The sequence below is a fragment of the Azospirillum brasilense genome, from assembly GCF_003349955.1.
Classification (GTDB): Bacteria; Pseudomonadota; Alphaproteobacteria; order Azospirillales; family Azospirillaceae; genus Azospirillum; species Azospirillum brasilense_B.
This window is the reverse complement of record NZ_QLKQ01000016.1, coordinates 1-55,010: the sequence shown is the minus strand read 5'-3', so window position 1 is coordinate 55,010 and position 55,010 is coordinate 1. Positions and strand designations below refer to the sequence as shown.

Genomic DNA, 55,010 nt, shown 5'->3' with positions numbered 1-55,010 from the left:
TGGCTGACCTGGGCCACCGGGGTCACGCCGGCCACCTGGCTGCCCGCCGCCATGGAGGCGGCGCCGCCGGTGAAGGAACCGGCGACCGGCTGGGTCGAGCTTCCCGGCGCCTCGATGCCCAGGCGCCACGCGTTGGAGGCGTCCTGGCGCCAGTTGAACTGGATGGTCCGGGCGTTGCCCTGGGTGTCGTAGACCTGGATGCTGGAGGACGGGATCGGCACGCCCGGCGTCGGGGTGGCCGGCAAGTTGGCGCCCAGCGTGATGCTGTTGGTCGACTGCGGCTTGTCGGTCAGGGTGTTGACCTGGAGCGGCTGCACCACGTCCTTCTTCAACTGGCCGGTCACGTCGTCGACGATCCAGCCGTTCAGCGCGAAGCCGGCACTGTTCACCAGATAGCGGTTCTTGTCCAGCTCGAAGTCGCCGACGCGGGTGTAGTAGACGTTGTCGGCGTTCAGCGTGCCGGTCTGGGTCTGCACCGTTTCGCCTTGCTGGCCGGGGCCGGTCAGGCCGCGGCTGAGCTTGGACACGCTGAAGAAGCCCTGGCCCTGGATGGCGGCGTTGGTCGGGCTCTGCACCTGGGTCAGGTTGCCCTGGATGTTGTTCATGAAGACCGGCGCCGCCGTCACGCCGCCCGGCGCGTGCAACCGCTCGTTGGACTGCAGCACCAGCGTCTCGAAGGCGGTGTTGACCCGCTTGTAGCCGACCGTCGAGGCGTTGGCGATGTTGTCAGAGATGTGACCGAGGGCCTTCGACTGCGCGCTCAGGCCGAGGACGGCGGTGGTCATCGAACCGAAGATGCTCATGGCCAGGGATCTCCACGCGGAAAGGGCAGAATTCGTTGCCATTCGGGTAAGCAAGGACGGTGCCAACTGCGTATCCCTTGTTATGCCTTTGTTTTCTAATGGAAACCCTGACAAAAGGCCGCGCCGGCCCCGTTTTTGCCGCGCGCTGGGAAAAATTGGCCTAGCAGCCCTTGCGGTGCAGGGAAGAAAGCTCCCGTCGCTCCGCCTATCCTCCGGTATGACCAAAGGACAGGGCGTGGCCGGACGGGGGCTGCGCTAGAACGGGGGAAGGGAAACGGGATGCGCGCCGGCGGAGGAGCCGCCGGGGGGAGGCCGCCTTGGACCGCGTGGAGCAATGTCTGATACCGCTGCTGGGGGCGGCCCTTCTGGGGCACGCGCTGAGCAGCGCGCCGCTCCGCTTCGATCCGCCGGACCCGCGGCCCTTCGACGTGGCCGCCTTCAACGCGTCCCTGCCGGCGATGGAGTTGCCGGCGCTGCCGGCCGCGGCGCCGCGCTCCGGCTGTTGCGGAAACGACCCTTACGACTGCTTCTGCGGCGCCAACTGAGCGGCGGCGAAGCGCTCCAGCTCCGTGGCGACGGCGCGCAGGACGCTGTCCCAGTCGCCGGGGCGGGGTTGGCGGAACAGGCGCAGCGACGGGTACCAGGGGCTGTCCGCGCGGTCGAGCAGCCAGCGCCAGTCCGGCGCGTAGGGCAGCAGCAGCCACGCCGGCACGCCGAGCGCGCCCGCCAGATGGATGGTCGCCGTGTCGACCGCGATGACGAGGTCGAGATTCGCCAGGATGGCCGCGCTGTCGGCGAAGTCGCGGATGCCCGCGGTCAGGTCGGGCAGGGCGGCGGGCCGGACCGCTTTCGCGTCGCCGGTCTGAAGGCTGAACAGCCGCAGCCCCGGCGTGTCGAGCAGCGGGGCCAGCCGCTCGGCGGGGATCGAGCGGTTGCGGTCGTTGCGGTGGTTCGGGTTGCCCGCCCAGACGAGCCCGACGCGCGGTCCCGAACCCTTCCCCGTTTCAATGTCAGCGAGCCGGCGGCCCCAGCGCGCCACCTCGTCCGCCTCGGCGAAAAGGTAGGCGGGAGGGGCGGGGATGCTCGCCAGATCGGTGCCGAAGGCGCGCGGCAGGCTTATCAGCGGGCAGTGGAGGTCGTGCGGCGCCGGCGCGGGGCCGCGCACCAGCACCTGGATCTCCGGCCCCAGCGAGCGCAGCAGACGGAACTGCAACGGATGCACGTCCAGGATCACCCTCCCCCCGGCGCGGGCGACCAGCGGGGCGTAGCGGGCGAACTGGATGGTGTCGCCGAAGCCCTGCTCGGCGTGCAGGAGGATGCGCCGGCCGTCCAAGGGTTCTCCGGCCCAGGGCGGGGCGGGCAGGCGGCGCGGGCGCCATTCGAATTCGTCCCATCCGGCGCGCAGGTCGCCCCGCACCAGCCGGCCGACGGCGCGCGCGAGATGCGCGTCGGCGTGGTTGGGCTGTGCCGCCAGAAGGGCGTCGAGGCGGGCGTCGGACTCCGCGAAGCGGCGTGCGTCGCGCAGCACGACGCCCCGGTTGAGCGCGGTGTCCGGATGGCCGGGCCGCAGCCGCTCCGCGCGCTCCAGCCACGCCAGCGCGGCGGGATAGTCGGCCAGCGTGTGGCGCACCGAACCGAAATTCGTCAAGGCGTCGGGCAAGGCCGGGTCGAGGGCCAGGGCGCGGGTCAACGCGGCGTCGGCCCGCTCGGCGTCGCCCAGAACGCGCAGGGCGCCGCCGAGATTCGCCCAGGGCGCCGCCGCGTCGGGGCGGAGCCGCAGCGAGCGGGCGATCAGCGCCGCCGCCGCCCCATGGGCGCCGCCCTGGGCCTCCGCCACGCCGAGCAGATGCAGGGCGTCGGGCTGCGCCGGCTCCACCGCCAGCACGACGCGGTAATCCTGCGCCGCCTCGGCGAGGCGCCCGGCCATGTGGTGGTTGACGGCGGCGTCGAGAACGTCCAGGAGTGTCGCCATGCCCGTTGTCTACACCGGGGCCATGCCGAAGGCGAGCCCCCGGACCTTCCCGGAACGAGGATTTCCATGGACGACCGTCTGCCGACGCATCTCTGGGTGATGGCGCACATCCGCGCCGCCGATGCCGAGGGCGTCACGATGATGGTTCTGCGCAAGGGCGACCCCAGCCGCGGCACGGTCATCCTGAAACTGAACCGGCTGGACCGGACCTTCAGCGTGCTGGTCCAGGTGCGCGACGAGGAGCGGCTGCGCTGGTCGCGCGGCACCGGGGCCGAGCCGGTGGACGAGGCGACGGCCGACGCCTACATCGCCCGCCAGACCCGCTACGACCCCGACGTCTGGGTGATCGAGGTCGAGGACCGCAAGGGCCGTCACTGGTTCGAGGGCGAGGTGCGCTGACCGGGCTTTCCGGAAGGCCACGGGATCACACCAGTTCCGCCTTGCCCACGCTTGTTCCCACCGTCGGCGTGACGCGGGGGAAGCGCAGGGTGAAGCGGGTGCCCTCGCCGGGGATGCTCTGCACCGTGATGGTGCCGCGCAGCGTGCCGGTGACGAGGTTGTAGACGATGTGCAGCCCCAGCCCGCTCCCCCCGCTGCCGCGGCGGGTGGTGAAGAAGGGGTCGAAGATCTTCGGCAGGATGTCCGACGGGATGCCCAACCCGTCGTCGGCCACCGTCAGCTCCACCTGATCCTGCGGCAGCAGGCGAGCGGCGATGGTCAGCCGGCCCGGATGGTGCGGCGTGAAGGCGTGGGTCAGCGCGTTGAGGACGAGGTTGGTGAGGATCTGCGACAGCGCGCCGGGATAGCCGTCCAACTCCAGCTCGTCCGGGCTGTCCACCCCGATGTCCAGGCCGGCCACGTCCTTGTAGGTCGGGCGCAGGCTGCGCAGCAGTTCGCCGATGTAGGTCCTCAGCTCGAACCGGCGGCGTTCGTCGCTCGACTGGTCCACCGCGACCATCTTGAAGCTCTGCACCAGATCGGCGGCGCGCATGCTGTTGGACAGGATCAGCCGGGCCATCTCGCCGCCATCGGCGAGGAAGCGTTGGAATTCCGACTTCTTGATGGCCCCGGCGGCGATCTGGCGGGCTAGCTCCTCGAACTGCACGGCAAGCTGCGAGGCGCCGGTGATGGTGATGCCGATGGGCGTGTTGACCTCGTGCGCCACCCCGGCGACGAGCTGGCCGAGCGAGGCCATCTTCTCCGCCTGGATCAGGCTGGCCTGGGTCTCCTTCAACTCGCGCAGCGCCTGTTCCGCCGCGTCGCGGGACCGGCGCAGCGCCGCCTCCGCCTCGACCTCGCGGGTCACGTCGACGACGATCGACTGGACGGCGGTCTCCCCCTTCCAGTCGATGCGGCGGCTGGTCAGCTCGATCCAGCGCTCCGAGCCGTCGAGCCGGCGGGCGCGCAGCCGTCGCCGCTCGCTGGGCAGGCCGGTGGCGACGATGTGCCGGTAGTTGTCCTCGACCAGGGGCCGGCTGTCCTCGGCGATGAAGTCGAGCACCGAGCGCACCCGCAGCGCCCGGTCCAGGCTGCTGCCCAGGATCTGCAGGAAGGCGTCGTTGGCGTAGAGCGGGCGGAAGTCGCGGTGGATGATGATGCCCTGGATCGAGCCCTCGACGAGGTCGCGGAAGCGCCGCTCCTTCTCGGCCAGATCCATCTGGCGCCGGTCGATCTCGTCGATGAAGTAGCGGATGGAGGCGGCGATGTCGGTGATCTCGTCGTTGCCCTCCACCGGCACCGTCGCGTCGCTGCCGGACAGGCGGGCCAGCACCGCGCCGTTCAGCGCCACCAGCCGCGAGGTCAGGAAGCGCCGGAAGAAGAGATGGACCAGGATGGCCAGCAGGATGGAGGCGCCGCCCAGCACCATCACCAGGCGCGAGCGCTCCTGGATCATCGCCGCCAGATCGCCGGTGCGGTCGGTGGACTGGTCGTGGATGGCGTCGAACAGGGCCAGCGTGAAGCGGTCCACCGTCTCCACCAGGACCCGCGACTGGCCGGACAGCGCCTGGGCGCGGTTGCGCGCCTGCAGCCGCTCGGCGGAGCTGTCGAACAGCGCCCCCGGCGCCACCAGGATCGTGGCGAGATCGGCCCGGATCCGCTCCATCGCGGAGCCCTCCGGCTCGGGCGTGGCGGCCGCCAGCCGGCCCAGCTCGGCCAACGTGTTCTCCGCGTTGCGCCGCTCCCCCCGCAGCCGGTTCAAATGGTCGGTCTGCATCGCCCCCGCGGCCCGCGCCATCAGCGCGCCCGCCCGCACCGCCCACGCGCCCAGCATCCCGCCCTCGCCGGGCGCCGCCGCGGCCGGGCCGGTGCCGGGTTCCGCCCCCGGCAACCGCTCCAGCGCGTCGGCGAGCTGGGCCAGCGCGCGGATCGCCTCCGCCTGCCGGGCGCCGGCATCGATCTGCCGCCCGACCTCGGCGTTCAGGTCGGCCACCGTCGCCGCCAGGATCAGCAGCGTGGACTGGGCCTGCTCCAGAAGCCGCAGCTCGTCGCTTTCGCCATCGCCACCCGGTTCCCCTTGCTGGTGGAGGTCGCGCATGCGCTCCACCAGCTTTCTCAGGAACTCCAGTTCGCTGATGAGCTCGTCGTAGATGGCCCGGCGCTGCGGGGTGGTGGCCGCGCCGGCCAGGACGGGCAGGCGGGCGACCAGCTTCTGGAGCGAGCCGCGCAGCTCCGCGCTGGTGATGACCTTCGGCAGGGTGGTGGTGGACAGCACCGACACCTCCCCCCGGAACAGCTGGAAGGAGGACAGCGACACGACGCCGACCAGCAGGACCAGCATCGTCATGATGGTCAGGCCGATGGAAATGCGCAGCACGATGCCGGCGCGCGCGCGTCGGCGCCGCGGCAGGGGGGGCGCGGTCTCGGCGCGGTCGGTGGAAGGCGGCGTGGCGTCCATTCCGCGGCTACCGCTGGACCGTCAGGCGGCCGTCGAGCCGCGGCGCGAAGCTGCCCGTGCGGGCGATCCGGCTGGCCAGGATGGTCGAAACGAAATCGGCGTCCCGGTCGTCCACCAGACGCGGGGCGGTGGACAGCATCGCATAGCCGTCCCCGCCGTTGGCGAGGTAGCTGCCGGTGGCCAGCCGGAAGCGGGCCAACGGCTCGACCGGCTTGCCGCCCACCGTCAGCGCCACCACCCGCTGGCCGGGCGGGCGCGACGCGTCGACGGTGACGTGGGCGTTGGACAGGTGCGGGAAGCGGCCCTGCAACTGCTCGATTCCGGAGAAGCCGAACTCCAGCGCGTCGCGCAGCTGCTGCCCGGTGACCTCGATCAGCACGGCGGTGTCGTGGAAGGGGAATTCGGTCTGGATCTCCCGGCGCGTCCACACCGTGCCCGCCGCGTAGGCGCGGTCGCCGCGGAAGGAGCCGCCGTTGATCAGCGCCACGTCGGCCTCCATCGCCTCCCGCAGCGAATCGGCGACGGTGTTGGCGAAGGCGTTTTCACTGGCGCGCACCGCCTCGCGCCGCGTGTCGATGGGGGCATCCAGCCGGCCAACCTGCATGCCCAGCATGCTGTCCAGCCGCGCGCGGTAGGCTTTGGCCTGGGCGTCGAGGGTGGGGTCGGGAGGAACGCTGGCGGTGTCGATGGCGCGCACGCCGCTGCTCCACACGGTGCGTGTGGCGCCCTCCTTGGTCACCGTCTCGGCGGTGACGTCCAGGGCCAACACCCAGGCGGCCTGGGGCTCGACCGTCGCGTTCAGGGTCTTGCCGTCGTAATCCACGGCGACCACCCGCCCGCGGTCCTGGTAGAGCACGATGTCGGCGGCGCCGGAGGCGATCACCTCGCGGTGGGTGCCGCCGGAATCGCCGGTCAGCGCCACCACTAGATCGGCCCCGGCGTTGCGCAGCTCCTTCGCCTTGCGCGCCAGGACCGGCCCCGGCGGCAGGAAGTCGGTGCGCGGCGAGCGGGTGATTTCCCCCGTCCGCGCCGGCGTCGCGGCCAGCACCCCGACGCGCACCGGCCCGGCGTTGAGCATCGCGCGGTCCTCCAGCCCGTCCAGAGGCTTGCCGGTCTGGCGGTCCACCGCGTTGGAGACGACCATGGGGAAGTTCGCCTCGAAGGCGCGGGTCATCAGCACGTCGTCGCCGTGGTGGAATTCCCGGTTCAGCGCCGCCATGGCGTCGATGCCGACCCCGTTCAGCAGGTCGATGACGTGCGCACCCTGGTCGTAGAAGGACAGGACGGAGGGGGCGAGCGCCTGCCCGCCGTGCAGAACCAGCACGGTGCCGCCCGCCGCCCGTTCCTGCCGGACCAGCGTGGCGAGCCGGGCGATGCCGCCGCGTCCTTGCACGTCCTCCAGCTCGGTCGTGCTGTGGGCGTAGAGGATGGTGAAGCGGGTGGGGTCCGCCCACGCGGGTCCGCCGGCCGAAATCCCGCTGGTCAAAATCCCGAGAACCAGCGCGACCACCGGGCGCAGCCAGACGCCCCTGCCGAATCCCATGCCGTCGTTCCCCATCCAGCGTCCGCACGGCCATCGCCGCTGCGGGCCGCACCCCCAGTTCCGCGTCGGATTATGCGCGTTCGCGCGCCGGTGGTGAAGCTGTACCGAGGATGACAAATCGCCCCGTTCCACGACGGGACGGCACCCGGACACCATAGGACGGAGGAAATGCCGAAAGGCCATTGACGTCGGCGAGTCTAAAGGCCATTGACGTCGGCGAGTCTAAAGCTTGTCCGAGCAGGCTTTGCGCCTGCTCTCAAATGGCGGACGCGGCTTGTGGGAGCGGATGCTCCTGCACGGCCGCGGGGCGGATTAGTCGGTGCGGTCCGCGAAGCCGGTGAGCATCTTGTAGGTAATCTCGGTGCTCGTTGCTGAGAGTATTTCAAATCGGGCTCCCTTGAAGCCGATGACTCGACTCTCTGAGAGATCGAATTTCAGATCCTGCGAAAAGGCCGGGCGGTCGAGCTCGCTGGTATGCTCCTTGTATCCGAGATGAATTACCGGCCCAGACTTGCCGGTGTAGACGAGGTAGCGCCGGAAACCAACGCTGTCGAACGCGGCCGCGCGGCTATACCGGATCAAGTTCGGATTGATGTTGATGGCTTCGAGTCCAAATTTTCCCAGAACATCAATTTGGGACGATGATTTTCCCTTAACAAAGCAGACGGGCTGCCCTTCCTGGCAATCGTTATTGAATCCGCCGCAAATAAATCCCTGTCCGCAGTAAGCTTTTTGGCCATTGATGATCTGATCTGCCACATATGGGGTATCTTTTCGGAAGCCGACATACAATGCAGTCATGGCATATTTGAGGTCGTGGCTGAAATAGGCTGCAGGAAAGACTTTAATATTTTCCTGATCAATGATTGTTTCGCCAATTTCGCGAGTGACAGTCTTGCCAATTTGTGGGAAATCCTTGACGGAAACCTCTGGGGCGGCTGGTGTCATAGCAACACAGCCGCTCAATATTAAGAAAAAGGCCACAAAAATCGCGAGTTTCTGACCCATAACTATCTCCACACATGCAGGCGAGGGTGAGCCCCTTGAATATACCACGTTAGGTTTTAGGGTTTTTAAACTTTCCACGAACGGAAGAAGTGGTCAGCTCAGCTGCGACGCCGTTGCTCACAGGGCAACCCTGGCCTATGCGGGTGCTGCACTGCACCTATTCCTGATTGGTAATACCAGTTCGAAAGGGGTGCCCCTATTCTCCGCCAGCCCATTCTCGGGGCGTTTCCTCCCTAGACTCAAGGCCGGAGCGATTGCTCCGGCCTTTTTTTCGTCCGCGATGCGCCGGACGCCGAGGGGCGTACGGCGGGAAATCGGGAAGGCTTGCGGTGGATTGCGGACGGTCAGGGTTGCGCTATCCTGCGGCCCATGCCTCCCCTGCCGCCGCCGGAAACTCTGGACATCGCCCTCAGCCGGACCGCGAAGGTTCCGCTGTCCGCACAAATCCACGCCGCCCTGCGCGATGCCATCCGCGACGGCCGGTTGCCGGGAGGGGCGCGGTTGCCGTCCTGGCGGGATCTGGCCGCTCAACTCGGGGTGTCCCGCGGCACGGTGCGCGAGGCCTATGAGCGGCTGATCGACGAACAGCTTGCGGTCGGCCTGGGCGCCGCGGGGACGCGGGTGGCCGAGGGGGCCATGGCGGGGCCGTCTCGCGACGGGCCGGTCAAGGCTCCGTCGGTCCTGGACCTGTTCTCCAATGTCGAGCGGGCGCCGCTGCCCTTCCAGATGGGTGTGCCGGCGCAGGACGCCTTTCCCTTCACGTTGTGGTCCCGGATCGTCGGGCGGGCGGCGCGGGTTGCGGCGGCGGCCCCGGTCGGCTATCCCGACCCTCGCGGCCATCCGGATCTGCGGCGCGAGATCGCCGCCGTGCTGGCCATCGCCCGCGGCATCCGCTGCACGCCGGAGCAGATTGTCATCACGGCGGGCTATTCCGGCGCGCTGGGCTTGGTCATTCGGGCCTTGCGGCTGGACGGCGCCACCGCCTGGATGGAGGAGCCCGGCTTTCCCCTCACCCGCCGCGCCCTCCAATTCGCCGGCATGACCGTGGTCCCCGTGCCGGCGGACGCCGCCGGGATCGACGTCGCTGCGGGGATCGCGCGGGCGCCGGCGGCGGGTTTGGCCGTGGTGACGCCCGGCCAGCAGGCGCCGCTCGGCGTGACCATGACCTTGCAGCGCCGCCTCGCCCTGCTGGACTGGGCGTCGCGGACCGGGGCGTGGATCGTCGAGGACGACTATCTCAGCGAACTGCAACTGAAGGGCCGGGCCGCTCCGGCGCTGGCCTCCCTCGACCGGGATGGGCGGGTGCTGCACGCCGGCACCTTCAGCAAGACGATCACCCCGGCGCTGCGGCTCGGCTTCCTGATGGTGCCGCCGGGGTTGGCCGGTCTCTTCGGCGAGGCCGCCGCCTGCTTGTCCCCGGCCCCGGCGGCGGCGATGCAGCGGGCGGTCGCCGATTTCATGGCGGGCGGGCATTATTTCCGGCATCTGCGCCGGATGAAGCGGCTCTACGCCGCCCGCCAGCAGGCGCTTCTGGCGGCGCTGCGCGACGCCGTGGGAGTGGGGGAGGCGATGGCGGTGGAGGCTGCGGGAAGTCTGGCGGTCCGCCTGCTGCTGCCGCCCGAAAGCCGTGACATCGCCATCGCCGCGGCGGCGCGGGCGGACGGCCTCGCTCCGGTGCCGCTGTCGCCCTGGTACGCCGACGGTCCGGAGGCTGCCCGCCCTCGGGGGCTGCTGCTGGGAATCACCAACATCCAGGAACGGCGCCTGTCCGACGACTGCCGCCGGTTGGCCGAGCTGGTGCAGCGGCACGGGTGACGCCGCAGGACCGCGCTCAGCGGGCCGCGGTGGGAACCGTGCGGAAGCTGATGGCGAGGCGGTTGTAAAGGTTCATCAGGCCGATGGCGATCGTCAGGTCGGCGACCTCCTTCTCGGAGAACTGGGCGGACACCGCCTGGAACTCCGCGTCCGGGACGGCGGTTTCGGCCACCCGCGTCACCGTCTCCGCCCAGCGCAGCGCGGCGCGCTCGCGGTCGGTGAACAGCGCTTCGGCCTCGTGCCAGACCGGAACCAGAACCAGCTTGTCGATGGTGACGCCGTTCTTCAGAAGATCGCGGCTGTGCAGGTCGATGCAATAGGCGCAGCCGTTGATCTGCGAGACTCGCAGATACACGAGGTCGATCAGCGTGACCGGAAGCCCACACTGGCTGATGTAGCCATGCGGGCCGGCGAGGGCCTTCATGCCGGCGGGGGTGGTGGCGTGGTAGTCGAGACGCGGGGACATGGCGGTTGGTCCTCATGGGGGATGCGGGAGGTTCCCGGCTGCCGCTGATCCTGCCCCGCCCGCCGGTCAGCCGTAAGGGCCAAGACGTGACGGAAATCCTGTACCATCCTCCGCAGGGGGGACCGGTCAGGCGCCCGCCAGCTCCCGGCGGAAGGTGCGGTCCATCATGGCGGCCACCCGCTCCAGCCGTTCCCGGTCCGCGCCGTCGCGGGCGGCGGCCGACATCCCCATCATCGCCACCACCACCAGATCGGCCAGCGCGTCGGCGCGGTCCGGCGCTTCGGTGGCGATGACGTCGCGGACCGCCGCGCAACCCTCGCGTTTGGCCGCGTCGGCCAAAGCCTGCGCTTCCGGGTCGGCGCTGTTGCGCGCCCCGTCGAGCACGAGGCATCCCGCCGTCCCATTCTGGCCGGGATAGAGCGCCGCGGCGAGCGCCAGCGTCCGTCCGATCACCGTCGCCACGTCGCCGCCCTCGGCCAGGGCCCGCGCGAAGATGTTCGCCTCGCCGGCCGCGTAGCGCCGCAGCGCCCGCTCGAACAGCCCGGCCTTGCTGCCGAAGGCGGCGTAGAAGCTCGGCGGCTTGATGCCCAACTCGGCGCCCAGCTCGGCCACGCCGACCGCGTCGTAGCCGCGGGCGTGGAACAGCCGCATCGCCGTCTCCACCGCCTCGTCCACGTCGAAGGAGCGCCGCCGTCCGCGCGGCTCCGATTTTTTTGTAGCGGTCACTATAAAAAATCTTTGCGCGATGCCCTGGGGTGATTTTATATAGCGATCACTACATTAATTCAAGGAACCGATCATGAGCGACTTCGCGGGCAAGAACATCCTGGTGCTGGGCGGCAGCCGGGGCATTGGCAAGGCCATCGTCCAGCGCTTCGCGGCGGGCGGCGGGCAGGTCGCCTTCACCTACGCCGGTTCTGCCGATGCCGCCGCGGCGCTGGCAACAGAGACCGGGGCCGAGGCGATCCGCACCGACAGCGCCGACCGCGACGCGGTGATCGCCACGGTGGCCGGGCGGGGCGCGCTGGACGTGCTGGTGGTCAACGCCGGGGTCGCCATGATCGGCGATCCGCTGACCTTCGACCCCGACGAGGTTGACCGCATGATCGACATCAACGTGCGCGGGCCTTACCACGCCGCGGTCGAGGCGGCGCGTCACATGACCGGTCCGGGGCGCATCATCGTCATCGGGTCGGTCAACGGCGACCGCATGCCCTTCGCGGGCGGCGCCGCCTACGCGCTCACCAAGGCGGCGGTCCAGGGCATGGTGCGCGGACTGGCGCGCGACTTCGGCGATCGCGGGATCACAGTGAACGCCATCCAGCCGGGGCCGACCGACAGCGACATGAACCCGGCCGACGGTCCGATGGCCGCGGCCATGCACGGTTTCATGGCGATCAAGCGCCACGCCCACGCCAGCGAGGTGGCCGAGCTGACCGCCTTCGTGGCCGGCCCGCACGGCGCGATGATCACCGGCTCGTTCCAGACCATCGACGGCGGTTTCGGGGCCTGACGGCCGCGGTTCTACTCTTCCCCGCCCCAGCGGTCGCGGAAGACGAGGTCCTCCAGGGGAAGCCGGCTGCGCCAGCCGGCTTTCTCCAGTTCCGGCGTCTCGTGGAAGTGGGAGACGTAGCCGAGGCAGAGATAGGCGACCGGGACGATCCGCTCCGGGATGCCCAGCGCCGCGCGCAGCCTGTCCTCGTGCAGGATGCTGACCCAGCCGACGCCCAGCCCCTCCGCCCGCGCGGCCAGCCAGAGATTCTGCACCGCGCAGACGCAGGAGTAGAGGTCCATGGTCGGGATGTGCGTCCGCCCCAGCACCACCGGGCCGGAGCGTTCCCGGTCGCAGGTGATGCACAGGTTGACCGGCGCCTCGCGGATGCCTTCCAGCTTCAGGCGGCTGTAGAGCGCCTTGCGCTCCCCGGTGAAGAGGGCGGCGGCCTCCTCGTTGGCCTGGGAGAAGTCGGCGTGCACGCGCGCCTTCACCGCCGGGTCCTGGACGACGATGAAGTTCCAGGGCTGCATGAAGCCGACCGAGGGCGCGTGGTGCGCGGCGGTCAGCACGCGGGTCAGCACCGCGTCGGGCACCGGGTCGGGAGCGAACTGCCCGCGCACGTCGCGGCGCGAGAAGATCGCCTTGTAGAGCGCGTCCCGCTCCTCCGGTGCGAAGGCGTGATCGCTCATGGTGTTTCCCGATCCGGGTCTGCCGCGATGACGTGGAAGAACGAGGCGAAGACGCTGCCGCGCCGCCCGCCGAGCGGCCCGAGGTCCGATCCATCCGCCGCCGTGGCGGTGACCAGCGGCTCGTCCACCCCGCGGTCGAGGATCGAGGCGTAGTGGAACTCGTGCCCACGCAGCGCCGTGCCCGCCCGGCCCAGCGGCGTGTCGCCGAGCAGGACGGCGCGGCGGTAACCGAGATGCAGCTTGCGCTTGGCGAAGGACGTCCGCACCCCGAGCAGCCCGAGCATCGGGTGGGTGGTGCCCGCCGCGTCCTCCAGAGACTCGCCCAGCGTCATGTAGCCGCCGCACTCGCCGTAGACCGGGCGCCCGAGGGCGGCGACGCGGTGCATGCCGTCGCGGAAGCGCCCGGCGGCGGCGAGGCGCCCGGCGTGCAGTTCCGGATAGCCGCCGGGCAGATAGACGGCGTCGGCGTCGTCGGGCGGCGCCTCGTCGGCCAGCGGAGAGAAATGGGTCACCTCGGCGCCCGCGGCACGCCAGCCCTCCAGCAGATGCGGGTAGACGAAGGTGAAGGCGGCGTCGCGCGCGATGGCAATGCGCTGGCCCAGCGGCGGCAGGGCGGGCGCGAAGCTCCCCTCCGGCGCGCGGGAGGGGGCGGCGAGCGCCGCCACCCGGTCGAGATCGACGTGCTGCGCGATGAAGTGGCCGAGCGCCGCCAGACGCTCCTGAAGGTCCGCCGTCTCCTCCGCCTGGATCAGGCCGAGATGGCGTTCGGGCAGGATCACGTCGGGGGTGCGGGGAAGCGAACCGAGGACGGGGATGCCCAGCGCCTCGATGGCGCCGCCGGCCAAGGCGAGGTGGCGCGGGCTGGCGATGTTGTTCAGGATCACCCCGCCGATCCGCACATCGTCGCGGTAGGTGGCGAAGCCCTTGACCAGGGCGGCGGCGGACTGCGACTGGCCCTTGGCGTTGACCACCAGGATCACCGGCCAGCCGGTGCGCGCGGCCAGCTCCGAGGTGGCCCCGGTGCCGGTCGCCCCGACGCCCGCCACCCCGTCGAACAGGCCCATCAGGGCCTCGCAGACCAGCAGGTCGGTGCCCTCCCCGGCGCGGCGGGCCAGCGAGTCCAGCAGGTCCGGCCCCATCGCCCAGTTGTCGAGGTTGACGCTGGGCCGCCCGGTCGCCGCCTGATGGAAGGCCGGGTCGATGTAGTCCGGACCCGCCTTCACCGCCCCGACGCGCAGGCCGCGCGCCTTCAAGGCCACCAGCAGCCCCAGCGTGACGGTGGTCTTGCCGGTGCCCGACGCCGGAGCCCCGACGATCAGCCCGCGCGGCGCGGCCTCGGCCATGGGGGGCTCAGCCATGGGGAAGCTCCTTGGGCAGCCAGTCGAGCACGGGGCGCAGCCGCACCACCTCGCCGATCACGATGATGGCCGGGGGCTCCATCCCGCTGGCCTCCAGATCGGCGACGCAGGCGCCGAGCGAGGTCACCAGCACGCGCTGCCGCTCGGTCGTCGCGTCGGTCACCACGCCGACCGGCGTGTCGGCGGCCCGCCCGCCCTCCATCAGCGCGGCGGCGATGCCGGGCAGGCCCTTCCAGGCCATGTAGAGGATCAGCGGCGCGCCCGTGGCGGCCAGCGCCTTCCAGTCCGGCCCGCCCGCGCAGCTGTGGCCGGTCGCCAGGATCACCGCCTGGTTGGCCGTGCGGTGGGTCGCCGGGATGCCGGCGTAGGCCGGGCCGGCGAGGCCCGCCGTGATGCCGGGGATGATGCGGAAGGGGATGCCCCGCTCGGCCAGCGCCTGCGCCTCTTCCCCGCCGCGCCCGAAGACGAAGGGGTCGCCGCCCTTCAGCCGCAGCACGCGGTGCCCCTCGCGCGCCAGCTCGATCAGGCGGTTGGTGATGTCGTCCTGGTGGGCGGAGGGCTTGCCGCCGCGTTTGCCCGCGAACTCCAGCCTTGCCGAGGGCGTCGCCAGCGCCATGATCCGTTCACCGACCAGCGCGTCGTGGACGATCACGTCGGCTTGCCTTAGACCTTGCAGGGCCAGCAGGGTCAGCAGGCCGGGATCGCCGGGACCGGCCCCCGCCAGCCACACGCTGCCGGGCCGGAAGTCGGCCAGTTCCAGAGGAAGAGAAAGGGAGTCGGGCGACGGCTCTGCGGTCATGGACGAGCACTCAGCGACGGAAAACGGTGTGGACGGCGGAGAGGGGAACGGCGACGGAAGCGGCGACGGCAAGGCGCTGCGGCGGGGCTGGACGACGGGCGCCTGCGCCACCGCCGCCGCGCGGGCGGCCTGCGGGGCGCTGTTCTCCGGCGACTTCCCCGATCCGGTGACGGTAACCCTGCCCGGCGGCCAGACGCCAGCTTTCGCGCTCGCCTGGACGGAGCGCGGCGACGGCTGGGCGTCCGCGGGGGTGGTCAAGGACGCCGGCGACGATCCGGACGTCACCCACGGCGCGCTGATCCGCGCCCGCGTCAGCCGCGCCGAACCGGGCCAGGGCGTGGTCTTCCGCGCGGGGGAGGGGGTGGGCACGGTGACCCGCCCCGGCCTGCCGGTCCCGGTCGGCGAACCGGCCATCAACCCGGTGCCCCGCGCGATGATCCGCCAAGCGGTCGCGGAGGCCGCGGCGCTGGCCGGCGAGGCTCCGGACGTCGTCGTCGAGGTCTCGGTCGAAAACGGGGAGGCTCTGGCCCGCCGCACCATGAACCCACGGCTGGGCATCCTCGGCGGGCTGTCGATCCTGGGGACGACGGGGATCGTCGTGCCCTATTCCTGCGCGGCCTGGATCGCCTCCATCCAGCGCGGCGTCGACGTGGCGCGGGCGGCCGGGCTGGGCCACGTCGCGGCCTGCACCGGCGACACCTCGGAAAAGGCGGTCGTCGCGCGCTACGGCCTGCCGGAGCACGCGCTGCTCGACATGGGCGACTTCGCGGGCGGCACGCTGAAGTACCTGCGCCGCCACCCGATCCCGCGCCTGACCCTGTGCGGCGGCTTCGCCAAGTTCGGCAAGCTGGCGCGCGGCCTGCTCGACCTCCATTCCAAGCGCGGCAGCGTCGATCTCGACTGGCTGGCCGACCGCATGGCCGAACTGGGGGCCGCCCCCGACACCGTGGCCGAGGCCCGCGCCGCCAACACCGCCGCGCAGGTCCTGAGCATTGCCAGCGAGGCCGGCCTGCCGCTGGCCGACCGCGTGGCGGCGCTGGCCCAGCGCACGGCGCTGGACACGCTGGACGGCGCCCCCGTGACGGTCGAGGTGCTGGTCACAGACCGCCAGGGCACCATCGTCGGAACGTCCGGCTGGAGCGCCCCTTAATTCCCTCTCCCCTCTGGGGAGAGGGTTAGGGTGAGGGGGATGTCGGGGGACCGGAACGTTCGGCAATTGCCGGACCCCCTCACCCCGACCATCTCCCCGCTTTCGGCGGACCGAAGGTCCGCCTGTCGCGTCAGCGCAAACGAAGTTTGCGCGTGAGCGGAGGGGAGAGGGAGTGAAAACCTCCCTCACTCCCCCAGCCCCCGGTAGCGGCGCACATGCGACCCGTCGTAGAGCGCGCTGCACCGGAAATCCTCCACCCCCAGCGCCGGGCCGACCAGGATCAGGGCGGTGCGCTCCATCGGCGAGTCCGCCACTTGGGCGGCGATGTCGGCCAGCGTGCCGCGCAGCACCCGCTCCTCCGGCCAACTCGCCCGGTAGACCACCGCGGCCGGGCAGTCCGCGCCGTAGAGCGGGGTCAGCCGCTCCACCACCCGGTCGATGACGTGGATCGACAGGTGGATGGCCAGCGTGGCGCCCGACCGCCCCAGCACCTCCAGAGTCTCGTTCGCCGGCATGGCCGAGGCCCGGCCCTCCGTCCGTGTCAAAATCAGCGTCTGGCTGACCTCGGGCAGGGTCAGCTCCCGCCCCAGCGCGGCCGACGCCGCGGCGAAGGCCGGCACGCCGGGCGTGATGTCGTAGGGGATTCCCAGCTCGCGCAGCGCCCGCGTCTGCTCGCCGAGCGCGCTGTAGACCGACAGGTCGCCGGAATGCAGCCGCGCCACGTCCTGCCCGGCGGCGTGGGCCGCCGTGAACTCGGCGACGATCTGGTCGAGCGTCAGCGGGGCGGTATCGACGATCCGGGCGCCCGGCGGTGCGTGGGCGATGATCTCCCTGGGCACCAGCGACCCCGCATAGAGGCATACCGGGCAGGACGCGATCAGGTCGCGCCCGCGCAGGGTCAGCAGGTCGGGCGCGCCCGGTCCGGCGCCGATGAAATGCACGGTCATGCGGAAACTTCCCTGGAAATCGCCAGCGCGCAGGTGGCGCGCGGGGTGGAGCGGCGCGGCAGCAGAAGGGTGGAGCCCGGCCCGGCGGCGGCCAGCGCCGCGGCCTCGGCGACCGAGGCGACGCCCACCGCGGACTCGACGCGGGCGGAGCGGGTTTGCACCCGGTCCTGAACCGCCATCAACGCTGAATCGTCAACGAACCGCAGCGGCAGGGCGAGCAACCGCGCCGCCTCCGCCACACCGGCCTCGTTCCGTTTGCGCATCGGTGCCGCCAGTTGCACGGCGCGGCGTGCCGCCTCGTCCAGCGCAGCCTCTTCGAAGGCGGCGTGGACCAGCCCGACGATCTCGTCGCCGGGGCAGTCGGCCCGACAGCCGATCCCCGCCGCGATAATCCGACCCGCCGTCACAGCGGCTTCTCCGCCAGCCACAGCGTGACCGGCATCAACGGGCGCCAGCCGGTGAAGCCACCGATGGGGGCGGCGCGGCTGACGGCGATCTGCGACAATTGCCCTCCCAGCCGCTTGTGGGTGGCGATCAGCATCGCCTCGCTTTCCAGCGTCACGGCGTTGGCGACGATCCGCCCGCCGGGCTTCAGCGCGTCCCAACAGGCGTCCAGCACCCCATCATTGGTTAGCCCGCCGCCGATGAACACGGCGTCCGGCGCTGGCAGCCCCTCGAGCGCCTCCGGTGCCTTGCCGCGCACCAGTTCCAGGCCGGGTACGCCGAAGGCGGCGGCATTGGCGGGGATGCGTGCGGCGCGGTCGGGCTTGTGCTCCACGGCGATGGCGCGGTTCGCCGGGTCGCTCAGCATCCATTCGACGCCGATGGAGCCGGAGCCGGCGCCGACGTCCCACAGCAGTTCGCCGCGGCGCGGGGCCAGCCAGGACAGGGTGACGGCGCGGATTTCGCGCTTGGTGATCTGGCCGTCCTGCTCGAACCAGTCGTCGGGCAGGCCCGGCGCGCGGGGCAGGGCGCGGGCGCCGGGCACGGCGCGGCATTCCACCGCCAGCGTGTTCAGGTCAGCCACGCGCTCCACCGACCATTCTTCCGCCGTCGCAACGATGCAGCGCTCACGCGGCCCGCCCATCGATTCCAGGGCGGTCAGGCGCGACGGTCCGAAGCCGCGCGCCGTCAGCAGCGCCGCCAGCTTGGCCGAGGTCGTTCCGTCCCAGGAAAGGATGAGCAGCCGCGCGCCCGGTTGCAGATGCGGAATGACCAGCTCCAACGGGCGGCCATGCACCGTCAGGGTGCCGCAGTCCTGCAACGGCCAGCCCAGGCGGGCGGCGGCGAGGCTGAAGGATGACGGAGCCGGAACGATCGACAGTTCCTCAACCGGAACGAGTTTCGACAGGGTGGCGCCGATGCCGTACCAGGACGGATCGCCGCTTGCCAGCACGCAGACCCGTTGGCCGCGCCGCGCCAGCAGGGCGGGATAGGCGTCCGACAGCGGGGAGGGCCAGGGCAGCCGCTCCTGTCCGCCCGTTTCCGGCACCAGTGCCAGATGGCGGGCGCCGCCGGCCAGAAGCTCGGCGCCTTCGACCAGCGCGCGGGCGGCGGGCGACAGACCGTCCCACCCGTCCTCGCCGATTCCGACGATGCTCAGCCAGCGCCCCGGTCCTGTGCTATTGGCTTCGGTGGTCACGGCGCACCCCAAGGAGGACAAGCATGAAGGCGCTGATTCTGGGCGGCACCACCGAGGCCACGGCGCTGGCCCGCCTGCTGAGCGGGCACCCGCGCATCGACGCGGCGGTGTCGCTGGCCGGGCGCACCAAACAGCCGGTCCTGCCGCCCCTGCCGACCCGCATCGGCGGCTTCGGCGGCGTGGACGGGCTGGCCGCGCATCTCGTGGAGACCGGCATCGGAGCGGTCGTGGATGCCACGCATCCCTTCGCCGACCAGATCTCCGCCAACGCCGCGGCGGCCTGCGCGCGGGTGGGGGTGCCGCTGCTGGTGCTGACCCGCAAGCCGTGGCAGCCGGGCGAGGGCGACCGCTGGATCGGCGTGCCGGACATGGCCGCGGCCGCCGAGGCGCTGCGCCCGCTCGGCGAGAGCGTTTTCCTGACCATCGGCCGGCAGGAGGTCGCGGCCTTCGAGGCGGTGCCGGACAAGCGCTACCTGATCCGCGCTGTCGATCCGCCGGAACCGCCGCCGAACCTGCCGGATTGCCGGCTGATCCTCGACCGCGGCCCCTTCACGCTGGAGGGGGAGGCCGCGTTGCTGGAAAAGCATCGGGTGGATGTCATCGTCAGCAAGAACAGTGGCGGGAGCGCCACGGAAGCGAAGCTGGAGGCGGCGCGCCGCCGGGGGATTCCCGTGGTGATGGTGGAGCGACCGCCCGGCAACGGCGTGGCCGAGGTGCAAGACGCGGCGGCGGCACTCAGGTGGTTGGAGGGGTTGTAGAGTCGGGCCCCCCTCCCGACCTCCCCCCGCTGCGCAGGGGGAGGAGATTCCCTCCCCTGCGCAGCGGGGGGAGGTCGGGAGGGGGGCAACGGTCGGCGACACCCTCACCCCCGCACCCCATAGCTGCGCGGCGTGTAGACCCACGGCTGCGCACCCTCACGGGGCACCAGCCGGGTGTGGGACGCACCGATGATGACGCAGGTCCGCATATCGGCCTGCGCCGCGTCCACCGCACCCAGCGTCGTGATCGTCAGCGCCTCGTCGGGGCGGCCGACCGCCCGGGCGAGGATCACCGGCGTCTCGGCCGAGCGGAGGTCGCGCAGCGCATCGAAAGCGGCGCCGAGTTGCCAGGGACGGGCGCGGCTGATCGGGTTGTAGAGCGCGATGACGAAATCCGCCTCCGCCGCCAGACGCAGGCGCTTCAGAACCACCTCCCACGGCTTCAGGTTGTCGGACAGCGAGATGGCGCAGAAATCATGGCCGAGCGGCGCCCCGGCCCGCGCCGCCGCCGCCTGCATCGCGGAGATGCCGGGATCGACGGACAGCGGCACGCGGTGCCACGCCGCGGGGGCCGCGGGGTCGTCCAGCGCCTCGAACACCGCGGCGGCCATGGCGAAGATTCCGGGGTCGCCGCCCGACACCACCGCAACCCGGCGACCCTCCGCCGCCAGTTGCAGGGCGTGACGAGCGCGGTCCAGCTCGACCCGGTTGTCGGAGGCGTGACGCACCTGCGGCCCCGGCGGCACGCGGTCCACATAGGGGAAGTAGCCGATGAGGTCGGTCGCCTCCGCCAGATCGCGCCGGGCCTCCGGGGTCAGCCAGTCCTCGGTGCCGGGGCCGAGCCCGACGACCTTCAGCCATCCGGCCAGTGGGTCGGCGGTCATCGCCGCAGCCCCTCGCCGGGGATGACGATCTGCGAGAAGTAGGGGGCCGTCTCCGGCGCCTCGCGGAAGGGCATGACGCGCTGGTCCGCCATGCTCGCCCGCTCGATGTACCAGGCGCGGTCGGCCAGCCCGGCGGCCTCCACGGCGCGGCGGACCTTCGGCAGGTTCTGGCCCAGCTTCATGATGACCGCGGCATCGGCGTTGCGCAGCGCGCGCAGCAGCGCCTCCTCCCCCAGCGTGCCGGGGATGACCGACAGCACGTCATCGCGCAGGGTCAGCGGGCGCGGCAGCAGCGAGGCGCTGCACATCATCGACGTCACGCCCGGCACCACCTCCGTCGGGAAGCGCGAGGCCAGCCGCAGGAACAGATGCATGAAACTGCCGTAGAAGAAGGCGTCGCCCTCGTTCAGCGCGGCGATGGAGCGCCCGGCGGCGAGATGCTCGGCCAGCCGCTCTGCGGACTCGTCGAAGAAGGCTTCGATCTGGCGGCCGTAGTCGGGGTGGTTGGGTGGCAGTTCCACCGTCACCGGATAGACCATCGGCAGTTCGATGTGCTCCGCCGTGATGCAGCCGTCGGCGATGCGCCGCGCCTGTCCGGAGGTGCCGCGCTTGCAGAAATAGGCGACCACCGGGCAGGCGCCGATGGTCCGCATGGCGCGCACGGTCATCAGGTCCGGATCGCCGGGGCCGACGCTGACGCCGTAGAGTGTGCCGGTAGGGGAGGTGTTGCTGCTCATTCCACGTCGCTCGCCAGGGCGTTGACCGCCGCCGCCGCCATGGCGCTGCCGCCGCGCCGGCCCTTGATCGCCAGGAAGGGCAGGCCGAAGGGCGCCTCGGCCAGCGCGTCCTTGCTTTCCGCCGCCCCCACGAAGCCCACCGGGAAGCCCAGCACCGCCGCCGGCTTCGGCGCACCGTCGCGGATCATCTCCAGCAGCTTGAACAGGGCGGTCGGCGCGTTGCCGATGGCGACGACCGAGCCGGCCAGCCGGGGCACCCACAGCTCCAGCGCGGCGGCGGAGCGGGTGTTTTCGACCTGTTTGGCCAGCTCCGGCACCGCCGGGTCGCGCAGCGTGCAGACGACGGGATTGTCCGCCGGCAGCCGCGCCCGCGTGATGCCGTGGGCGACCATCTCGCTGTCGCAGAGGATCGCCGCGCCATTGCGCAGAGCCGTTCGCGCCGCCGTCCCAATGTCGGGGGAGAACATCAGGTCCTGGGCCGCGTCCACCATGCCGCAGGCGTGGATGACGCGCACCGCCACCGCCTTCAGGTCGTCGGGGATGGCCGACAGGTCGGCCTCCGCCCGGATGGTGGCGAAGGACTGGCGGTAGATGGCCGCTCCATCGCGGATGTAGTCGTAAAGCGGCTCAGCGGACACGGGACAACTCCTCAACAGACAAATCGGCCACAGCTTTTATGGCCTCGGACGGCGTCAGGCCGGACCGCCAGGGCGTGCCGCCGGGGGCGGCGTTCAGCGCGACGTCGTAGACGCCTTCCCGTGCGGTGAGCGTGACATCCGCCGCACCGGGATGGGCGCAGCCCTTCGCGCAGCCGGAGACATGCACCATCCGCACCGCCTCCAGCAAGCCCGCCGCGCGCTCCGCGATGGCGAGGCCGTCCGCGTGGGTGTCGGTGGTGCCGACGTCGCAGCCGGTGACGCCGCTGCAGGCGGTGAGCTTCAGGCGGATGTCGCCGTGGTCGAGGATGCCGCCGAGGGCTGCGGCTGTCTCCGCGGCGCCGTCCTGCGGGGCGGCCAGCAGCAGGGCGCGCCAGGGGGTGATGCGGATCTCGTGGGTGAGGGCGGCCAGCGCTTCCAGCTTGTCGCAATCGAGGCGGCCGAAGGGGAAGGCGACGCCCAGCCATGAAACAGGGGGCCAGGAGGGTTGGCGGCCGAGGAAGAGTCGTGTCGGCGGCGTTTGCCCCCACCCTGACCCTCCCCCGCTTCGCAGGGGAGGGGATTGAACCTCCCTCTCCTGCGAAGCGGGGGAGGGAAGGGGCCCATGCGCAGCATGGGAAGGGTGGGGGCAAGTGAGCAACCACGCTGCCACCCGCTCCCGCAGCGCCTCGACCCCCAGCGCCTTGACCAGCCCGGCCATGCGCCGCGGCGGCTCGGCCAGGGTCTGGCGAAGCTCCAGGAAGGCCTGCGCCACAGCCGCCGCAAGCTCCATCAGATCGTCGGGGCGGCAGTGGCCCAGCACCACCGCTCCCTCAAAAGTCCCCCCCAGCCCGACGCGGAACAGCGGCCCGTCCGCCCCTCCTGCCACCGCGTCGAAGCGCACGTCGGTGCTGCTGTCGAACAGGGTGGCCCGCCCGCCGCCATCGACCAGCCAGCCGAACTTCGGCGGCAGCCGGTGGAGGTCCCGGTCGGCCGCCAGCCGGGCGTCGAGCGCCAGGGCGTAGGGGCGCACGTCCAGCACCGCCGTCCCGTCCAGCCCGGCGGTCGGGGAGGTCAGCACGTTGCGCACCGCCTCGCTCTCTGCGTTCTCCGAGACGTAGCCGAGCGCGCGAAGCTCCGCGATCAGCGCCGCCATGTCCGCCGCGGCGACACCGCGCAGTTGCAGGTTGCCGCGGTGGCTGAGGTCGACCAGACCGTTGCCGTAACGACGCCCCAACTCCGCGATCCGTTTCGCCGAGGCGGCGGGAAGCACCCCGGCGGGGACGCGCACGCGGACCAGCAGCCCGTCGCCGACCTCCATGGGAGCCAGCACGCCGGGGCACATGCCGCGCCGGCGGGGAGGGTTGCGGTGTTGGGTGATCGCGCTCATGCGGACATCTCCTTGCGGCGGCGCAGATCGTCGCCCGTCGAATTGCGGCGTGGGTGCCAGAGACCGCGCTCCAGGGCTTCGGTCAACCGGTCCAGGATATGCCGGGCGGCGGCCGGATTGGACTGCGCCAGGAAGTCCCACACCCGCTGGTCGTCCACATAGGCGTCGTACAACTGGTCGAAATGATGGGGCCGCACCGCCGTGGTGGTCGCGGCGAAGGCGAACAGCGTGTCCACGCTCGCCGCCAGTTCCCCGGCGCCGCGGTAGCCGTGGCGCATCATGCCGTCGATCCAGCGCGGGTTGGCCGCCCGGCCGCGCAGCACGCGGGCGATCTCCTCGCCCAGCGTGCGGACGGTCAGGCTCTCCGGCTCGGAACTGTCGAGATGGTAGAGCGCCGGGTCGTTGGCCGGGTCGTCGTTGGCCAAGGCGGCGGCGGCGGAGAAGCCTCCCTCATACTGCATGAAGCCGTCGGTGGAGAGGACGTCGTGCTCCCGCTGGTCCTGGTGGTGGACCAGCGCGTCGGCCCCGCCGATGCGGCGGCGGAACAGGCTGGGCAGCGGCACGCCCTCCAACTCCTTGCCGTAGGCGTGGCAGCTTCCCTCCAGATAGGCGGCGCCGAAATCGGCCCGCGCGGCCCAATCGCCGCGCGCGATCATGCCGGGCAGCGCCGTGCCGTAGGCGCCGGGAGCGGCGCCGAAGACCCGTGCGCTGGCCCAGCGCTCGGCCTCCGCCGCCGGGGTGCCGCCGGCTTCCAGCTCGGCGCGGTCGGTGCGCAACGCGACGGCGACGGGGTTCACGTCCTCCGGTTCGTCTTCCGCCATCACGGCGCGGACGGCCTGGTCGAACAGGGCGATCTGCTGCGGGAAGACGTCGCGGAACAGGCCGGAGATGCGCAGCGTCACGTCCACCCGTGGCCGGCCGAGAACGGTGGCCGGCATCACCTCGAAACCGGTGACCCGGCCGGACCCGTTCTCCCACAGCGGCCGCACGCCGAGCAGCGCCATGGCCTGGGCCAGCTCGTCGCCGCCGGTCCGCATGGCCGGGGTGCCCCAGCAATCCACCACCAGCCGCTTCGGCCAGTCGCCGTGATCCTGAAGATAGCGGGTGATCAGCGCGTCCGCCGCCTGCCAGCCCAGCGTCCAGGCGGTCGGTGTCGGCACGCCGCGCGGGTCGAGCGCGTAGAGGTTCCGCCCGGTGGGCAGCGTGTCGGCCCGCCCGCGTGCCGGGGAGCCGCCGGGGCCGGGCCTCACGAAGCGCCCGTCCAGCCCGTCCAGCAAGGCGGCCATCTCCGCCTCGCCGCAGGAGTCCAGCGCCGGGGCGACGTCTTCGGCCTTGCCGAAACGGGCGACGGCGGCGAGCAGGCGGGCGCGGCGCTCCGGCTCCGGTGTCGTGCCGAAGACGTGCAGCCCGTCGCGGATCTGCATCTCCTTGATGTCGCAGAGATGGGCGTCGAGGCGGCTGAGGATGGCGTCGGGGTCGTCGTCGGGCCGCAGGTTGCAGTCGGCGGCGACGCCGGATTTCCAGGCGAGGTCCAGGATGGTCTGGCGCAGCGTGCCCAGCCGCCGCGGGTCCAGCCCGGTCGCCATCGAATATTCGTCGATGGCCGTTTCAAGCGCGGCGAGGTCGCCGTGCAGCCCGGCCTCGACCGGCGGCGGGGTCAGGTGGCCGATCAGGACGGCGCCCAGCCGGCGGCGCGCTTGCACGCCCTCGCCGGGGTTGTTGACGATGAAGGGGTAGAGGCAGGGCAGGGGACCGGCGACGATCTCCGGCCAGCAGTCGGCGGACAGGGCGACAGCCTTGCCCGGCAGCCATTCCAGCGTCCCGTGCGCCCCCACCTGCACCAGCGCGTGGATGCCCAGCACGTGGCGGAGCCAGAGGTGGAAGGCGTAATAGGCGTGGCTGGGCGGAGTCTCCGGGTCGTGATGCTGGGTGGTGGTCAGCGGGCCGTGGCCGCGGCTCGGCTGCACGGCGACGGTGGCGTTGCCGCAGGTCAGCACTGTGAAACGGAAGGCCGCGCCGTCGGAACGCGGGTCGGCCTCCTCGTCGCCCCAGCATTCTGTGATGCGGGCGCGGGCCTCGGCGGGGGCGAGGCGGCGATAGTCCTCCAGGCTCAGCAGGGCGATGGCGCCGCCGGTCAGCGCCGCCATCAGGGCGGCGGGGCCGGCGGGAAGCCCGTCCAGCGCGTAGCCCTCGGCGCGCAGCCGCTCCAGGATGCCGACGACGCTCGCCGGGGTGTCGAGGCCCACCGCGTGGCCGATGCCGCCGCCCGGCCCCGGGTAGTCGGACAGCACCAGCGCCAGCTTGCGCTCGGCCCGCGGCGTGGCGCCCAGCCGCACCCAGGCGGCGGCCAGATCGGCGGCGAAACCCACCCGGTCGGGCACCGGGCGGATCAGCGTCGGGGCGAACTCCAGATCGGGGTCCGGCGCCCCTTCGGCCTTGAAGGCGATGGCGCGGGTCAGGATACGCCCGTCCATCTCGGGCAGCACGACGTTCATGGCGAGGTCGGACGGCCCCATGCCACGGGCGGAGCCGCGCCAGCCCTCCTTCGGCGTGGTGGACAGCACGGCCTGGAGCACCGGCGTGCCGTTGGCCTCCAGCGGCGACCCGTCCTCGCGCGCCGCCGAGAAGCCGGTCAGGTTCATCACGACGGCGGCGTCGCGAGCGGTCAGGGTGGCGCGCATCCAGGCGGCGCAGTCCGGCTCCTTCAGGCTCGCCACGAACAGCGGCAGCGGGGCGAGGCCGCGCGCGGCCAGCGCGTCGCACAGCGCGTGCACCGGCTCCAGATCGCCGGCCAGCAGGTGGGAGCGGTAGAAGACGACCGGCGCGCATGGCCCAGAAACTTGGCCGGACCAGCCTTCATAGACGCCGAAGCGCGGCACCGGCGCCGGCTCGCGCCAGGGGCGCTCCTGCCCGCTCAGCGTGGCGGCGTAGGCCAGCAGGTTGGCCATGTTGTCCGGCCCGCCTTCGGTGAAGCCGCGCCACAGCCGTTGCGCCGCCTCGGCCGGAACGGTGCCGTAGCCCTCCAGGGCGGGGTTCGGCTGGGCGCAGCCGGGCAGCACGGCCAGCGCCACCCCGGACTCCCGGCAGGCGGCGGCGACATGGTCCAGCCCGTAGCGCCAATAGCCCGCTCCGCCGAGCAGCCGCAGGATGACCAGCTTCGCCTTGCGGATCACGGAGTCGACGTAGAGGTCCACCGACAGCGGATGCCCCAGCCGCGCGAGATTCGCCAGCCGCAGGGATGGCAACGCATCGCGGTGGCGCTTCCAGCAGGCGGCGAGCGCCGTCAGGTCGCTGTCGGAGAAGGACAGGACGACGAGGTCCGCCGGGCTCTGTTCCAGGTCCACGGCCTGGGGGCCGGCGTCGAGGTCTTCCTGGCGGGCGGCGAGTAGGTGCATGGGCCACAGCTCTGCAAACACTCCCTCTCCCGTCCCGGGAGAGGGTGCCCGCGAAGCGGGCGGGTGAGGGTGAGGGCAAGGATCGGCGCGGTCTTCGCGTGCGACCCTCACCCTCCCGCGCTTCGCGCGGGTCCCTCCCTCTCCCGGGGCGGGAGAGGGCTTTTACGACAGCGCCGCGGTCACGGCGTCGCGGTCCAGGCCCGTCTCGCCGATCACCACCAGACGGCTGCGGCGCGGCTCGTCGGGCTTCCAGAAGCGGTCGAAATGGGTCTGGATGCGCGTTCCCACGCCCTGCACCAGCAGCCGCATCGGCTTGCCCGGCACGTCGATGAAGCCCTTCAGCCGCAGCACGCCATGGGCGGCGGCGACCCGCTCCAGCGTCTTCGCCAGCGCCGCCGGGTCGGGCTGCGGGCCGAGTTCCACGACGAAGCTGGTGAAGTCGTCGTGGTCGTGGCCCTCCTCCTCGTCATGGTGGCTGGGGCGGTTGGCGAGGTCGTCCTCGGCCCCGGCGCCGACGCCGAGAAGCACCACCGGATCGACCTTGCCGTTGCTGGCGCGCAGGATCTTGGCTTCGCGCCCGGTCCCGCCCTCCGCCATGGCGGCGCGGATCAGATCCTCGACCTTCGCCAGATCGGCGGCGTCCACCAGATCGGTCTTGTTCACCACGATCAGGTCGGCGCAGAGGAGCTGGTCCTCGAACACCTCCTCCACCGGGGTCTCGTGGTCGAGCTGCCCGGCCTCGGCGGCCTGGGCGGCCAGCGCCGCCGGATCGGGGGCGAAGCGGCCCTCCGCGGCGGCGGCGGCATCGACCACCGCGACCACCCCGTCCACCGTCACCCGCGTCTTGATCGCCGGCCAGTGGAAAGCCTGGACCAGCGGCTTCGGCAGGGCGAGGCCGCTGGTCTCGATGATGATGTGCTCCGGCGGCTGCGGGCGGGACAGCAGCTTCTCGATGGCCGGGACGAAGTCGTCGGCGACGGTGCAGCACAGGCAGCCGTTGGCCAGCTCGATCACGTCGTCCTCGCTGCAGGTCGGATCGCCGCAGGCGCGCAGGATCTCGCCATCGATGCCGACATCGCCGAACTCGTTGATGATCAGCGCCAGACGGCGCCCGCCGGCCTGCTCCAGCAGGCTGCGGATCAGCGTCGTCTTGCCGGCGCCGAGAAAGCCGGTGATGACGGTGGCCGGGGTCTTTCCGGCGGTCAGCGGGCCGGTGGTCATGATTTGGCTTCCTTGTCTCCGCCACACCCGGCGGATTGGATGAGTGTCGGTCCGGCGGCAGGTTTCCTGGCTCGCGGGTCGTCGCCGCGCCTCCCGCCTTCCCGGCCTGTCGGCCCGTGGCATGTCCGGAGGCCGACTCGCCGCACACAGTTGCGGGGGCAGCCGCGGCCTTGGACCCCATCCGGGTCCGCACCGCATTCCCTATTATCCCCGCGCCTTCACGGCGGACGGGGCACCGTCGGAGGCGCAGAATTGCAGGCGGACCCCCGATTTGCAAGCGGCCATTTGGCGCCCGGAAGCCGTGCCGCCGAACCCCGAACGCTCCGCCCATGCCGCCGCTGGTGTGTCGGAGGATCGGTACAGTCTGTCCGGAAAGCTGACACTCCGGACGGTGTGGGGCGCCCACGGTCTCATAGGGGGAAATAAATGATTTCAAGAACTTGTTCGAGTCTTCCGCAGTTGGCATGTTCCATGCTTATATCAGCCTAACCAAAAACGCGGACCGGCAGACGACGCGGACGAACAGGGAGGGAAAAGCGGCACCCATGGCCGATGACATCATTCTGGAAGCGCGTGGACTCTCGAAGGAGTTCAAGGGCTTCATCGCGGTGAAGGAGGTGAACCTCCAGGTCCGCCGCGGCACCATCCACGCGCTGATCGGCCCGAACGGCGCCGGCAAGAGCACGGTCTTCAACCTGCTGACCAAGTTCCTGACGCCGACGCGCGGCCAGATCCTCTACAAGGGGCGGGACATCACCGCCATGAAGCCCGCCGACGTGGCGCTGCTCGGCATGGTGCGCTCCTTCCAGATTTCCGCGGTCTTCCCGCATCTCAGCGTGCTGGAGAACGTCCGCGTCGCGCTTCAGCGGCCGCGCGGCACCAGCTTCCATTTCTGGAAGCCCGAGGCAAGCCTGCACGACCTGCACGACCGCGCCGAGGAGCTGATCGAGGCGGTCAACCTGACCCCGTGGGCCGGGCACACCGCCGCCGAACTGCCCTACGGCCGCAAGCGCGCGCTGGAGATCGCCACCACGCTGGCCCTCGACCCGGAGGTGATGCTGCTCGACGAGCCGCTGGCTGGCATGGGACACGAGGACATCGAGGGCACCGCCGCGCTGATCAAGCGCGTATCCGCCGACCGCACCATCCTGATGGTGGAGCACAACCTGTCGGTCGTCGCCCACCTGTCGGACACCATCACCGTGCTCCGCCGCGGCGAGATCCTGGCGGAGGGCCCATACGACGTCGTATCGCGCAACCCGCAGGTCATGGAAGCCTACATGGGAACGGGTGAGGTGGGCCATGCCTGACGGCGCGACCGTGAAGACCACCATGCTGGAAATCCGCGACCTCCAGGCCTTTTATGGCGAAAGCCACGTGCTGCACGGCGTCAACATCGACGTGCGCCAGGGCGAGGTGGTGACCCTGCTGGGCCGCAACGGCGCCGGCAAGACGACAACCATGCGTTCGATCATGGGCATCGTCGGCAAGCGCAACGGCTCGATCCGCTTCCAGGGCAAGGAACTGATCGGCATGGCGCAGCACAAGATTCCCCGCCTCGGCATCGGCTACGTGCCGGAGGAGCGCGGCATCTTCTCCTCGCTCAGCGTGGACGAGAACCTGATGCTGCCGCCGGTGGTGAAGTCGGGCGGCATGACCGTGCCGCAGATCTACGAGCTGTTCCCCAACCTCCAGGGCCGCGGCACCACCCAGGGCACGCGCCTGTCGGGCGGCGAGCAGCAGATGCTGGCCATCGCGCGCATCCTGCGCACCGGCGCCGACCTGATCCTGCTCGACGAGCCGACCGAGGGGCTGGCCCCCGTCATCATCGAGCAGATCGGGGTGGCGGTGCGCAAGCTGAAGCAGCGCGGCTTCACCATCGTTCTGGTGGAGCAGAATTTCCGCTTCGCCGCGACCATCGCCGACCGCCATTACGTGATGGAGGAAGGCCATGTCGTCGACATGATCCCCAACGACCAGCTCGCCCAGAACATGGACAAGCTGCACACCTATCTGGGTGTCTGACCCGATCGCACCCTCTGCCGAAAACACGCAAAACAAAGCCAATCGAAGGGAGTTCGAAATGCTCAAGACGTTGCTGTGCGGGACCGCATTGCTGGCGCTGACCGCCGGGGCCGCGCACGCCCAGGTTTCCAACAACGTGATCAAGATCGGCGTGATGAACGACCGGTCCGGCATCTACGCCGACCTCGCCGGCGAGGGTTCGGCCATCGCCGCCCGTCTGGCGGCCGAGGAGTTCGGCGGCAAGGTCGCGGGCGCGCCGATCGAGATCGTCGTCGCCGACCACCAGAACAAGGCCGACATCGCCGCCAACACGGCGCGCGAGTGGATCGACGCCGGCAACGTGGACGTCATCGCCGACGTGCCGAACTCCGCCGCCGCGCTGGCCGTCCAGGGCATCACCAAGGACAAGAAGCGCATCTTCCTGATGTCCGGCCCGGGCTCGACCGATCTCAGCGGCAAGTCCTGCAGCCCCTACGGCTTCCAGTGGACCTACGACAACTACGCCATGGCCGCCGGCACCGCCCGCGCGCTGGTCGAGCAGGGCAAGAAGAACTGGTACTTCATCACCGCGGACTACGCCTTCGGCCACTCGCTGGAGGATGAGACCTCGAAGATGGTCAAGCAGCTCGACGGCAAGGTCGCGGGCAACGTCCGCCATCCGCTGGGCAACGCCGACTTCTCGTCCTACCTGCTGCAGGCCCAGGCCTCCAAGGCCGACGTGATCGGCCTCGCCAACGCGGGCGGCGACGCCACCAACGCCGTCAAGCAGGCGTCGGAGTTCGGCATCACCCAGTCGGGCCAGAGCCTCGCCGGCCTGCTGCTGTTCATCAGCGACGTGAACGCGCTGGGCCTCCAGGCCGCCCAGGGCCTGCTGCTGACCACCGGCTTCTATTGGGACACGGACGAGCAGACCCGCGAGTGGACCAAGAAGTTCGAGGCCAAGGCCGGCCGCAAGCCGACCATGGTCCAGGCCGGCGTCTACTCCGCCGTCCGCCACTACCTGAAGGCGGTCGAGGCCGTCGGCTCCGACGATCCGGACAAGGTCGCCGCCAAGATGCGCGAGACCAAGGTCGAGGACATGTTCACCAAGAACGGCAAGATCGCCGCCAACGGCCGCATGTTCCACGACATGTATCTGGCCCAGGTCAAGACCCCGGCGGAGTCCAAGGCCCCCTGGGACTACTACAAGATCGTGAAGACGATCCCGGCCGAGCAGGCGTTCCTCGACCCGGCCAAGAGCGGTTGCCCGCTGGTGAAGTAAGGTTGTCGCGTCGGGCCCCCTCCCAACCCTCCCCCACCTTCGGTGAGGGAGGGCTAAGTTCCCTCCCCTGCGCAGCGGGGGAGGGTTAGGGAGGGGGCCCACCCCAAGCACCCAATCAAAAAATCAAAAGTCCGATACACAGGGAGGGACGGTCATGTTCGACTTGCTGGGGGTGCCGCCCCAGGTCCTGTTCGGCCAGCTTCTGCTCGGCCTCATCAACGGGTCCTTCTACGCGCTGCTCAGCCTTGGGCTGGCGGTCATCTTCGGCATGCTGAACGTCATCAACTTCGCCCACGGCGCGCTCTACATGATCGGCGCCTTCGTGGCGTGGCTGCTGCTGACGAAGCTCGGCCTCGGCTACTGGTGGGCCTTGGGCCTGTCGCCGCTGATCGTCGGGCTGCTGGGCGTGGTGCTGGAAAAAACCATGCTGTCGCGGCTCTACAAGCTCGACCATCTCTACGGCCTGCTGCTGACCTTCGGCCTCGCCCTGATCATGGAAGGCGCCTTCCGCCACTTCTACGGCGTGTCGGGCCAGCCCTATCCGATCCCGGACGCGCTCAAGGGCGGCCAGAACCTGGGCTTCATGTTCCTGCCCAACTACCGCGGCTGGGTCGTCGTCGCCTCGCTGATCGTCTGCTTCGGGACGTGGTTCGCCATCGAGCGGACGCGGCTCGGCGCCTATCTGCGCGCCGCCACGGAAAACCCGGTGCTGGTCCAGGCCTTCGGCATCAACGTGCCGGTGATGATCACCGCCACCTACGGCTTCGGCGTCGCGCTGGCCGGGCTGGCCGGCGTGCTGGCGGCACCCATTTACCAAGTGTCGCCCCTGATGGGCACCAACCTGATCATCGTCGTCTTCGCGGTGGTGGTGATCGGCGGCATGGGCTCCATCCTCGGCGCCATCGTCACCGGCCTGGGGCTGGGGCTGCTGGAGGGCCTGACCAAGGTCTTCTACCCCGAAGCCTCCAACATCGTGGTGTTCGTCGTGATGGCGATCGTCCTTCTCATCAAGCCCGCGGGCCTCTTCGGACGGGAGCGCTGAGCCATGGCCACCCAAAGCAAGACGGCCCAAATCAAGACGGCCGACACCCAGACGACCACCATCGCGCTGCGCCGTCCGGGGCAGGACAGCACCCGCAACGCCATCATCCTCGGCATCGGGCTGCTGATCGCGCTGGCCGCACCCTACGTGCTGTACCCTGTCTTCGTGATGAAGGTGCTGTGCTTCGCGCTGTTCGCCTGCGCCTTCAATCTGCTGATCGGTTTCGCCGGGCTGCTGAGCTTCGGCCACGCCGCCTTCTTCGGCGGGGCGGCCTACATCACCGCCCATTCCGCCAAGGTCTGGGGGCTGGGGCCGGAGGTCAGCATCCTGCTCGGCATGGGCTTCTCCGCCCTGCTCGGCCTCGCCTTCGGGGCGCTGGCGATCCGCCGGCAGGGCATCTACTTCGCCATGATCACGCTGGCGCTGTCGCAGATGGTCTTCTTCATGGCCCTGCAGCTCAAGTTCACCGGCGGCGAGGACGGCATCCAGGCGGTGCCGCGCGGGCATCTGTTCGGGGTGATCGACCTCAACAACTCGCTGTCCATGTACTATTTCGTGCTGGCGGTGTTCCTGGTCGGCTTCGCGGTGGTCTGGCGCGCGGTGCATTCGCCCTTCGGGCAGGTGCTGAAGGCGATCCGCGAGAACGAGCCGCGCGCCGTGTCGCTGGGCTACCGGACGGAGCGCTACAAGCTGCTGGCCTTCGTGCTGTCGGCGAGCCTCGCCGGTCTGGCCGGCGGGACCAAGGCGCTGGTCTTCCAGCTCGCCTCGCTGACCGACGTGACGTGGCAGATGTCCGGCGAGGTGGTGCTGATGACGCTGCTCGGCGGCATGGGCACGCTGCTCGGCCCGGTGGTGGGGGCGGCCATCGTGGTCACGCTGGAAAGCTATCTGGCGGCCACCAGCATGCCGGTTCCGGTGGTCATCGGCGCCATCTTCGTGGTCTGCGTGCTGGTCTTCCGCCGTGGTATCGTGGGCGAGCTCCAGGCCCGCTTCGGCCGCCGCTGAACGTCAAGAACCGAACGGCATAAAAAGCCAACATCAGGAACCGCAAGATGGATCAACCGTCCCCTGGTCAATCGCTTTCTGGTCAGCCGCTTTCCGATCAGCCGTTGTGGACGCCTTCGGAGGCGCGCGTGGCCGCCTCCAACCTGACGGCTTTCCGGCAGGCCGCGAGCGCCCGCTTCGGGCTGCGGCTGGACGATTACGACGCGCTCTACGACTGGTCGGTCGCCGGCAAGGAGGATTTCTGGCGCTTCCTGTGGGAGTGGGCCGGACTCAAGGGCGATCTCGGCGGCGTGGCCCTGGCCAATGGCGACAAGATGCCCGGCGCCCGCTGGTTTCCCAAGGCCAGCCTGAACTACGCCGAGAACATGCTCGCCAACGCGCCGGAGGGCGAGGCCGTCGTCTTCTGGGCCGAGGACAAGGTCAAGCGCCGCTGGTCCGGCGCCGAGCTGAAGGCCGAGGTCTCCCGTCTCCAGCAGGCGCTGAAGGCCGCCGGCGTCGGCAAGGGAGACCGCGTCGCCGCCGTCGTCCCCAACATGCCCGAGACGCTGGCCGCCATGCTCGCCACGGCCAGCCTGGGGGCCATCTGGTCCTCCTGCTCCCCCGACTTCGGCGCCCAGGGCATCACCGACCGCTTCGGCCAGATCGAGCCGACCGTCCTCTTCGCCCCCGACGCCTACTGGTACAACGGCAAGAGTCACGACATCCGCGCCAAGATCGCCCAGGTGCTGACCGAGCTGCCCACCGTCAAGGCCGCCGTCATCATCCCCTACGTCAACGAGACGCCGGACGTCTCGGCCATCCGCGGCGGCGTCACCTGGGGCGACTTCACCGCCCCCTTCGCGGCGGCGGAGCCGAGCTTCGAGCGGGTGGCCTTCAACCACCCGCTGTTCATCCTCTATTCGTCGGGAACCACCGGCAAGCCCAAGTGCATCGTCCACGGCACCGGCGGCACGCTGCTCCAGCACGTCAAGGAGCACCGGCTGCACAGCGACGTGAAGCCGGGCGACCGGGTGTTCTACTACACCACCTGCGGTTGGATGATGTGGAACTGGCTGGTCTCCGGGCTGGCCGCCGGGGCGACGCTGCTGCTCTATGACGGCTCGCCCTTCGCGCCGGACGGCAACATCCTGTTCGACTACGCCGATGCCGAGGGCATGACCCTGTTCGGCACCTCGGCCAAATTCATCCAGCAGGCCGAGAAGTCGGGGCTGGAGCCGATGCGCACGCACCGGCTCGACACGCTGCGGGCGCTGGCATCGACCGGCTCGCCGCTGATGCCGGAGAACTTCGCGTACGTCTACCGGGCGATCAAGGCGGACATCCATCTGGCCTCGATCAGCGGCGGCACGGACATCGTGTCCTGCTTCGTGCTGGGCAACCCGACGGCGCCGGTGTGGGCGGGCGAACTGCAGACGGCGGGGCTCGGCATGGCGGTGGCGGCCTTCGACGACAGCGGCCACGCGGTCAGCGGCGAGAAGGGCGAACTGGTCTGCACGCGGCCCTTCCCCTGCATGCCGGTGGGCTTCTGGGCCGATCCGGACGGCGCGAAGTACCGGGCGGCCTATTTCGAGCGCTTCCCCAACGTGTGGACGCACGGCGACTTCATCGAGCGCACCGTTCACGGCGGCTGGGTGATCTACGGGCGCTCGGACGCGGTTCTGAACCCCGGCGGGGTGCGCATCGGCACGGCGGAGATCTATCGGCAGGTCGAGCAGCTTCCGGAGATCCTGGAGGCGGTGTGCATCGGCCAGGAATGGGACGGCGACGTGCGCGTCATCCTGTTCGTGGTGCTGCGCGAGGGGCTGACCCTGGACAAGGCGCTGGAGGACACGATCCGCAAGCGCATCAAGGAGAACTGTTCGCCGCGGCACGTCCCGGCGCGCATCGTGGCGGTCAAGGACATCCCGCGCACGCGCTCGGGCAAGATCACCGAACTGGCGGTGCGCGACGCGGTGCACGGCCGCCCGATCAAGAACACCGAGGCGCTGGCCAATCCCATGGCGCTCGACGAGTTCCGCGAGCGCCCGGAACTGGAAGGGTAAATTCAACCCTCTCCCCTCTGGGGAGAGGGTGGCCTGAAGGGGCCTCTCGCGCTGGCCGAAGGCCAGGACTGACGGCGGCAGGCGGATGCCAGAGGCATCCGCTGAGAGTCGGTGAGGGGGTCATGCTTTTGCCGGACGTACCGCAACGCGCATCCCCCTCACCCTAACCCTCTCCCCGGAGGGGAGAGGGAATTCGAACCATCAAGACAGCAGAGGATAAGCCATGACCTTGACTCAGAAGGTCGCGGTGGTCACCGGCTCGACCAGCGGGATCGGCTTGGGCATCGCGCGGGCGCTGGCTGGAGCCGGGGCGGACGTGGTGCTGAACGGTTTCGGCGACGCCGCCGCCATCGAGGAGCTGCGCGCCGGCCTGGCGGCGGAGTTCGGCGTGCGCGTCGGCTACCACGGCGCCGACCTGTCCAAGCCGGCGGAGATCGCCGCGCTGATCGCCCACGCGGAGGAGACGTTCGGCTCCGTCGATGTGCTGGTGAACAACGCCGGCATCCAGCACGTCGCCCCAGTGGAGGACTTCCCGGCCGACCGCTGGGACGCGGTGATCGCGCTCAACCTGTCCGCCGTCTTCCACGGCACCCACCACGCCCTGCCGGGCATGAAGCGGCGCGGCTGGGGACGCATCCTCAACATCGCCTCCGTGCACGGCCATGTCGCGTCGGTCAACAAATCGGCCTACGTCGCGGCCAAGCACGGCGTGGTCGGGTTGACCAAGACGGTGGCGCTGGAGACGGCGGGCACCGGCGTCACCTGCAACGCCATCTGTCCGGGCTGGGTGCTCACCCCGCTGGTGCAGAAGCAGATCGACGCGATCGCCTCGACCAGGAACATCCCGGAGCCTCAGGCGAAGGCGGAACTGCTCGGCGCCAAGCAGCCCTCCGGCGCCTTCGTGACGCCGGACGAGCTGGGCGGGCTGGCGGTCTTCCTGTGCTCCGATTCCGCGGCGCAGATGACCGGGGCCAGCCTGCTGATGGACGGCGGCTGGACCGCGCAGTAAGGACTTTGTCGCCCTCTCCCGCCTTCGGGCGGGAGAGGGCTTCATCGTCACTTCTGGACGTTGGCGGCGGTCTGGCCGAAGAGGATCTTCTTGCCCTCGTCGGTGACCGACGGGCGCTTGGCCAGTTCCGCACCCTTCTCGTAGGCGCGGACGGTCGCCGGGCGGGCCTGGATCGCTTCGAACCAGCGCTTCAGCTCGGGGAAGTCGGCGAGGTTCTGGCGCTGCCGCTCGTGCGGGACGACCCACGGGTAGCAGGCCATGTCGGCGATGGTCAGCTCGTCCCCGGCGATGAAGGCGCGGCCGGCCAGACGCTTGTTCAGGACGCCGTAGAGGCGATTGGTCTCCTTCACATAGCGGTCGATGGCGTAGGGGATCTGCTCGGGCGCGTACTGCACGAAATGGTGGTTCTGCCCGGCCATCGGGCCGAGGCCACCCACCTGCCAGAACAGCCACTCCAGAACCGTCTTGCGGCCCCGCAGGTCGGCGGGCAGGAACTTGCCGGTCTTCTCCGCCAGATAAATCAGGATCGCGCCCGACTCGAAGACGGACAGCGGCTCCCCGCCGTCGGCCGGAGCGCGGTCGACGATGGCCGGCATGCGGTTGTTGGGGGACATCGCCAGGAAGTCCGGCTTGAACTGGTCCCCGGCGGAGATGTCCACGGGATGGATCGTGTAATCCAGCCCGGCCTCCTCCAGGAACAGCGTGATCTTGTGCCCGTTGGGGGTCGGCCAGTAATGAAGGTCGATCATGGCGGTCCTTCCGGTTTGTCTTCGCCCCGAAAAGTGATGGAGTGCGCGGTTTCCGGCAACCCGCGCCGCGCGCGCATCAGCCCTCCGGAAGGGGCAGGCGACGGGCGCAACGTCGCGGCCCCCGAAATGTTGAATACGGTGAACCGACAATCAGCATGAGGACCGTCATGAACGACGACCGGACTCCCGCCACCCAGCCCCAGCGCAAGGACGACCGGATCGACGAGGCCCAGGAGGGCACCGTCAAGCCCGATCAGGGCGGCGAGGCCGAACTGACCGAGAAGGAGGAGCGCAAGCGCGGCGGTGCCAACACGTCCACGCCGGGGCCGATCTACGACGTGTGATGCCGGCCCGTCATGATACGAGCGCCAGGGTGGGGTCGGGCGGTAGCGGCGTGGCGTCTTCCAGCGTCCGGGCCACCTCGTCCAGCGGGGCGGCGACCAGCAGCGGTTCGGCGCGTCCGGCGAAGGTGATCTCGGTCCGCTCCCCTTCGATGCCGCGCAGGTACAGAACGCCCGCGGCGTTGATCAGGACCGGCGCCCCGGCGTGGTCGGTGAATTCGATGAACTTCATGCAGGACTCCCACGGAGGTTGCATCACGCTTGGACTGTCTCAAACACGCAAAGAGGGCGGCGGGTTCGCTCCTCCGGATGGCACTGCCCGTTCGGTGCCCCCCCGGCTCGCTCATTGCGCGCAATCAGCCCCTTGATTGATGCACCGCATCGACAAACATGGGCGCTGCGGGCCACGTCGGTCCGCGCCGTCCGCCAACAAGGAACAGATGCCGTGAAGTTGCTCGTCGTCGAAGACGACCCGTTGATCGGGCCCGCCATCAAGGCCGTGATGGAGAATGCCGGATACACGGTGGTCGGTCCCCTGCGCGACGCCGCCAAGGCGACGCGGCTGGGTGTCCGGGAACAGCCGGATCTTGCGCTGGTGGACGTCTATCTGGCCGGAGGCGAGAACGGGCTGACGCTGGCCCGCAAGCTGTGGGAGGAGCACAACATCCCCTCCCTGCTGATCACCGGTTTCGACCACCGCGGCGAGGAGGCGCGCGATTTCGCGGTCGGCCTGCTGCGCAAGCCGGTGATGCCCGACGCTCTGGTCGACGCGGTCGGGGCCGTCGGGGAAATCCTGGCGGGCCTGCGCCCGTCCTCCATCCCGCCGGCGCTGGAATTGTTCGGGCGGCCCGAGCGTGCGAACGCCGCGCCCCAGCCGGCGCCGCAGACCGCACCGCAAGCCGTGCAACAGCCCATGCGGCGGCAGGGCTGAGGCCCTGAGGCCCCGCCCTGCCGTTTTCCGAAGCTTCAGGAATGACCTGGAAGAGTGACCCGGCGCAGTGACCGTCAGCGGTCCGGAGTGCCTTCCGGACCGCCCGGCGCGGGGGCTTCCGCCGGCTGGGCGGAGTTCTGCGCGGGGGCCGCGACGGACTGTCCGTCCTGCGGCTTGGTGGCTTCGGAGCCGTTGCTGGGGTCCAACTCGACCCACTGGCGATGATCGCTCATGACTTGTCTCCCGTCCGTCTGTGGTCGCGTCCCGTGGTGCAGGCCGTCGTGCAGGAATGGTCCGATGAGGTGCCTCTCGTTTGCCGGTTCGGGCACCTGTCCAACGGAATAACGCGTGGCGACGGGATTCGATCAATCCCGACCGAAGAAATCGGGTATTTTGCGAGGCAACCCTGTCAAGGAGGCTCTTTTAAAAGCCGCCGCGGGCCAGCGCCGGTTCGCCCCGCCCCAACAGCCGGCGGACCAGCGACAGCGGGGCGCGAAACATCTGGCGGACGGCGGCGCGGGGACCGAGCGGCTTCTCGATCGCGTAGTATTTGCGGATCGTCTCCCGCACCTCCCAGACACCGGTGAAGCCTCTGGGAATGACGAAGGCGTCGCCCTCCCCATGCACCTGCGGCGCGCCGTCCCGGGGGGTGATGACCACCCGCCCGGCCAGCAGCACGCAGAACTCCTCATAGGGCCAGTCGGTCATGGCGATGGTGCCCGGCGTGCATTGCCAGACCCCGCAGGCGAACCGCCCCCCGCCGCCGTCATAGAGGTTCAGGAAACTTTCCTGAGGGTCGCCGGACAGCACGGTCCCGAAGACGGCGGGCTTGCCGGGATCGCTCCCGATCAGCCGCTGGTCGATGGGAACGAGCGCGCGACGCGGTGGCGGGTTGCGGTCCATGGCACTCACCCTTCCCGCACCAGAAGGGCGACGGGAAAGTCGCGGAAGAGGTCGGCGGCGGTCACCGCGTCGGCGGCCTCCAGCGTCCCGTCGGTCAGCGCGTTGCGCCAGCGCTGTCCGCGCGGCAGCGGGACGGAGGTGTCGCCCCAGTCCGGAGTCTCGCCCAGCGCGCCCACCAGACGCGGGGCGGCGACCACGACGGTGTCGTCGCCGAGGCGCCGGGCGAAGGCCACCACATGCTCCGCCCGCTCGCCCGTCGCCTCCAGCGGCAGGTACTCGCCCTTGGCGAACAGGTCGGGCATGGCCGTCCGCAGGGCCAGGGCGCGCCGGGTCAGCGACAGCTTCACCGCGCCGTCCTGCCAGCGGCTCAGCAGGCCGCCGATGTGCGCCCCCTCGACCTCGTCGAGCAGACGGCGGCGGGTGTCGTAGTCCACCGGGCGCCGGTTGTCGGGATCGACGAGGCTGAAGTTCCACAGCTCGCAGCCCTGGTAGATGTCCGGCACGCCGGGGCTGGTCAGCTTCAGCAGGGTCTGGGTCAGCCCGTTGACCATGCCGATGCGGGCAAGCCGCTCCTGGAAGGGCAGAAAGGCGTCGAAGAAGGCGGTGCTGCGCGTCACGTCCAGCGCGTCGTGGACGAAGCTGGTCATGGCGCTTTCGTACGCCTCGTCGGGGGCGGCCCAGGTGCTGTGGACCTTGGCCTCGCGCATCGACTTGGTCATGGCGCCGGCGAGGCGCTCCGCGAACTCCGTCATCGCCTGCGGGTCGAGGCCGGCGGGGTCCGCCCCGGTCAGCTCCGCCGGCCAAGCGCCGACGAGGAGCTGGTAGAACAGATACTCGTCGTTGCGGTCGGGCGGGGCGGTGCCCTCCACGTCGCCGCGGCGGGCGCGCAGCAGGCGGCTCCAGGTCTGGATCTGGCGGTCCCACTCCTCCGGCATCTCCGACAGGGCGTAGAGGCGGGCGCGGGTGTCCTCGCCGCGCTTGGTGTCGTGGGTGGTGCTGCCCAGCATGGCGTGGGGCCAGCGCTCCGCCCGCTCGGCGTTGGCGTGGTGGAAGCTGGCGGTGCCGACCCCGAAATGCTCGGGATGCCCGCCCACCTCGTTCAGCGCGGCCAGCCGGTTGTAGCGGTAGAAGGCGGTGTCCTCCAGCCCCTTGGCCATCACCGGGCCGCTGTACTGCTGGAAGCGCATGGCGAAGCGCAGCACCTGCTGGCGGCTGTAGCCGCTGCGCGGCTGGGCCACCAGATCGGTGGTCAGCAGCCTGTGCAGGAAATCGTAGGCGGAGCCGTCGGTGTTCGGGTCGGCCTTGCGGGCCTGGGTGATCGCCCAGTCGATGCTCCGCCGGTCCAGCTCGCTGACGCCGCGCCAGTCCACATAGGTGCGGTAGACCGGGAAGCGGGCGATGGTCTCCTTCAGCGCCTGATGCAGGATGTTGGCGGTGAAGTCGGCGGTGCGCGGGTTGGCGCGGGCGATGCGCGAGGCCTGCCGGGCCAGCACATGAAGCTCGCTGGCCATCTCGCTTTCCATGATGCGGACCTTGCTGGTCCGCACCACCTCGTCGAAGCTCTCGCGCCGCCCGGTGAAGTCGGCGTAGAGCTTGGTGAAGGCCTCCTCGCCCTTCGGGTCGACGAACAGCCCGCCCATCAGGTTGGCGAACTCGTAGCCGGTGGTGCCGTCGATCGGCCAGTCCTCGCGCAGCCGCTCGTGACGGGCCAGGATCTTCTCGACCACCAGATAGAAGGGCCGCTCGGTCGCCTCGGCCAGCCGCTCGCAATAGCCCCTGGGGTCGTAGAGGCCGTCGATGTGGTCGATGCGCAGCCCGTCCAGCGTGCCGTCGTCGACCAGTTTGAAGGCCAGCCGATGGGCGACGTCGAACAGCTCCCGCTCCTCCATGCGCAGGCCGGCGAGTTCGTTGATGTTGAAGAAGCGGCGGTAGTTGATGTCGTCCGCCGCCACCTTGAAATAGGCGGCGCGCCAGTTCTGGGCGGCGATCAGGTCGGTCAGGCGGCGCCAGCTCTCCGGCTCGCCCTCCGCGCCGCAGAAGCGCTTCAGCCGGCGCTCCACGGCCTCGGCCACGTCGGGCTTCTCGGAGACCAGCGCGGCCAGCTCCGCCTTCAGGGCGTTGGCGCGGCGGATCTGGTGCGGGCGGACCTGATCGAGATGGCGGAAGGCGTCGCCGATGCGCTCCAGGTCCGGCTGGTCGTCGCCCAGGATCGTGCCGTAATCGGCGGGCCGGATGGGCAGCTTGTGGGTGTCGTAGGCCCAGACGGCGAAGCCGCCCGTCTCCTTGTCGAAGCGCAGCTCCAACCCGCCGGACTCAAGCACCGCGCCGAACTGGTCGCCGAGCAGGGGCACCAGCACCTTGCCGTGCAGGTAGCGGCGGTCGGGCTCCCACTCGATGTCGAAATAGCCGGCGTAGGGGCTGTCCGGCCCCCATTCCAGCACGTCCAGCCACCAGCCGTTGTCGGCCCCGCCGACGCCCATGTGGTTGGGCACGAAGTCGAGGATCTGGCCCAGCCCGTTGCGCTTCAGCGCCTCGACCATGGCGTGGAAGGACTCCTCGCTGCCCAGCTCCGGGTTCAGGGCGTTGTGGTCGACGATGTCGTAGCCGTGGGTGCTGCCCGGCCGCGCCTTCATGTAGGGCGAGGCGTAGAGGTGGCTGACGCCCAGCCGCGCCATGTAGTCGGCGATTCCGGCGGTGCGGTCGAAGCCGAACTCGGCGCGCAGCTGCACGCGGTAGGTGGCCAGGGGGATCGGCTTATCGGCGTCCGCCGCCATGGGGTGGTCTCCTGATGGGTGTTCCCTGTGAAGGGGTTCCCTCTCCCCTCTGCTTTCGCGCAAACTTTGTTTGCGCTGACGCGACAGGCGGACCTTTGGTCCGCCGAAAGCGGGGAGAGGGGAGGGTGAGGGGGTTGCGCGTGTGCCGGACGTTCGGGAGTTGCGGGACCCCCTCACCCCAACCCTCTCCCCAGGGGGGAGAGGGGGTTATCGTCGCGCCTCCCATCGGCCACCGCGGCCGGCCGGGCGGCGGCCATGATGGCGGCGATGGCGCCGGCCTGCGGGCAGTCGGCCATGTCCTCCAGCGCGAGGCGCAGCTTGCGGCGCCAGTTGGGGTACTGGTCCACCGTGCCGGGCAGGTTCACCTGCTCCAACTCGGCGGTCAGATCGTCCATCTGGACCATGGCGACGGCCGAGCCGGTGCGGGCCAGGAAGGCGTGCACCGCGTGGCCCAGCGCCTCGCTGTAGGGGCTGTCGGGGCCGAAGCTGGCGGGCAGCGGCAGGTAGGCGTCGGCGAGCGCCTCCAGCAGGCGGGCGCGTTCGGCCATGCGGCGGTCGCGCTGGCGCTCAGCCTCGCCTTCGGCGGGGTACAGGCCGCGCTCCTCCTTCAGCGTGATGTCGTGCCCCTCCCACCAGCCGCGCAGCGTGGCGAGGTCGTGGCTGCCCACCGTGGCGAGCGCCGCGTAGGGGTAGTCGTCGGGGCCGCGGAACCCGCCGTCCTCGGTCCATTCGAAGAACATCACCCGGTAACTCAGGACACCCGCCTCCGCCATGCGCTCGCGGAATCCCTCGGGCACGGTGCCCAGATCCTCGCCGACGACGAGGCAACGGTTGCGCTGGCTCTCCAGGGCCAGGATTCCGAGGAGGTCGTCCATCGGGTAGGCGACGTAGGCCCCTTCGGAGGGCGGATGCCCCTCCGGTATCCAGTAGACGTGCTGGAGCGCCATGGCGTGGTCGATGCGCAGCGCCCCGGCGTGGCGCATGTTGGCGCGCAGCAGCTCGATGAAGCGGGCGTAGCCGCCCTCGCGCAGGGCGTGGGGGTGGAAGGGCGGCAGGCCCCAATCCTGGCCGGCCGGGTTGAACAGGTCGGGCGGGGCGCCGACATGGGCCCGCGCCACCACGACATGCGGGTCGGCCCAGGTTTCCGCACCGCCGCTGTCCGCACCGACCGCGAGGTCGCGGAAGAAGCCGACGGCCATACCGCGCTCCCGTGCCCGCTCCGCCGCCGCCTGCAACTGGCTGTCGGCCAGCCATTGCAGCCAGACGAAGAAGTCGATGCGCTCCCGCTGCTCCTCGGCGAAGCGGCGGACGGTGGGGGAGGCGGCGTCCCGATACTCCTCCGGCCAGCGGCGCCAGTCGGGCGTGCCGTCCCTGGCGAAGCGCTCGCGCAGGGCCTGGAAGATGCCAAAGCGCTCCAGCCCCTCGCCCAGCTCGGACCGGAAGGCGGCGAACGCCCGTCGCCGCTCCTCGCTGCCCTCCGCCTGGAAATGGGCGAACAGCCGTTCCAAGACCGGCAGCTTCAACGCGGCGACAGCGGCGTAATCGACCAGTGGCGCGGCCTCCGCCGCCTTGACGTTCCGCAGGAACGCCTCGTCCGCGATCCGGTCGCGGGCCTCGGCGCAGCCCATCAGCTCCGGCACCGCCAGGACGTCGATGTAGAGCGGGTTGAGGAACAGGCGGCTGGCCGGCGAATAGGGGCTGGCCTGATCGGGCTGGTCGAGGAACAGGGCGTGCAGCGGGTTCAGCCCGACGATGCCGGCCCCGCGCGCCGCCGCCATCTCCGCGACGTTGACGAGGTCGCCGAAGTCGCCGATCCCCCAATCCCCGGCGCAGCGCAGGGCGTAGAGCTGCACCGACAGGCCCCAGATCCGCTCGCCCATCTGGAGCGGGGCGGGCAGGTGGCAGGTGGCGGGGGCGGCGATGACCGTCGTCTCCAGGCCGGGATGCTCCGCCCGCAGGCCGTCGACGTCCAGCCGCAGCCGGTGATAGCCGGGCGCCGGAGCCGCGCCGAGGTCGAGGCGGCGCACTTCGAAGCGCTGCTCACCCAAGCCGGCCTTGCGGACCAGCGGCAGATCGGCGAAAGCGGCCTCGCCGCCGCGCTCGCCGCCCTCCTCCAGCGTCAGGGTCCAGCGCAGCGTCCCGCTGCCCTCCGGCAGGGTGACGGTGACCGAGAAGGGTGGGCGGTCGATGCGCAGCACCGCCACCGGCGGCAGGGGGCGGGCCAGTTCGCGCCGCTCCAGCGCCGCCAGCGCCTCCTCCGGGTCGTCCGCGTCGACCTCCATGGCGGCGAGCAGGGCGCGGATGGTGCCCTCCGACGCCTGGATGGTCTCGCCCGAGGCGCCGGTGTAGTGCGTCTCGATCCCCATCCGCTCGCCGAGCCGGTCGAGCGCCGTCGTCTCCTCGATGGTCCAGAGGACGGACAGCGGCGCCATGGTTCCGGAATCGAGCCCGTCACCCTCGGTCCACAGGACGCGGCCCACGGCCTCGCCCATGCCCTCCACCGGCGTCTCGGACAGGTTGGCGAGCAGATGCAGGCGGCTGCCGTCGCCCAGCCGCCAGGAAACGCGGATGCCCCGCCCGTCGATCACCTCGTGGGCGGCGGCACCGCCCGGGGCGTTCTCCAGCCGCGGCGCGATCTCCTTGCGGCGCACCGCCAGGATGCGGCGGTACCAGTCCAGCCACTCCCCGTGCGCGCCCGTCTTGCGGTCGTCCCAATCGAGCTTGGCCGACTGGAAAGTCTCCGGCGCGGTCGGGTCGGGGATGCGGTCGCGCACCTTCGGGTCCTGGAATTCGGGAAACTTGGCGAACTCCTCCCGCCGGCCGTTGCGCACCGCCTCGGCCAGCTCGTCGGCGAAGTCGCAGAAGAAGGGGAAGGGGCGGTCGGAGGCCCACTCCTCGCCCATGAACAGCATCGGGATGCCCGGCCCGAGCAGATAGAGCGAACTCGCCGCCCGCACCGCCTGGGGCCGCGAGAAGCGGGTGATGCGGTCGCCGAAGGCGCGGTTGCCGATCTGGTCGTGGTTCTGGATGAAGGTGACGAAGGCGGTCGGCGGCAGATGCGCCGACGGCTCGCCGCGCGCCTCGCCGCCGCGGTAGGAGGAGGCGTGCCCCTGGAAGGCGAAGCCTTCGGCCATGGCGCGGGCCAGCTTCGCCGCGTCGCCCGCGTAGTCGGCGTAGTAGCCGGCGTCCTCGCCCGACGCCCAGACGTGCAGGCAATGGTGCAGGTCGTCGTTCCACTGCGCGGTGTGCCAGCGCGGGTCGCCCTCCGGATGGCGTTCCAACAGGTGGGCTTCGTTCTCGTCGTTCTCCAGAACGAGATGGACGTGGCGGCGGCAGCGCACGGCGTCCTGTACGCGTTCGGCCAACTCCTGAAGGAACAGTTTGTCGCTGTCGTCGAGGATGGCGTGGACCGCGTCGAAGCGCAGCCCGTCCATGTGGAACTCCTCGATCCAATAAAGCGCGTTGTGGATGAAATAGTCGCGCACCGTGGCGTTGCGCGGCCCGTCCACGTTGATGGCGTCGCCCCAGGGCGTCTTGTGCCGGTCGGTGAAGAAGGCCTTGGCGTAGGCGTGGAGGTAGTTCCCGTCCGGTCCGAAATGGTTGTAGACGACGTCGAGGAAGACCATCAGCCCCCTGGCGTGGGCGGCGTCCACCAGCGCCTTCAGATCCTCCGGGCGGCCATAGGCGGCGTCCGGGGCGTAGGGCAGCACCCCGTCATAGCCCCAGTTGCGGGCGCCGGGGAAATCGGCCACCGGCAGCAGCTCGATGGCGGTGACGCCCAGCTCCACGAGGTGGTCGAGCTTGTCGATGGCGGCGCGGAAGGTGCCTTCTTCGGTGAAGGTGCCGACGTGAAGCTCGTACAGCACCGTCTCGTGCCAGGGGCGTCCGGTCCAGGCGGCGTCGGACCAGTGGAACACGGTGGGGTCGATCACCTCGCTCGGCCCGTGCACGTCGTCGGGCTGGTGGCGGGAAGCCGGGTCGGGCACGCGGAGCCCGTCCGGAAGCTCGAACTGGTAGCGGCTGCCCGCCTGGGCCTGGGCGGTGGTCCATTCGAACCAGCCGTCGGCCCGCCGCACCATGGGCAGAAGGGCCTGGGTGTCCTCCAGCCACAGCGAGACCCGCTCGGTTCCCGGCGCCCACAGGGCGAAGCGGACGGAGCCGTCGGGCTGCACCTGCGCGCCGAAGGGCATGGCGTGGGCCCGCGCCTCGCCAAGGCGGGTGGCGCCGGGGGCGGCCAGCCCGACCGGGCCGGACGCGCGGTCGGCCACCTCCGGCCCGGCGTCGGCGCCGAGGATGCCGATGGCGCCGGCCAGCGGGATGGCCAGCCAGTCGGGCCGGTTCGCCAGCTCGTAGCCGATCTCGTAGAGCGCCTTTTCCAGCAGGAAGAGTTTCAAAAGCTGCGTGGCGGTGGCCGCGTCGGCGGGCCAGCCCGGGCAGTCGCCGATGGCCTCGCGGTAGCCGGCGACGAAGGCGGCCGCCGCCTCCCCCTCCCACCAGTTCAGCCAGGCGGTGCGGGCGCCGCGCGCCGCCTCGTCGAGGTCGGCTGGCAGGGCGGCCCGTGCCCCGGCGGCGGCGTAGGTGATGGAGCGCAGCATCCCCGCCACGTCGCGCAGGATGCAGTGCTTGGCCCGCCGCTCGGCCAGCGGGCGCATCGGCTCGCCCTCGAAATCGACGATGAACAGGTCGTCCTTGCCGGCCAGCACCTGCCCCAGGTGATAGTCGCCGTGCAGGCGCATGGCGTGGAAGGTGCCGCGCGGCGGCGTCAGCGTCGCGATCTGCCGCATTACCGTCGCCTCGCTGTCGGCCAGCGACGCGGCGTAGGGGGCGAGGTCGGCGTCCAGCCGCGGCGCGGCCTCGCGCAGCTGGCCCAGGACGCGGCGGGCGAGGGTGCGCACGCCGTCCGCCCAACCCGTCAGCGTGGCCGGGGTCACCGGCTCCGGCGTGAAGGCGTCGCCACCGCCGGGGGTGGCGAGCGCCCGGTGCATCTCCGCGGTGCGGCGGCCGAGCCGGCGCATGAACGCCATCAGGGCGACGTCGTCCGCCGTGTCGTCGTCGAAGCGTTCGACGCGCTCCGCCAGGGCGGCGGTGACGTGGCTCCAGGCGTCGCGGGCGTCGGGGACCAGCTCCTGCAGGATGCACAGGGTGGCGGCCGCGCCGTCGCCGGTGCGCTCCACCCAGCCGAGCAGGGCGGGGGTGTTGCGGAAGCCGGCGACCTCGGTCAGGAAGCGCCCGACCTCCAGTTCGGGATGGATGCCGGATTCCAGCTTGCGCAGCCCCTTCAGGATCGCCGAGTCGCCGACGCGGATGGAGGTGTTGGACTGCTCCACCCCGGCCCAGCGCAGCGGCGCGCCGCCCTCCAGCGTGCCCTTCACCGCGTCGAGGGCGCGGCTTTGCCCGAAGCGCAGGCCGCCGCTCTCCCCGCCCTTGCGGATGCCGTCGAGCAGGGCGCGCACCACCTCCTCGTCGCCGTAGCCGTCGCGCAGACCGCCCGTCCAGGGAAGCGCCTCGGGGCCGGCGATGGCGAAGGGGTCGGCGCCCTCGGCCTTGCCATCGTTGCCTTGGCCGTCGCGGTCGAGCACCAGGGGAAGCTGGTAGAGCTGCGGCTCGCGCCCCGGGGCTTCCACCCGCAACAGGCAGAGCTGGGCGGCGCCGGACGCCAGCGGCAGGGGCAGCGCATCGACGATGCGCACGGTCGGCGTGCCGGCGTCCTTGGCGGCGTACCATCGCCGTCCCGTCAGGAAGCCGGGAAGCAGTTTGTCCTGAAGCAGGGACAGGGCCTCGCCCTCGATGGGGCCGGAAAAAGCGTTCGATTTGGGCGCTGTCGACAAGACACGTCTCCCCTGTTGGGCGGCACGGCTCGCACAACAACCGGGGCGGTGCGGTGTTCCTCCCGCCTAACCGTAGGTGGCTAGCCGTCGGACATGCGCGGATGGTGGGGCAGGCGGCCCAGCCGGCCGATCCGTTCGGCCAGTTGCAGCGCCTCGACCACGTCGTCGAGCCGCCCGCACTGCATCAGCGTGTGCGCGTGGGTGTTGAGCGCGGCGACCACCGCGCGTTCGTCGGACACGCCGTCGGCCGGGCGCCCGTCGCGGTCGAGGATGACCGCGCCGAGCGCGGCCAGCGCCTCCGCCGACAGATTCACGGCGTCGAGCATCGCCGCGTCGTCCTTCTCCGCGGCGTTCAGCACGGGTTCCAGCACCTCGGCCAGCAACCGGGGATTCATGAAGGCACGCTCCTGACGGCATCTGTGCTTTGAAACACTGAAAATGGCCCGTTGTGCCGCCGCCGCAAGCCGATGCCCCGTCAACTGAACAGGAGGTAGAGGCGCTCGCGCCCGCAAGCCTCGCCCCCGGCCGCCCTCCCTTTTTGTATGAATGCCATCGGTGCATTGGATGCATTCAAGTTGACATTGCCGGTATCAAGGGTGCATACGGTTACGCATTGCATGCAGGCATTGCCTGCCATTGCCCCCGAAGGAACACGCGATGTCATCCGAACCGGAGTGGCCGCCTCTTCCCCCGTTCAGCACCGGCGCGCGTGGTCGCTGCCCACGCTGCGGCCAGGGTCATCTGTTCAAAGGTTTTCTGGCGCTGCGCTCCCACTGCGAGGTCTGTGGTCTGGATTACTCCTACGCCGATCCGGCCGACGGCCCCGCCTTCTTCGTCATCTGCTTCGCCTCGATTCCCACGGTCATCCTGGCGCTTTGGATCGAGGTGAGGTTCGAGGCCCCTTACTGGGTGCACCTCGTCACGACCCTGCCGTTCCTGTTGCTGACCTGTGTGCCGCCCTTGCGGCCGCTGAAGGGGTGGCTGGTGGCCAGCCAGTACGTCTACAAGGCCGAGGAGGCCCGTTTCGTCGCCGCCCCGCCAACCCACCCGTCTGCGGCTCCGCCCGCCGACATAAGCTCGCGCTCGACCTGACCGTCGTCAGGTTTCCTTGGCGATAGACGGTGTCATAGCCTGGAGATGTTCAAAATGTACGACTGGTTCCCTTTGGTCTTCTTCCCATTCAAAATCATCGTTTTGGGAACGGGCATGTTCTTCGCCATCAAGTGGCATCACGACAGGGCGAAGCAGGAGAAAGCGAAGAAGGACAACGAAGCCAACGCATCGTAAGCGCCTGCCATCGCAGGGCCGACTGCCAGGGCTCACGCCTCCAGGACGGATTCGACCTCGGACAGATCGCTCAGGCGGCGGGCCAGCTTGTCCGTGCACTGGATTTCCAGGATGCCGAAGCCGGCGTTGGGCGCGATCGCGTGAAGGTCGCCGGCCATGCCGTTCTGGCTGGCGAAGCGCTTGAGCCGGTCCACCATGGCGTCGCGCTCGGGCCGGCCCGGACGCAGGCCGGGCAGGGGGCGGGTGAACAGAACCTTGTAGCGTTTGAACATGGCGTGAGCCATGGGAGGGGCTCCCGACCTGCTGAATGGAGATGGACGCGCCAGGGGATTTGGCACGTCCACCCCCGCCGGTGCAAGCCCTTCGGTCCAGGCCCGCCCCCCGGCGTCAGTCCTTGGTCGGCTCCACATTCTCCGCGCCCTTGCGGGTGCCGCCGAAGCGGTCAGCACCTTTCGCATCGGGGGCGTCCGGCTTCTTGTGGTTGCCGGTGTTCTGCTGGTCGTCGGTGTGCTTGACGGTTTCTTCGGTGTGGGGCTGCTTCATCGCGGGGCCTCATGCTCCGTTCGGAATGGTCAACCCCATCAACCGGCCGGGCTCGCGCCCGTTCCGCAAAATCGCCGGCTGCCAATCCCCTCTCCCGTCTCGGGAGAGGGAAGGGGCCCGCGCAAAGCGCGGGAAGGGTGAGGGTAACACCGAGAATCAGCACCTCGATCCTTGTTCTACCCTCACCCGCCCGCTGCGCGGGCACCCTCTCCCGGGGCGGGAGAGGGACTGGAATGCCTTCAGATGACGTTGGTTTCCAGCAGGGGGCGGTTCTCCACCAGACGGTCGTAGGCGAAGGCCGACAGGTTCAGGCTGCGGTAGGCGCCGGTCGCGATCAGCTCCGCCAGCCCGCGCCCGGCGCCCGGCGCCTGTTGCAGGCCGTGGCCGCTGAAGCCGTTGCAGAACAGGAAGTTGTGAAGGTCCGGATGCGGCCCGATGACGGCGTTCTGGTCGATCTCGTTGTATTCGTAGAAGCCGGCCCAGGCGTTGGTGACCTTGATCGCCTCAAAAGCGGGGACGCGTTCGGCCAGCGCCGGCCACATCGTCTCATCGAACAGGTCGTGCTCCACCGTCAGGTCGTCGGTGTCCGGATCGCGGTCGGCGGGCGGCGGGGCGCCGCAGATGAACTGCTTGCCCTCCGGCCGGAACCACACGCCGGAGGGGTCGATGACCAGCGGGCAGCCGGGCAGCTCCTCGCGGCAGTCGAACACGAAGACGCAGCGCTTGCGCGCCGACACCGGCAGGTCCACCCCGGCCATGGTGGCGACGCGGCGGGCCTGCGGCCCGGCGGCGTTGACCGCCACCCCGCAGGACAGCCGTTGCCCATCGGCCAGACGCACCGCGGTGACCTTGCCGTCGGCGGTGTCGATGCCCGCGACCTCCCCGGCGATCATGGCGACGCCCAGCGCCTTGGCCTTGCGGCGGAAGGCCTGCATCAGGCTGTAGCCGTCGAACCAGCCCTCCCCGGAGAGGCCGAGCGAACCGAGGGAGATCCCGTCCACCGACAGCCAGGGGAAGCGGGCGGCCAGCTCGTCCGGCGACAGCAGCGCCACGTCGGCGCCGCAGGACAGCTGGATGGCGTTGTTCCGGCGCAGGATGTCCGCCCCGGCCCCGGTCGCCAGATAGAGATAGCCCGGCTCGCGCAGGCTCAGATCCACCGGGTCACCGTCCACGGAGAGATGTTCCGTCGCGTTGCGGATGAAGGACAGGCCGAACTGCGACAGGGCGATGTTCGCCGGCGTCGAGAACTGCTGCCGGATCGAGCTGGCTGACAGGGCGGAGGAGGCGCGCTGGTAGGTCGGATCCCGCTCCACCACCGCCACGCTGCCGCCGAAGCCGGGGTCGTTCGCCAGGAAATAGGCGACCGCGCAGCCCATCACACCACCGCCGACGATCACGACGTCGTACCGATCCGCCATCGAACGCTCCCGAATTAACCTTGTTTATCGTTCCGGTGATCGGGCCAGAAGGCGGCGGCGCCGTCAAGCGGGTGCGTGAAAGGACTTGTGCTTTTGATGGTGTGGTTTGTTCATCGCACAGGCCTTACGGTCCGACCAGCGATCTTCCATGCATCCCCACAAAGATCGCGCAATGCGACAGAAGCAAATTAATCACGCGAAATCAATCCATTATGAATGTCTTTAGCGTGTTCAGGTGGGTGGCCACCATTCTTGACAATACACATCAACGAGAGGATTATTTTGTCTTGTTTGCATAGTCAAGATATGGACTCCCGTTATGATTGAAGAGAATGTCGAATTGCTATCAGATAAAAAGGAAATGCCGACAGATAAAAAAGAAATCTTTGTGTCAGGAGATACGGGGATAAGATTTTCCATATCAGGCAAAGATATATCCGATTTAATAAAGCACGGCGTCGTTTCGGCGGTCGAGGATGAGGTCTTTTCAAAAGTAGAAAAATATTTCAAATTGTTTTCTGTGATTTCGGCAATTGCCTTGGCTAGTGTTTCTGTCAGTATATATTTTGGAGTAAAAAGTTACATCGCGCAAGCGATCGATAAGCAGCTTCAGGAAGAGTCTAGGCAGCTGATTATTAATGAAACAAAGCGATATATATCCAGTGAGGATGGATCAAGAAAAATTGTTGAAATAATGGTGGCGGGTGTAAATGGTGATTCTTCTGCGGACAATATGATAAATTTCGACAATGCAATTGCACGATCAATGAAATTATACATCGAAAAAATATCTGAAGAAGTAGCAAGAAAAATAGTCGAACAAAATAAAATAAATATAAATACAGCGAAGCCCGGTGCCCACGACAAAGAAATCATCGCTGATGCTCCAGCGGAAGTGGCGTATAGAATAATAATAGCAAGCTATACTGCGCGACCATATGCCGCATCATTCGTTGAGCAGGCGTCAGCAACGCTGAAATCAAAAAATCTTCAAGAGTTTACCCCAATAATATGCGACCCGACTTTGGGAAATGATAAAATAGTTGTTGCTGTCGGAAAATTTCCAACAGTGAAAAGCGCGGACGATGTTCGGATAAGGATGATATCCGCAGGTTTTCCATCCAACATATATGTATCGGCCAACACAAGAAATGTTTACAACTGCGGGACTTGATGTCTCGGTGGGCGCACCCCCATGGGCGAGCTGTTGGGTAATCAATCAAGGCAAATGCGCCAGACGGTCTTCAAAGTCCGTTCAGTTTCGCGATGGCGCGGGCGACGGTCATCCACTCGTCGCCCGGCTCGGCGTCGCGCAGGGCGAGCAGCGGCGGCCAGACGCCCAATTGGCTGCGGCGGCGCTGGGTGACGAAGCGGTCGATCTCCTCCGGGGTCGGCAGGCGGTCGGCCTTGCGCTGGTTGCAGCGGCGGTGCGCCAGCACGACGTTCGGCGCCGCGTCGAGTCCACCGTAGGCCAGCGGGATCAGGTGGTCGAAAGTCGCCTTGGCCCCCACCGGCTCCCCGCAGTAGAAGCAGCACCCGCCCTGCTGGACGTCCATGAGGCGGTATTCGTCGGGGCTGACGGGCATGGCGGCTTCCTATGAAAACTCACACCGGCAGGCGGATCAGCACGCGCAGGCCGCCGTAGGGGCTGTCGCTGAGCGTGATGTCGCCGCCGTGGCTGCGGGCGACGTCGCGGGCGATGGTCAGCCCCAGCCCGGCGCCGCCGGTCGCCTGGTTGCGGGAGCTGTCCAGCCGGAAGAAGGGCTTGAACACGTCGTCGCGGGACGCCTGCGGAATGCCCGGCCCGTCGTCGTCCACCAGGATGTCGATGAAGCCGTCCTCCCGCTCCGCCCGCACCCAGATGCGGTCGCCGTGGCGCCGCGCGTTGGACAGCAGATTGGCGAGGCAGCGGCGCGTCGCGTTGGGGCGCAGCGGCAGGGTCAGCCCGTCCGGTGCGGCCAGGGCGACCTCCGCCCCCTCGCGGCGCACGCCGGAGACCACCTCGTTCAGGATGCGGGTCAGGTCGGTCGGCTGGACGGCCTCCGTCCCCTCGCCGCGGGCGAAGGCCAGATAGCCCTCGATCATCGTCTCCATTTCGGTGACGTCGGTCAGAAGCTCATCGACCTCCGGCCCGTCGCCCATCATGTCCAGCGCCAGCTTCATGCGGGTCAGCGGCGTGCGCAGGTCGTGGCTGACGCCGGCCAGCATCTCCGTCCGCTGGGTGATCTGGCGGTGGATGCGCTCGCGCATGCGCAGGAAGGCGACGGCGGCCTGCCGCACCTCGGTCGCCCCCTCCGGCTTGAAGTTGCGCACGTCGCGGCCCTTGCCCAGCGCGTCCGCGGCGGCGGCCAGCCGCTTGATGGGGCGGATCTGGTTGCGCATGAAGATGATGGCGACGGTGAACAGCACCAGGGCCGAGCCGACCATCCACAGGATGAAGATGTAGCTGGTCGGGCTGAACAGGCGGCGTTCCGGCGACATCACCGACAGCACGCCGTCCGGCATCTGCACGCGGATCTCGTACCATTCACGGGTGATCCGGGTGTTGATGGCGAAGGGCCGCCGCACCCGCTCGTGCAGCGCCTTGCTCAGCGTGTTCTCCAGCATGCCGCGCAGCTTCGGCGGGTGGTCGGGCAGGGTGCTGCCGGGCTCCAGCGTCACGATCAGGTCGGTGCTGCGGGCGGTGGCGGCCAGCGTCCAGTTGCGCCCCTCCGGGGTCGGGTCATGCTCCAGCATGCCGATGACCATGGCGATGTCGCCGGCCACCGCGAAGGCCAGCCGGTTCGTCATGGTGTCCCAGTGGCGGTCGTAGAAGATCCAGGTGGCCACCGCCTGGGCCAGGATGACCGGCGTCACGATGATCAGCAGCGAGCGGCCGAACAGCGTCCGGGGCAGGAACCGCTTCAGCAGCCCCGTCTGCTCGCGGCGCGGCATCGGCATCGGTGCGGCGGCGGTGTCGGTGGTCATGGTCCTGGTCCTGATGCTCTGGGTGCTCCGTCGGCCCCGTTACGGGTCCGGCCTCAACACATAGCCCTCGCCGCGCACCGTGTGCAGGTAGCGCGGCTCCCGCGGGTCGGGTTCGATCTTGCGGCGCAGGCGGGTCACCTGCACGTCGATGGTGCGGGCGTTGCCGGCGACCTTGCTGCGCTCCGTCAGCTCCTCGCGCGAGAAGATGGTGCCGGGGGCGGTGGCGAGCACGCGCAGCAGCCCGGCCTCCGCGGTGGTCAGCCGGACCACCTCCTCGCCCGCCCGCAGCTCGTCGCGGTCGGGCAGGTAGATCATCGGGCCGAGCTTCACTGGCTGCGGCGGCGCCGGGTCCGCCGGGCGGCTGGCCTGACGGCGCAGGATCGAGTTGATGCGCAGCAGCAGCTCGCGCGGGTTGAAGGGCTTGGCGAGGTAGTCGTCGGCCCCGGCCTCCAGCCCGGCGATGCGGTCGTCCGGCTCGCCCCGCGCGGTCAGCAGCAGGATCGGCAGGTCGCGCTCCCGGCGCAGCGATTCGGTCAGCTCCAGCCCGGTCTCGCCCGGCATCATGATGTCGAGCACCAGCAGATCGAAGGCCAGCCCGGCCAGCTTGGCCCGCGCCTCCGCCGCGTCCTTCGCGGTGGCGACCAGGAAGCCGTTGCCGGCGAGATACTTGCGCAGCAGCTCGCGCAGGCGGGTGTCGTCATCGACGACCAGGATGTGGGGCTGGTCTTCTTCGGTCATGGCGCGACTGTAGCGCAAGCGGGCGCCGCGCACCAAGGGAAGCGGCGGCGGAGCGGGGCCTCACGCTGCGGCTTCACGCCGCCGCATCGGCGCCCGCGGTCAGCTCCGCCAGGGTGGACAGGATGCGGTTGGGTGCGGCGGGCTTGGTCAGCACGAGGCAGCCGGCCTCCTTGGCGGCGCGCACCAGCTCGGCGGACAGTTCCCCGGTCAGCAGGATGGCCGGGACGTCCCGGCCCAGCACCCCGCGCAGGGTCTGGATGCCGCTCAGCCCGTCGGTGCCGCCGGGCAGCCGGTAGTCGCTGAGGATCGCCGAGGGCGCCTGGAGGGTCGCCTGGGCGGCGGCGAGGGCGGAATCGAAACTGTCGGCCGCCATCACCCCGGCCCCGGCCTGCTCCAGCAGCAGGGTCAGGGAGTTGCGCTGCAGCGGATCGTCCTCGACCACCAGAACCCGCCGTCCCGACAGGCGCCCGGACGCTTCGGCGGGACGGGCCGGCGGGGCGGCGGGTTCTGGTGGTCGAGGACGATCCGCTGCAGCGCAACTCCC

The 55,010-nt window shown here is 70.0% G+C and carries 51 protein-coding genes and 1 riboswitch (1 of these 52 running past the window's edge); of the genes, 18 read left to right on the top strand and 33 right to left on the bottom strand.

Going from position 1 to position 55,010, the window contains the following annotated elements:
- On the bottom strand, positions 1-803 hold the beginning of the coding sequence (locus DXK32_RS09685; protein ID WP_114858318.1) for a flagellar hook-basal body complex protein. The gene continues 2,617 nt to the left of window position 1, outside the view; the window shows 803 of its 3,420 coding nt (coding positions 1-803); its start codon is at positions 801-803; its stop codon lies beyond the left edge, outside the window.
- Positions 804-1,129: 326 nt separating this feature from the next.
- Here DXK32_RS09685 and DXK32_RS09680 point away from each other — a divergent pair, with 326 nt between their 5' ends.
- A complete protein-coding gene (locus DXK32_RS09680) occupies positions 1,130-1,348 on the top strand; it encodes a hypothetical protein (protein WP_247877077.1) in 219 nt (72 codons plus the stop codon).
- Here DXK32_RS09680 and DXK32_RS09675 read toward each other — a convergent pair.
- Positions 1,321-2,775 carry a tetratricopeptide repeat protein gene (locus DXK32_RS09675; RefSeq protein ID WP_114858316.1) on the bottom strand — a complete coding sequence of 485 codons (1,455 nt, stop codon included), beginning with the start codon at positions 2,773-2,775 and terminating at the stop codon, positions 1,321-1,323. The genes DXK32_RS09680 and DXK32_RS09675 overlap by 28 nt on opposite strands.
- Positions 2,776-2,841: 66 nt before the next feature.
- Between DXK32_RS09675 and DXK32_RS09670 the strand changes: the two genes are divergently transcribed.
- Entirely contained in the window at positions 2,842-3,174 is a 333-nt protein-coding gene (locus DXK32_RS09670; RefSeq protein ID WP_014197577.1) for a DUF1491 family protein, read from the top strand.
- 25 nt (positions 3,175-3,199) lie between these two features.
- On the opposite strand, the gene DXK32_RS09665 is transcribed toward DXK32_RS09670, so the two are convergent.
- The 3 genes from DXK32_RS09665 to DXK32_RS32075 form a co-directional block, all read right to left on the bottom strand.
- A complete protein-coding gene (locus tag DXK32_RS09665; RefSeq protein ID WP_114858315.1) occupies positions 3,200-5,671 on the bottom strand; it encodes an ATP-binding protein in 2,472 nt (823 codons plus the stop codon).
- Between the two features lie 7 nt (positions 5,672-5,678).
- Positions 5,679-7,214: a bifunctional metallophosphatase/5'-nucleotidase gene (locus DXK32_RS09660; RefSeq protein ID WP_114858314.1), complete on the bottom strand. Its 1,536-nt coding sequence runs from the start codon at positions 7,212-7,214 to the stop codon at positions 5,679-5,681.
- A gap of 312 nt (positions 7,215-7,526) precedes the next feature.
- Entirely contained in the window at positions 7,527-8,222 is a 696-nt protein-coding gene (locus DXK32_RS32075; RefSeq protein WP_162801126.1) for a hypothetical protein, read from the bottom strand.
- A gap of 369 nt (positions 8,223-8,591) precedes the next feature.
- On the opposite strand from DXK32_RS32075, the gene DXK32_RS09650 reads away from it, so the two are divergent.
- Positions 8,592-10,037, top strand: a complete 1,446-nt coding sequence (locus tag DXK32_RS09650; RefSeq protein ID WP_114858312.1) for a PLP-dependent aminotransferase family protein — start codon at positions 8,592-8,594, stop codon at positions 10,035-10,037.
- Positions 10,038-10,053: 16 nt separating this feature from the next.
- Here DXK32_RS09650 and DXK32_RS09645 read toward each other — a convergent pair whose 3' ends face one another.
- Together DXK32_RS09645 and DXK32_RS09640 are read right to left on the bottom strand one after the other, a co-directional pair.
- Positions 10,054-10,503, bottom strand: a complete 450-nt coding sequence (locus tag DXK32_RS09645; protein WP_114858311.1) for a carboxymuconolactone decarboxylase family protein — start codon at positions 10,501-10,503, stop codon at positions 10,054-10,056.
- Between the two features lie 126 nt (positions 10,504-10,629).
- Positions 10,630-11,229 carry a TetR/AcrR family transcriptional regulator gene (locus tag DXK32_RS09640; protein WP_247877076.1) on the bottom strand — a complete coding sequence of 200 codons (600 nt, stop codon included), beginning with the start codon at positions 11,227-11,229 and terminating at the stop codon, positions 10,630-10,632.
- A gap of 73 nt (positions 11,230-11,302) precedes the next feature.
- On the opposite strand from DXK32_RS09640, the gene bdcA reads away from it, so the two are divergent.
- A complete protein-coding gene (gene bdcA, locus DXK32_RS09635; protein ID WP_114858309.1) occupies positions 11,303-12,016 on the top strand; it encodes an SDR family oxidoreductase in 714 nt (237 codons plus the stop codon).
- 11 nt (positions 12,017-12,027) lie between these two features.
- Here the strand turns inward: bdcA and bluB are convergent, their stop codons facing one another.
- From bluB to cobA, 3 genes are read right to left on the bottom strand one after another with little or no spacing between them, the layout of a single operon-like run.
- A complete protein-coding gene (bluB, locus tag DXK32_RS09630) occupies positions 12,028-12,687 on the bottom strand; it encodes a 5,6-dimethylbenzimidazole synthase (protein WP_114858308.1) in 660 nt (219 codons plus the stop codon).
- Positions 12,684-14,045: a cobyrinate a,c-diamide synthase gene (locus DXK32_RS09625; protein ID WP_247877075.1), complete on the bottom strand. Its 1,362-nt coding sequence runs from the start codon at positions 14,043-14,045 to the stop codon at positions 12,684-12,686. The genes bluB and DXK32_RS09625 overlap by 4 nt, the downstream gene beginning before the upstream one ends.
- Entirely contained in the window at positions 14,038-14,844 is an 807-nt protein-coding gene (gene cobA / locus DXK32_RS09620; RefSeq protein ID WP_114858306.1) for a uroporphyrinogen-III C-methyltransferase, read from the bottom strand. Before cobA ends, DXK32_RS09625 begins: the two co-directional genes overlap by 8 nt.
- Between cobA and DXK32_RS09615 the strand changes: the two genes are divergently transcribed.
- Positions 14,843-15,994, top strand: a complete 1,152-nt coding sequence (locus tag DXK32_RS09615) for a cobalt-precorrin-5B (C(1))-methyltransferase (protein ID WP_247877074.1) — start codon at positions 14,843-14,845, stop codon at positions 15,992-15,994. The two genes, cobA and DXK32_RS09615, sit on opposite strands and share 2 nt — an antisense overlap.
- Positions 15,995-16,179: 185 nt before the next feature.
- Here DXK32_RS09615 and cobM read toward each other — a convergent pair whose 3' ends face one another.
- From cobM to cbiE, 3 genes are read right to left on the bottom strand one after another with little or no spacing between them, the layout of a single operon-like run.
- A complete protein-coding gene (gene cobM / locus DXK32_RS09605; protein WP_114858305.1) occupies positions 16,180-16,941 on the bottom strand; it encodes a precorrin-4 C(11)-methyltransferase in 762 nt (253 codons plus the stop codon).
- The gene (locus tag DXK32_RS09600; RefSeq protein WP_114858304.1) at positions 16,938-17,348 is read right to left on the bottom strand and encodes a cobalamin biosynthesis protein; all 411 of its coding nucleotides are present in this window, start codon (positions 17,346-17,348) and stop codon (positions 16,938-16,940) included. The genes cobM and DXK32_RS09600 overlap by 4 nt, the downstream gene beginning before the upstream one ends.
- The gene (cbiE, locus tag DXK32_RS09595; RefSeq protein WP_247877073.1) at positions 17,345-18,583 is read right to left on the bottom strand and encodes a precorrin-6y C5,15-methyltransferase (decarboxylating) subunit CbiE; all 1,239 of its coding nucleotides are present in this window, start codon (positions 18,581-18,583) and stop codon (positions 17,345-17,347) included. The genes DXK32_RS09600 and cbiE overlap by 4 nt, the downstream gene beginning before the upstream one ends.
- A gap of 23 nt (positions 18,584-18,606) precedes the next feature.
- Between cbiE and DXK32_RS09590 the strand changes: the two genes are divergently transcribed.
- Complete coding sequence (locus DXK32_RS09590) at positions 18,607-19,341, top strand: cobalt-precorrin-6A reductase (RefSeq protein WP_114858302.1); 735 nt, start codon at positions 18,607-18,609, stop codon at positions 19,339-19,341.
- Positions 19,342-19,445: 104 nt separating this feature from the next.
- Here the strand turns inward: DXK32_RS09590 and cobJ are convergent, their stop codons facing one another.
- The 6 genes from cobJ to cobW all read right to left on the bottom strand — a co-directional run bounded on the left by cobJ (position 19,446) and on the right by cobW (position 27,603).
- Complete coding sequence (gene cobJ / locus DXK32_RS09585; protein WP_114858301.1) at positions 19,446-20,225, bottom strand: precorrin-3B C(17)-methyltransferase; 780 nt, start codon at positions 20,223-20,225, stop codon at positions 19,446-19,448.
- A complete protein-coding gene (locus DXK32_RS09580) occupies positions 20,222-20,962 on the bottom strand; it encodes a precorrin-2 C(20)-methyltransferase (RefSeq protein ID WP_114858300.1) in 741 nt (246 codons plus the stop codon). The genes cobJ and DXK32_RS09580 overlap by 4 nt, the downstream gene beginning before the upstream one ends.
- Positions 20,959-21,600, bottom strand: a complete 642-nt coding sequence (locus tag DXK32_RS09575; RefSeq protein WP_114858299.1) for a precorrin-8X methylmutase — start codon at positions 21,598-21,600, stop codon at positions 20,959-20,961. The genes DXK32_RS09580 and DXK32_RS09575 overlap by 4 nt, the downstream gene beginning before the upstream one ends.
- Positions 21,590-22,987 carry a precorrin-3B synthase gene (gene cobG, locus DXK32_RS09570; RefSeq protein ID WP_114858298.1) on the bottom strand — a complete coding sequence of 466 codons (1,398 nt, stop codon included), beginning with the start codon at positions 22,985-22,987 and terminating at the stop codon, positions 21,590-21,592. Before cobG ends, DXK32_RS09575 begins: the two co-directional genes overlap by 11 nt.
- On the bottom strand, positions 22,984-26,382 hold the full coding sequence (gene cobN, locus DXK32_RS09565) for a cobaltochelatase subunit CobN (RefSeq protein ID WP_114858297.1): 3,399 nt from the start codon (positions 26,380-26,382) through the stop codon (positions 22,984-22,986). The genes cobG and cobN overlap by 4 nt, the downstream gene beginning before the upstream one ends.
- A gap of 162 nt (positions 26,383-26,544) precedes the next feature.
- On the bottom strand, positions 26,545-27,603 hold the full coding sequence (gene cobW / locus DXK32_RS09560) for a cobalamin biosynthesis protein CobW (protein WP_114858296.1): 1,059 nt from the start codon (positions 27,601-27,603) through the stop codon (positions 26,545-26,547).
- 39 nt (positions 27,604-27,642) lie between these two features.
- A riboswitch (cobalamin riboswitch) is annotated at positions 27,643-27,858 on the bottom strand.
- A gap of 290 nt (positions 27,859-28,148) precedes the next feature.
- Here cobW and DXK32_RS09555 point away from each other — a divergent pair.
- The 7 genes from DXK32_RS09555 (at position 28,149) to DXK32_RS09525 (ending at position 35,987) form a co-directional block, all read left to right on the top strand.
- Positions 28,149-28,913 (top strand): ABC transporter ATP-binding protein, encoded by a 765-nt coding sequence (locus DXK32_RS09555; protein WP_114858295.1) that lies wholly within the window; start codon positions 28,149-28,151, stop codon positions 28,911-28,913.
- On the top strand, positions 28,906-29,628 hold the full coding sequence (locus DXK32_RS09550) for an ABC transporter ATP-binding protein (RefSeq protein ID WP_014199493.1): 723 nt from the start codon (positions 28,906-28,908) through the stop codon (positions 29,626-29,628). The genes DXK32_RS09555 and DXK32_RS09550 overlap by 8 nt, the downstream gene beginning before the upstream one ends.
- 58 nt (positions 29,629-29,686) lie before the next feature.
- Positions 29,687-30,889: an ABC transporter substrate-binding protein gene (locus DXK32_RS09545; RefSeq protein WP_114858294.1), complete on the top strand. Its 1,203-nt coding sequence runs from the start codon at positions 29,687-29,689 to the stop codon at positions 30,887-30,889.
- A 154-nt stretch (positions 30,890-31,043) separates the two neighbouring features.
- Complete coding sequence (locus DXK32_RS09540; protein ID WP_059399141.1) at positions 31,044-31,931, top strand: branched-chain amino acid ABC transporter permease; 888 nt, start codon at positions 31,044-31,046, stop codon at positions 31,929-31,931.
- A gap of 3 nt (positions 31,932-31,934) precedes the next feature.
- Complete coding sequence (locus tag DXK32_RS09535) at positions 31,935-32,936, top strand: branched-chain amino acid ABC transporter permease (RefSeq protein WP_114858293.1); 1,002 nt, start codon at positions 31,935-31,937, stop codon at positions 32,934-32,936.
- Positions 32,937-32,983: 47 nt separating this feature from the next.
- Positions 32,984-34,978: an acetoacetate--CoA ligase gene (locus DXK32_RS09530; protein WP_114858292.1), complete on the top strand. Its 1,995-nt coding sequence runs from the start codon at positions 32,984-32,986 to the stop codon at positions 34,976-34,978.
- Positions 34,979-35,201: 223 nt separating this feature from the next.
- Positions 35,202-35,987, top strand: a complete 786-nt coding sequence (locus tag DXK32_RS09525) for a 3-hydroxybutyrate dehydrogenase (protein ID WP_114858291.1) — start codon at positions 35,202-35,204, stop codon at positions 35,985-35,987.
- A gap of 47 nt (positions 35,988-36,034) precedes the next feature.
- Here DXK32_RS09525 and DXK32_RS09520 read toward each other — a convergent pair whose 3' ends face one another.
- Positions 36,035-36,736, bottom strand: coding sequence for a glutathione binding-like protein (locus tag DXK32_RS09520; RefSeq protein ID WP_114858290.1), 702 nt, complete (start codon positions 36,734-36,736; stop codon positions 36,035-36,037).
- Between the two features lie 167 nt (positions 36,737-36,903).
- On the opposite strand from DXK32_RS09520, the gene DXK32_RS32625 reads away from it, so the two are divergent.
- Positions 36,904-37,080 carry a hypothetical protein gene (locus DXK32_RS32625; RefSeq protein ID WP_205215684.1) on the top strand — a complete coding sequence of 59 codons (177 nt, stop codon included), beginning with the start codon at positions 36,904-36,906 and terminating at the stop codon, positions 37,078-37,080.
- A gap of 10 nt (positions 37,081-37,090) precedes the next feature.
- Here the strand turns inward: DXK32_RS32625 and DXK32_RS09515 are convergent, their stop codons facing one another.
- Positions 37,091-37,309: a hypothetical protein gene (locus DXK32_RS09515; RefSeq protein ID WP_114858289.1), complete on the bottom strand. Its 219-nt coding sequence runs from the start codon at positions 37,307-37,309 to the stop codon at positions 37,091-37,093.
- 213 nt (positions 37,310-37,522) lie between these two features.
- Here DXK32_RS09515 and DXK32_RS09510 point away from each other — a divergent pair, with 213 nt between their 5' ends.
- Positions 37,523-38,008 (top strand): response regulator, encoded by a 486-nt coding sequence (locus tag DXK32_RS09510; protein ID WP_114858288.1) that lies wholly within the window; start codon positions 37,523-37,525, stop codon positions 38,006-38,008.
- A gap of 74 nt (positions 38,009-38,082) precedes the next feature.
- On the opposite strand, the gene DXK32_RS32620 is transcribed toward DXK32_RS09510, so the two are convergent.
- From DXK32_RS32620 to DXK32_RS09490, 5 genes are all read right to left on the bottom strand, one after another.
- Positions 38,083-38,241, bottom strand: a complete 159-nt coding sequence (locus DXK32_RS32620) for a hypothetical protein (RefSeq protein WP_205215683.1) — start codon at positions 38,239-38,241, stop codon at positions 38,083-38,085.
- 190 nt (positions 38,242-38,431) lie between these two features.
- Positions 38,432-38,911, bottom strand: coding sequence for a cupin domain-containing protein (locus tag DXK32_RS09505; protein WP_247877072.1), 480 nt, complete (start codon positions 38,909-38,911; stop codon positions 38,432-38,434).
- A gap of 5 nt (positions 38,912-38,916) precedes the next feature.
- The gene (gene treY / locus DXK32_RS09500) at positions 38,917-41,685 is read right to left on the bottom strand and encodes a malto-oligosyltrehalose synthase (protein ID WP_114858286.1); all 2,769 of its coding nucleotides are present in this window, start codon (positions 41,683-41,685) and stop codon (positions 38,917-38,919) included.
- A gap of 173 nt (positions 41,686-41,858) precedes the next feature.
- Positions 41,859-47,513, bottom strand: coding sequence for a malto-oligosyltrehalose trehalohydrolase (gene treZ, locus DXK32_RS09495; RefSeq protein ID WP_114858285.1), 5,655 nt, complete (start codon positions 47,511-47,513; stop codon positions 41,859-41,861).
- An 80-nt stretch (positions 47,514-47,593) separates the two neighbouring features.
- Positions 47,594-47,908 carry a hypothetical protein gene (locus tag DXK32_RS09490; RefSeq protein ID WP_035677092.1) on the bottom strand — a complete coding sequence of 105 codons (315 nt, stop codon included), beginning with the start codon at positions 47,906-47,908 and terminating at the stop codon, positions 47,594-47,596.
- Positions 47,909-48,170: 262 nt separating this feature from the next.
- Between DXK32_RS09490 and DXK32_RS09485 the strand changes: the two genes are divergently transcribed.
- Together DXK32_RS09485 and DXK32_RS32615 are read left to right on the top strand one after the other, a co-directional pair.
- Complete coding sequence (locus DXK32_RS09485; RefSeq protein ID WP_114858284.1) at positions 48,171-48,605, top strand: DUF983 domain-containing protein; 435 nt, start codon at positions 48,171-48,173, stop codon at positions 48,603-48,605.
- Between the two features lie 54 nt (positions 48,606-48,659).
- Entirely contained in the window at positions 48,660-48,800 is a 141-nt protein-coding gene (locus DXK32_RS32615) for a hypothetical protein (RefSeq protein WP_205215682.1), read from the top strand.
- Positions 48,801-48,832: 32 nt separating this feature from the next.
- On the opposite strand, the gene DXK32_RS09480 is transcribed toward DXK32_RS32615, so the two are convergent.
- From DXK32_RS09480 to DXK32_RS09470, 3 genes are all read right to left on the bottom strand, one after another.
- Positions 48,833-49,084, bottom strand: coding sequence for a hypothetical protein (locus DXK32_RS09480; RefSeq protein WP_114858283.1), 252 nt, complete (start codon positions 49,082-49,084; stop codon positions 48,833-48,835).
- Positions 49,085-49,187: 103 nt separating this feature from the next.
- Positions 49,188-49,343, bottom strand: a complete 156-nt coding sequence (locus DXK32_RS32610; protein ID WP_014197509.1) for a hypothetical protein — start codon at positions 49,341-49,343, stop codon at positions 49,188-49,190.
- Between the two features lie 239 nt (positions 49,344-49,582).
- Positions 49,583-50,761, bottom strand: a complete 1,179-nt coding sequence (locus DXK32_RS09470; protein ID WP_114858282.1) for an NAD(P)/FAD-dependent oxidoreductase — start codon at positions 50,759-50,761, stop codon at positions 49,583-49,585.
- A 319-nt stretch (positions 50,762-51,080) separates the two neighbouring features.
- Here DXK32_RS09470 and DXK32_RS32070 point away from each other — a divergent pair, with 319 nt between their 5' ends.
- On the top strand, positions 51,081-51,935 hold the full coding sequence (locus tag DXK32_RS32070) for a hypothetical protein (protein WP_162801125.1): 855 nt from the start codon (positions 51,081-51,083) through the stop codon (positions 51,933-51,935).
- Between the two features lie 70 nt (positions 51,936-52,005).
- Here the strand turns inward: DXK32_RS32070 and DXK32_RS09465 are convergent, their stop codons facing one another.
- The 4 genes from DXK32_RS09465 to DXK32_RS09450 form a co-directional block, all read right to left on the bottom strand.
- Positions 52,006-52,347, bottom strand: coding sequence for an HNH endonuclease (locus DXK32_RS09465; protein ID WP_114858281.1), 342 nt, complete (start codon positions 52,345-52,347; stop codon positions 52,006-52,008).
- Positions 52,348-52,366: 19 nt separating this feature from the next.
- Positions 52,367-53,728, bottom strand: coding sequence for an ATP-binding protein (locus DXK32_RS09460; protein WP_114858280.1), 1,362 nt, complete (start codon positions 53,726-53,728; stop codon positions 52,367-52,369).
- A gap of 39 nt (positions 53,729-53,767) precedes the next feature.
- Positions 53,768-54,466: a response regulator gene (locus DXK32_RS09455; RefSeq protein WP_114858348.1), complete on the bottom strand. Its 699-nt coding sequence runs from the start codon at positions 54,464-54,466 to the stop codon at positions 53,768-53,770.
- A gap of 73 nt (positions 54,467-54,539) precedes the next feature.
- Positions 54,540-55,010, bottom strand: a 471-nt coding sequence (locus DXK32_RS09450; RefSeq protein ID WP_162801124.1) for a response regulator, incomplete at its 5' end; no start/stop codon positions are given.

What these genes read in the sequence shown, in the direction of transcription:
- DXK32_RS32625 (WP_205215684.1), top strand. Translation starts at nt 36,904, where the DNA reads ATGAACGACGACCGGACTCCCGCCACCCAGCCCCAGCGCAAGGACGAC.
- DXK32_RS09515 (WP_114858289.1), bottom strand. Translation starts at nt 37,309, where the DNA reads ATGAAGTTCATCGAATTCACCGACCACGCCGGGGCGCCGGTCCTGATC.
- DXK32_RS09590 (WP_114858302.1), top strand. Translation starts at nt 18,607, where the DNA reads ATGAAGGCGCTGATTCTGGGCGGCACCACCGAGGCCACGGCGCTGGCC.
- DXK32_RS09545 (WP_114858294.1), top strand. Translation starts at nt 29,687, where the DNA reads ATGCTCAAGACGTTGCTGTGCGGGACCGCATTGCTGGCGCTGACCGCC.
- DXK32_RS09555 (WP_114858295.1), top strand. Translation starts at nt 28,149, where the DNA reads ATGGCCGATGACATCATTCTGGAAGCGCGTGGACTCTCGAAGGAGTTC.
- DXK32_RS09530 (WP_114858292.1), top strand. Translation starts at nt 32,984, where the DNA reads ATGGATCAACCGTCCCCTGGTCAATCGCTTTCTGGTCAGCCGCTTTCC.
- DXK32_RS09525 (WP_114858291.1), top strand. Translation starts at nt 35,202, where the DNA reads ATGACCTTGACTCAGAAGGTCGCGGTGGTCACCGGCTCGACCAGCGGG.
- DXK32_RS09535 (WP_114858293.1), top strand. Translation starts at nt 31,935, where the DNA reads ATGGCCACCCAAAGCAAGACGGCCCAAATCAAGACGGCCGACACCCAG.
- treY (WP_114858286.1), bottom strand. Translation starts at nt 41,685, where the DNA reads ATGGCGGCGGACGCCGATAAGCCGATCCCCCTGGCCACCTACCGCGTG.
- DXK32_RS09665 (WP_114858315.1), bottom strand. Translation starts at nt 5,671, where the DNA reads ATGGACGCCACGCCGCCTTCCACCGACCGCGCCGAGACCGCGCCCCCC.
- DXK32_RS09550 (WP_014199493.1), top strand. Translation starts at nt 28,906, where the DNA reads ATGCCTGACGGCGCGACCGTGAAGACCACCATGCTGGAAATCCGCGAC.
- DXK32_RS09540 (WP_059399141.1), top strand. Translation starts at nt 31,044, where the DNA reads ATGTTCGACTTGCTGGGGGTGCCGCCCCAGGTCCTGTTCGGCCAGCTT.
- bluB (WP_114858308.1), bottom strand. Translation starts at nt 12,687, where the DNA reads ATGAGCGATCACGCCTTCGCACCGGAGGAGCGGGACGCGCTCTACAAG.
- DXK32_RS32610 (WP_014197509.1), bottom strand. Translation starts at nt 49,343, where the DNA reads ATGAAGCAGCCCCACACCGAAGAAACCGTCAAGCACACCGACGACCAG.
- DXK32_RS09645 (WP_114858311.1), bottom strand. Translation starts at nt 10,503, where the DNA reads ATGTCCCCGCGTCTCGACTACCACGCCACCACCCCCGCCGGCATGAAG.
- cobM (WP_114858305.1), bottom strand. Translation starts at nt 16,941, where the DNA reads ATGACCGTGCATTTCATCGGCGCCGGACCGGGCGCGCCCGACCTGCTG.
- DXK32_RS09455 (WP_114858348.1), bottom strand. Translation starts at nt 54,466, where the DNA reads ATGACCGAAGAAGACCAGCCCCACATCCTGGTCGTCGATGACGACACC.
- bdcA (WP_114858309.1), top strand. Translation starts at nt 11,303, where the DNA reads ATGAGCGACTTCGCGGGCAAGAACATCCTGGTGCTGGGCGGCAGCCGG.
- cobW (WP_114858296.1), bottom strand. Translation starts at nt 27,603, where the DNA reads ATGACCACCGGCCCGCTGACCGCCGGAAAGACCCCGGCCACCGTCATC.
- DXK32_RS09675 (WP_114858316.1), bottom strand. Translation starts at nt 2,775, where the DNA reads ATGGCGACACTCCTGGACGTTCTCGACGCCGCCGTCAACCACCACATG.
- cobJ (WP_114858301.1), bottom strand. Translation starts at nt 20,225, where the DNA reads ATGACCGCCGACCCACTGGCCGGATGGCTGAAGGTCGTCGGGCTCGGC.
- DXK32_RS09465 (WP_114858281.1), bottom strand. Translation starts at nt 52,347, where the DNA reads ATGCCCGTCAGCCCCGACGAATACCGCCTCATGGACGTCCAGCAGGGC.
- DXK32_RS32615 (WP_205215682.1), top strand. Translation starts at nt 48,660, where the DNA reads ATGTACGACTGGTTCCCTTTGGTCTTCTTCCCATTCAAAATCATCGTT.
- DXK32_RS09660 (WP_114858314.1), bottom strand. Translation starts at nt 7,214, where the DNA reads ATGGGATTCGGCAGGGGCGTCTGGCTGCGCCCGGTGGTCGCGCTGGTT.
- DXK32_RS09580 (WP_114858300.1), bottom strand. Translation starts at nt 20,962, where the DNA reads ATGAGCAGCAACACCTCCCCTACCGGCACACTCTACGGCGTCAGCGTC.
- DXK32_RS09480 (WP_114858283.1), bottom strand. Translation starts at nt 49,084, where the DNA reads ATGGCTCACGCCATGTTCAAACGCTACAAGGTTCTGTTCACCCGCCCC.
- DXK32_RS09485 (WP_114858284.1), top strand. Translation starts at nt 48,171, where the DNA reads ATGTCATCCGAACCGGAGTGGCCGCCTCTTCCCCCGTTCAGCACCGGC.
- DXK32_RS32070 (WP_162801125.1), top strand. Translation starts at nt 51,081, where the DNA reads ATGATTGAAGAGAATGTCGAATTGCTATCAGATAAAAAGGAAATGCCG.
- DXK32_RS09520 (WP_114858290.1), bottom strand. Translation starts at nt 36,736, where the DNA reads ATGATCGACCTTCATTACTGGCCGACCCCCAACGGGCACAAGATCACG.
- DXK32_RS09670 (WP_014197577.1), top strand. Translation starts at nt 2,842, where the DNA reads ATGGACGACCGTCTGCCGACGCATCTCTGGGTGATGGCGCACATCCGC.
- DXK32_RS09615 (WP_247877074.1), top strand. Translation starts at nt 14,843, where the DNA reads ATGGACGAGCACTCAGCGACGGAAAACGGTGTGGACGGCGGAGAGGGG.
- DXK32_RS09490 (WP_035677092.1), bottom strand. Translation starts at nt 47,908, where the DNA reads ATGAATCCCCGGTTGCTGGCCGAGGTGCTGGAACCCGTGCTGAACGCC.
- DXK32_RS09625 (WP_247877075.1), bottom strand. Translation starts at nt 14,045, where the DNA reads ATGGCTGAGCCCCCCATGGCCGAGGCCGCGCCGCGCGGGCTGATCGTC.
- DXK32_RS09460 (WP_114858280.1), bottom strand. Translation starts at nt 53,728, where the DNA reads ATGACCACCGACACCGCCGCCGCACCGATGCCGATGCCGCGCCGCGAG.
- DXK32_RS09650 (WP_114858312.1), top strand. Translation starts at nt 8,592, where the DNA reads ATGCCTCCCCTGCCGCCGCCGGAAACTCTGGACATCGCCCTCAGCCGG.
- cobN (WP_114858297.1), bottom strand. Translation starts at nt 26,382, where the DNA reads ATGCACCTACTCGCCGCCCGCCAGGAAGACCTCGACGCCGGCCCCCAG.
- DXK32_RS09470 (WP_114858282.1), bottom strand. Translation starts at nt 50,761, where the DNA reads ATGGCGGATCGGTACGACGTCGTGATCGTCGGCGGTGGTGTGATGGGC.
- DXK32_RS32075 (WP_162801126.1), bottom strand. Translation starts at nt 8,222, where the DNA reads ATGGGTCAGAAACTCGCGATTTTTGTGGCCTTTTTCTTAATATTGAGC.
- DXK32_RS32620 (WP_205215683.1), bottom strand. Translation starts at nt 38,241, where the DNA reads ATGAGCGATCATCGCCAGTGGGTCGAGTTGGACCCCAGCAACGGCTCC.
- DXK32_RS09505 (WP_247877072.1), bottom strand. Translation starts at nt 38,911, where the DNA reads ATGGACCGCAACCCGCCACCGCGTCGCGCGCTCGTTCCCATCGACCAG.
- cobA (WP_114858306.1), bottom strand. Translation starts at nt 14,844, where the DNA reads ATGACCGCAGAGCCGTCGCCCGACTCCCTTTCTCTTCCTCTGGAACTG.
- cobG (WP_114858298.1), bottom strand. Translation starts at nt 22,987, where the DNA reads ATGAGCGCGATCACCCAACACCGCAACCCTCCCCGCCGGCGCGGCATG.